Source organism: Aquamicrobium sp. YD-1-mutant5 (assembly GCF_059509755.1).
The window spans coordinates 113,685-170,273 of the sequence record NZ_JCAKKP010000004.1 but is presented as its reverse complement, the minus strand read 5'-3'; the positions used below and the strand labels follow the sequence as shown (position 1 = coordinate 170,273).

The window sequence follows — 56,589 nt, the reverse complement described above, 5'->3', positions numbered from 1 at the left end:
AAGCCTATCCCCTTCATGCGCTTCGTCAAACTGAAATTCGCGTGAGCGGCGAAACCGGGCAGGCATTATCATGCCCGCCGGGATACGTCCATGCTCAGCCCTGACGGGCCTTGTAGCGCGGATCGGTCTTGTTGATGATGTATATGCGGCCCTTGCGGCGAACCAGGCGGTTGTCGCGGTGACGTGCCTTCAGCGCCTTGAGCGAGTTCTTGATCTTCATTGTCTTGCCCGTCAATTTGGCCCTTTGCGGGCGTAACTGAAAAGCGCGCCAGAAGCGCGCCGAAGTTGTGACAGGCTCATAAACGACGACACTTGGCTCTGTCAACCTTTCGAGGGCCCGTGAAGGGCAGAATCGCATCCGTCAGATCGCATTCAGCCACCATTCATCAGCCGGCTGCCATGAATCCCCTCATCATCCCGGATCGAATCCCGCCGCCGGTCGTTATGGGAAGTGGTAAGAGACGTGATTGTCCGCGAAAGGTTGAGACAATGAAAAAGATTATCGTGCTTATGGCGCTGCTCGTGCCGCTTGCCGCATGTTCCCAGACCGAGCAGGGCGCGACCATCGGCGGCCTGAGCGGCGCGGCGATCGGATCGGCCGTTGCCTCCCGGCATAACCGCGCCGAGGGCGCGCTGGTGGGTGGCGCAATCGGCGCTGTGGCCGGCGCGCTGATCGGTTCCGCCAACGAGCCGAACCGCTGCCGCTATCGCGACGGCTATGGCCGCGTCTACACCGCGCAATGCCCGCGCGGCTATGACGATCGCTACAATTCCGGCCGCTACGACAACCGCTATCGCTATGACGATCGCTACAGCCGCAATCGCTATGACGACCGTTACTATGGCCGCCGTTACAACAACGGCTACTGATCGTCAGCAACTGCACCGGACCCATGAAAAAGGCCGCGCCGGTTCACGGCGCGGCCTTTTTTGCCTAAAACGTAAGCTGTGGCTTACTCGGCGCTGGCTTCGGCCGGAGCCGATGCGGCGGCAAGAGCGGCGGCAGCCTCTTCCTGAGCCTTCTTGACCAGAGCCTCGCGCTCCTGTGCCTTCTTGCCCGGCAGGCCCTTGGTCGGGTTCGAGCGGGCGTCGCGCTTGGCGATGCCGGCCTGATCGAGGAAGCGGGCCACGCGGTCGGTCGGCAGGGCGCCGTTGTTGAGCCAATGCTTCACGCGGTCGGCATCGACCTTCACGCGGTCGCCGTCCTTCGGCAGCATCGGGTTCCAGGCGCCCACCGTCTCGATGAAGCGGCCGTCGCGCGGGCTGCGCACGTCGGCGATGACGATGTGGTAGTAAGGACGCTTCTTGGAGCCCGCGCGGGCCAGTCGAATCTTCAGTGCCATTTTCTTTCTCCTAAAGCTCTGATGTCTTGGTCTTTGTGTATGAACCGGCCGGAAATCAGCCGGGTTGGGAGGTGCCACCGTTGGCGGCGATATGCTCGTGATGGCGGATGACCTCGCGGATGACGAAGTTCAGGAACTTCTCCGCAAAGTCGGGGTCGAGATGGGCGTCGTTGGCGAGCCGCCGCAAACGCTCGATCTGCTGGGCCTCGCGCGCCGGATCGGCTGGCGGAAGGCCATGCGTTGCCTTGAGAACGCCCACCGCCTGCGTGCAGCGAAAGCGTTCAGCCAGCATATGGATGAGGGCAGCATCGATATTGTCGATCGAGGAACGGTAGCCGGCAAGCAGCCGGCGCGCTTCATCGATGTTCTTGTCTTCGCTCATCGTCCCCTCACTTCTTCTTGCCCGGAGCGCCGAGGCCGGGCAGCTTCATGCCGCCGGGAAGGCCCGAAAGCCCGCCGCCGCCCAGACCTGGCAGACCGCCGGGCAAGCCGCCCGGAAGACCTTTGCCGAGGCCGGCGGCTTCCGCCTGCTTCTTCAGCGCCTCAAGCTGTTTGGGATCCATCTTCGACAGGTCCGGCATGCCTCCCATGGGGCCGCCACCCATCATGCCGCCGAGGCCGCCCATGCCCATTTTCGAAGCCAGACCGCCCATGAGGCCGCGCATCATGCCGCCGCCCTTGCCCTTGCCGCCCATGGCTTTCATCATGTCGGCCATGCCGCGATGCATCTTGAGCAGCTTGTTGATCTCGGCTGCATCGGTGCCGGAACCGGCGGCGATGCGCTTCTTGCGGCTGTGCTTGAGAATGTCGGGATTGGCGCGCTCGGCCTTCGTCATCGAGGAGATGATGGCGAGCTGGCGGCCGAACATCCTGTCGTCGAGGCCGGCGGCGGCCATCTGGTCCTTCATCTTGCCCATGCCGGGCATCATGCCCATGATGCCGCCCATGCCGCCCATCTTCTGCATCTGGCCAAGCTGGTCGGCGAGGTCGTTCAGGTCGAACTTGCCCGACTGCATCTTCTTCGCCATCGCCGCGGCTTTTTCCGCGTCGATGGTCTCGGCAGCCTTTTCCACGAGCGAAACGATGTCGCCCATGCCCAGAATGCGGTCTGCGATGCGCTTGGGGTAAAATTCCTCCAGCGCATCCATCTTTTCGCCGGTGCCGATCAGCTTGATCGGCTTGCCGGTCACGGCGCGCATCGAAAGGGCCGCCCCGCCGCGGCCGTCGCCGTCCATGCGGGTCAGCACGAGGCCGGTGATGCCGACACGCTCATCGAAATTGCGGGCGAGGTTGACTGCGTCCTGACCGGTCAGGGAGTCGGCGACAAGCAGGATCTCATGCGGGTTCGAGGCCGCCCTGATCTCGGCCATTTCGGCCATCAGCGGCTCGTCGATATGGGTGCGGCCGGCGGTGTCGAGGATGACGACGTCATGACCGCCGAGCTTCGCCGCCTGCACGGAGCGGCGGGCGATTTCGACCGGCGACTGGCCGGCGATGATCGGCAGGGTGGCGACCTTGGTCTGCTCGCCAAGCTGGCGAAGCTGTTCCTGCGCGGCCGGACGGCGCGTGTCCAGCGAGGCCATCAGCACCTTCTTGCCCTGACGCTCGCTCAGACGGCGCGCGATCTTGGCCGTGGTGGTGGTCTTGCCCGAGCCCTGCAGGCCGACCATCATGATGACAACCGGAGCCGGCGCATTGAGGTCGATCGGCACGCCCTCTTCGCCGAGCATGGAAACCAGCTCGTCATGGACGATCTTGACGACCATCTGGCCGGGCTTGATCGACTTGAGAACCGCAGCGCCAACCGCCTTCTCGCGCACCTTGTCGGTGAAGGAGCGAACGACATCGAGCGCGACGTCGGCCTCCAGCAGGGCGCGGCGGACCTCGCGCAGGGCAGCCGAAACATCGGCCTCCGACAGCGCGCCGCGGCCGGTGAGGCCGTTCAGGATCGAGCCAAGGCGTTCCTGCAGCGATTCAAACATGTCTCTTCCTTTTCCTGCCGTCCATGGATGGACGAAAGGTAATGCCGCTTCGCGCCTTCTCCAAACGAAAGCAAAGCCAAAAAGCACCCGGGGGCGCACCGCGCTGCCGGATGTTGGCCTCCGGAGTCGACTGGCGGGCTTCAATGGCCCATCGCCCCGGTCAGCTTTGCGAAAAGAAGACTTGTCGCAGAATTTTGCGGTGTAGACAGGAAAAACCGGCCAGAGTCAAGTTTGCCGGACCATAGGGCGGCGGTAATGCTTCCGTGCAAAGCAATCGACACCATTCCGCCACATTTAGAGCGACTTCCGCCTGCAATAGCCCGCCACACACGTGCTGTTTACCGGAATGGCAATGACAAGTTCATGTTTGGCTGGCAAATTCGCACGGGGACGTGAATCAGGCACTCAGGAGACCAATATGGCAGTTGTTGCCAAAGTACGGATTTTTACCGCGGCAGCGCTAGCTGCTTTGATGAGCGCAGGCGCTGCGCAGGCAGCCGGCAAATGCGGCAATGACGCCAGCGGCTTCAATGCCTGGGTGGGCGCTTACACCGCCGATGCCAAGGCACGCGGCATCGACACGCGCCCCATGCAGGGCGTGAAGTACGATACCGGCGTGATCAAGATCGACCGGGCTCAGCACAAGGCCTTCCGGGGCAGCCTTGAAGATTTCATGCAGCGCCGCGCGCCCGCCTCCTACGTGAAGAAGGCAAAGGGCTACATGAAGTCCGAAGCGTCGCTGCTGCGCCGCATCGAACAGAAATACGGCGTTCAGCCGGAAGTGCTTCTGGCCATCTGGGGCATGGAAACCGGCTTCGGCGCGAATTCGGGCAACAAGAGCGTGTTCGGACCGCTGGCGACGCTCGCCTATGACTGCCGCCGCTCGGCCTTCTTCACCAACGAGCTCGATTCGGCGCTGATCATTGCCCAGAAAGGCTACATCTCCGCCGAGCAGATGCGGGGCGCCGGCTTCGGCGAACTCGGACAGACCCAGTTCCTGCCGTCCAAATATCTGGAATATGCCGTCGATTTCGATGGCGACGGCCGCCGCGACCTCATCCGTTCGCGCGCCGACGTTCTGGCCTCGACCGCCAATTTCCTGCGCGGCCATGGCTGGCAGCCGGGTGGCGGCTACGGCCCGGGCGAGGTCAATTACAAGCACTGGAACGACTGGAACCGCGCCACCATCTACCAGCAGGCGCTGGCCGAGTTCGCCCGCCGCATCAAGAACTGATTTCTTAACTGCGATTCAGGGCGCCCGATGAATTCATCTGGCGCCCTGAAAACATGTCTTAAGAACGGCAGCGGCGGCGAAATTCAGACCCGCTTGCCGTCCTTGTCGAAGAAATGCAACCGGTCCCGGCCGGCTGTTATGTCCAGACGGTCTCCCGGACTGGCCATGCTGCGGCCGGGAACGCGCACCACGATGCGCACGCCTCCTGCGGCGCAATGCAGGAAACTTTCCATTCCCACCGGCTCCACCGCCTCCACAGTTACCGGCAGCGTGAAGGCCCGCGACTGACCCTCGCTGGTCGCAATCACCACATCCTCGGGCCTGAGCCCGACTATCGCAACGTTGTCGGCGACATCGCCATCGAGGACTGCGCCAGCGACCGTCGCCCTTCCCTGCGCATCGCGCGTCAGCGCCAGCAGATTCATCGGCGGCGCGCCGATGAAGGCGGCAACGAAGGTCGAGGCCGGCTTCTCGTAGATATCCATCGGCGCGCCGACCTGCTCGATCAGACCGCCATTCATCACCACCAGCATGTCGGCCAGCGTCATAGCTTCGAGCTGGTCATGGGTGACATAGACCGAGGTGACGCCGAGATTCCGCTGCAGGTTTTTGATCTCGACCCGCATCTGGCCACGCAGCTTGGCGTCGAGATTGGAAAGCGGCTCGTCGAACAGGAACACCTTGGGGTTGCGCACAATGGCGCGGCCCATGGCGACGCGCTGGCGCTGGCCGCCGGAAAGCTGGCGCGGCTTGCGGTCCAGAAGCTGGTCGAGTTCGAGCGTCTTTGCGGTCGCCCGCACGCGGGCATCGATCTCGGGCTTCGGCGTGCCGCGGTTGCGCAAGCCGTAGGCCATGTTGTCGTAGACGCTCATATGCGGATAGAGCGCGTAGTTCTGGAACACCATGGCGATGTCGCGATCGGTCGGGCCGATGCTGTTGACGACCTTGCCGTCGATGGAAATCGTGCCGGCCGAGATCGTCTCCAGCCCCGCGATCATGCGCAGCAGTGTGGACTTGCCGCAGCCCGACGGCCCGACCAGCACGCACAGCGCCTTGTCGGGAATGGCGATGGAGATGCCCTTCACCGCCTCGAAGCCGCCTGCGTAAACCTTGCGCACATCGTTGAGATCGACTGTCGCCATGTTCTATTTCTCCGACTCGACCAGGCCCTTGACGAACCAGCGCTGCATGGCCACCACCACCAGGATCGGCGGGATGATGGCAAGGATCGACGTCACCATGACGAGATGCCATTGCGTATCGGCATCGGCAAACGAGATCATCTTGCGTAGCGCGATGACGATGGTGTTCATGTCGTTGCTGTTGGTGACCAGAAGCGGCCACAGATATTGCGTCCATCCGTAGATGAAGAGGATGACGAACAGGGCCGCGATGTTGGTGCGCGACAGGGGCAGCAGGATGTCGAAGAAGAAGCGCCACGGCCCCGCCCCGTCGACGCGCGCGGCCTCCACCAGTTCGCCCGGAATGGTCATGAAGAACTGCCGGAACAGCAGCGTTGCGGTGGCCGAGGCGATCAGCGGCACGATCAGCCCGGCATAGGTGTCGATGAGCCCCAGATCGACCATCACTTTGTAGGTCGGCAGGATGCGCACCTCGACGGGCAGCATCAGGGTGATGAAGATGATCCAGAAGAAGGTCATCCGGAACGGAAAGCGGAAGAACACGATCGCATAGGCCGACAGGATCGAGATGATGATCTTGCCGATGGCGATGCCCAGCGCCATCACCGTGGTGTTGACGAGCAGGGTGCCGACACCGACGCCGCCCATGCGTGTGCTGCCGCCCCACAGCGCCTGCGAATAGTTCGTCCAGAATTCCGGCCCCGGCAACAGTGGCAGCGGCGGGCGCAGGATCGTCTGCAGCGAATGGGTGGAGGCGACGAAGGTGTAGTAGATCGGGAAGGCGACGATGACCACGCCAAGGATCAGGATGGCGTGGGCAAGCCAGATACCGGCCGACGACTGGCCGATCATCAGCTTGTCGCTGCCGCTCGCCGGTGCCGTTGTATCAGCCATAGTGCACCTTCCTCTCCACATAGCGGAACTGGATGGCGGTGAGCGCGATGACGATGATCATCAGGATCACCGACTGGGCGGCCGATTCGCCGAGGATCAGGTTGACGAAGCCGTCATTGTAGACCTTGTAGACCAGCGTTTCCGTCGACTTGCCGGGCCCGCCGCCGGTGACGGCATGGATGATGCCGAACGTGTCGAAGAAGGCGTAGGTGGTGTTGATGACCAGCAGGAAGAAGGTCGTGGGCGCCAGCAGCGGAAACACGATCGTCCAGAACCGCTTGACCTCCCGCGCGCCGTCGATGGCCGCCGCCTCGATCAGGCTCTTCGGGATCGCCTGAAGGCCGGCGACGAAGAACAGGAAATTGTAGCTGATCTGCTTCCATGCCGCCGCCGTCACCACCAGCACCATGGCGTCGGTGGAATTGAGCAGCGGATCCCACGCTATGCCGGCCTTGCGCATGAGCACGGCCAGCGTACCGATCGAGGGGTTGAACATGAACAGGAACAGCATGCCGGCAATGGCCGGCGCCACCGCATAGGGCCAGATCAAAAGGGTGCGGTAGAGACCACGGCTGCGCACTACCTTGTCGGCCATCACCGCCAGCAGCAAGGCCACGCCCATGGCAACGACGGCAGTGGCGACGGAGAAGATCACCGTCACATGCATCGCGTTCAGATAGGCGGGATCGGCCAGAACCTTTTTGAAATTGGCGAACCAGACGAAACGGGAGCGCAGGCCGAACGGGTCCTCCCGCAGCATAGACTGGTACAGCGCCTGTGCGGCAGGGAGATAGAAAAAGACCAGCGTGATGGCAAGCTGGGGCGCCAGCAGCAGATAGGGCAGGACGCGGTTGGGAAATACGACGCGCGGCGTCATGTCCATCTCCTCCGGCTTCTTTCGGTGCAAGCGGGACCATCGGAGCAGAAAGACCGGGTAGTTTCAAGCAGATGGTTCACGCAGGCGGACCCTTCTGTCGCAATGGCAGGCAATTCGGGACTTGCGCGGCAAGGGGGAAACGTTGCGCCATGATGGCGATATGGTCACGCAGAAAGCCGCGAACCCATGGAAAGACGGAGGGCCGGCAAGACGCCGGCCCTCCCTGATCCGGACACCAGCGCCTAGTTGGCGTTGGCTTCCTTGATGGCCGCATTGCCGCGCGTGACGGCAGCGTCGAGCGCCTGCTGCGCGGTCTGCTGGCCGGCGAGCATCTTCTCGAACTCCTCGTTCTGGATATCGCGCACCTGCGGCAGGTTGGCGAGACGAACGCCCTTGGAGTTCTCGGTCGGCGCCTTGCCCATCATCTGCAGGATCGGCGTTTCGCGGCCGGGGTTCTTCTCGTAGAAGTCCGACCCCTTGGTGGCTTCATAGGCCGCCAGCGTTACCGGCAGATAGCCGGACTGCTCGTGCAGGAACTGCTGCACATCGGTCTGCGACAGATAGTTGAAGAAGGCGGCAACGCCCTTGTACTGCTCGTCCGACTTGCCGGCCATCACCCACAGGCTGGCGCCGCCGGGCGTGGTGTTCTGCGGGCCCGCGCCGTCCTCGTCATAGGGGAGCTGGCCGATGCCGTAGTTCATGCCAGACTTGACGATGTCGCCAAGGCCGCCCGACGATTCGGTGAGAATGCCGCATTCGCCGGCGAGGAACAACTGCTTGGCCTCGGAGGTGCGGCCCCCATATTTGAATGTTCCGTCCTTGGCCAGATCGGCGATGGACTGGAAGTGGTTGACGTAGAGCGGAGCGTTGATTTTCAGCTCGACGTCGCCGCCGGCAAGGCCGTTCTCATTGGTGCCGTAGGAAATGTTGTTCCAGGCGGCGAAGTTCTCCAGATGGATCCAGGTCAGCCAGGTCGAGGTGTAACCGCAGGCAGCCGCACCGCTGGTCTTGATCTTCTTCGCCGCTTCGAAAACCTCGCCCCATGTCTTAGGCGGATTGTTCACGTCGAGGCCGGCTTTCTCGAACACATCCTTGTTGTAGTAGAGGATCGGCGAGGAAGAGTTATAGGGGAAGGACAGCATGGTGCCGTCGGGCTTCGAGTAGTAAGCGACGATGCCCGGCAGATACTGGCTCTTGTCGAATTTGAGGCCGGCGCCTTCCAGCACTTCGGCAACCGGGCGGATGGCGCCCTCGGCGGCCATCATGACGCCGGTGCCGACGTCGAAGACCTGAATGATGTCGGGGGCCTGACCGGCACGGAAGGCGGCGATGCCGGCATTCAGCGTCTCGGGATAGGTGCCCTTGAACACCGGAACGACCTCATAGTCGCTCTGGCTGGCGTTGAAGTCCTTGGCGATCTTGTCGACCACTTCGGCATTGGCGCCGGTCATGGCGTGCCACCAGCTTATCTGGGTGGCAGCGATGGCGGAGGCCGAGGAATAGAGGGTGAGTGCGGTTGCAAGACCTGCTGCAATACCCAGAAGCTTCATCTTCATCTCCCGATACATGATTGACCAAATGGAGTTCAGTTCCGCGGTCGGAAGTATGGGGCGAATATGACAGACAGACAACAGCGGCGTGTCGATATGATGAAAGCCGGTTAAGGAGCGTGGAAAACTCCGGCTTTACTTAACGTCATCCAGAGCGGTTTCGATGAACCTGACGGCATCTGGCGTAGACCACTCGGCCGGGCCGTTCATATGGGCAAGCAGGCAACCTTCATCATCGACCAGCACGGTGACGGGCAGGCCGAGCGCAAGGCCCTTCGCCTTCAGCTCGTTGAAAGCGCCCATGGAGTGGTCGCTGTAGTAGGCAAGACCGGACACCTTGATTTCATTGAGGAAGGCCTTCGGCTTTGCGTCGTCGCCGGTATCCACGTTGATGGCGACCACCTCGAAGCTGTCGCCACCCATTTTCTGCTGCAACTCGTCCAGGGCCGGCATTTCGGCACGACAGGGCGCGCACCACGTCGCCCACAGATTGACGAGCACGGTCTTGCCGGCATGGCCGGCAAGCGTAGCCGGCTTTCCATCCGGATCATTGAAGGCAAGACCGGCCAGCGATTGCGGCGGATCCGCCGGCAGCATGGCCGCGACGTGACCTGTCGCGGCAGCGGCCACCTTCTTCGCGCGCTCCGTTTTGGCAGCGCACACGCGATCCTGCGCGGCGATGGCGGCAGTTCCACCCGTTGCATTGTTGCCTTCAAGGCCGCCGCTGACATATACCGCGAGCGCGCCGGCTGCGGCACCGGCCAGGAGGGCCGCAAGAATCAGGCGCGTGGTGGGGAAAAGTTTTTTACCGTCTGCCATTTTTTCAACTGCTCCGGGCACGGGTTATAGAGATGAGCGACAAGAAGGCCAGCAACCAGATGTGGGGCGGACGATTTGCCTCGGGTCCCGCCGCGATCATGGAAGCGATCAACGCCTCCATCGGCTATGACCGCAAGCTCTACGCGCAGGATATAAGAGGTTCGATCGCCCATAGCGAGATGCTGGCCAAAACCGGCATTATTTCGGCAGACGACGGCAAGAGGATCGCCGATGGCCTCGCCGCCATCCGCAGCGAAATCGAGGCCGGAAAGTTCGAGTTCTCAACCAGGCTCGAAGACATCCACATGAACATCGAGGCGCGGCTGGCTGAATTGATCGGCCCGGCCGCCGGCCGGTTGCACACGGCGCGCTCGCGCAACGATCAGGTGGCCGTCGATTTCCGGCTGTGGGTGAAGGATGAGTTCCATCGCGTCGCCGAGGCGCTGAAAGGGTTGATCGCGGCATTCGTGGCACGCGCCGAAGAACATGCGGCCACCGTCATGCCCGGCTTCACCCACCTCCAGACCGCGCAACCGGTGACCTTCGGCCACCATTGCCTTGCCTATGCCGAGATGTTCGCGCGTGACCTGTCGCGGGTGCGCGACGCCATCGAACGCATGGACGAGAGCCCGCTCGGTGCGGCAGCGCTTGCCGGCACCGGCTTCCCCATCGACCGTCACATGACGGCGAAGGCGCTGGGCTTCCGCGAGCCGACCCGCAATTCGCTCGACAGCGTTTCCGACCGCGACTACGCGCTGGAGTTCCTGTCGGTCGCCTCGATCGCCGGCACCCATCTGTCGCGGCTGGCGGAGGAGATCGTCATCTGGTCGACGCCGCAATTCGGCTTCGTGCGCCTGTCCGATAGCTTCTCCACCGGCTCCTCGATCATGCCGCAGAAGAAGAATCCGGATGCGGCCGAGCTGGTGCGGGCCAAGACCGGGCGTCTCAACGGCCACCTGATCGGCCTGCTGACGGTGATGAAGGGCCTGCCGCTGACCTATTCCAAGGACATGCAGGAAGACAAGGAAGCCGTGTTCGATGCGGCCGAGACGCTCGACCTGATGCTGGCGGCGATGACCGGCATGGTCCGCGACCTGACGGTCAACGAAGCCGCGATGAAGCGCGCCGCCGGCTCCGGCTACTCCACCGCCACCGACCTTGCCGACTGGCTGGTGCGGGAACTGGGCATTCCCTTCCGCGAGGCACATCATGTCACCGGGCGTGCGGTGGCGCTGGCCGAAGAGAAGAAATGCGGCCTCGAGAAGCTGACGCTGGAGGATCTGAAGTCCATCCATGAGGGCATCACCGCCGATATCTTCTCCGTGCTGTCGGTGCAGAGTTCGGTGAAAAGCCGGCAGAGCTTCGGCGGCACCGCCCCCGCCGAGGTGCGCCGTCAGGTGCGTTACTGGAAAAAGCGACTGGCCAAGGCTTGAAGCCGGGTGCATTGATCGCCAAACTTGGATAGAACCCGGTCAAGGGTAATCACGGACGGATGAAACGATGACCGCAGGCAGACTGGTTACGATGCTGGCGCTGGTCGCCGCGATGGCGACTGTTTCAGCCTGCGGGCGCAAGTCTGGCCTCGACACACCCTATGAGGCAGCCGTCGAAGCCCGCAAGGAAGCGCAGCGCAACAAGGAGCCGCTGCCGCCGGAACCGCAGAAACCGGACAACGACAAGCCGTTCATCCTCGACAAGCTGATCTGATTTCCGGAAGCTCACCTTGAACCATTTTGAATATCGCGACGGCATTCTTCACGCCGAGGATGTTTCGATCCCGGCGATTGCGGCTGCGGTCGGCACACCGTTCTATTGCTATTCCACGGCAACGCTGACCCGTCATTTCAACGTGTTCAGCCAGGCTTTCGCCGGGCTCGACACGCTGGTTTGCTATGCGCTGAAGGCCAATTCCAATCAGGCCGTGCTGAAGACGCTGGCAAAGCTCGGCGCCGGAGCCGACACGGTCTCGGAAGGCGAGATCAGGCGCGCGCTTGCCGCCGGGATACCGGCCAGCAGGATCGTGTTCTCTGGCGTCGGCAAGAAGGCCGGCGAGATGGATTTCGCGCTTGAGGCAGGCATCTACTGCTTCAACGTGGAATCCGAGCCGGAGCTGGAGCTTCTTTCGCAACGCGCCATGGCGCTGGGCAAGGTGGCTCCCGTCTCGTTGCGCATCAACCCCGATGTCGATGCGCGTACCCACGCCAAGATCTCCACCGGCAAGTCGGAGAACAAGTTCGGCATTCCCATTTCCCGCGCCCGCGAGGCCTATGCCCGCGCAGCAGCCCTTCCCGCCATCAGGGTGAGCGGCGTCGATGCGCATATCGGCAGTCAGATCACCGACCTCCAGCCTTTCGACGACGCCTTCACTCTGATGGCGGAGTTGGTTAGCCAGCTCCGGGCAGACGGCCATGACCTCACCCATGTCGATATGGGCGGGGGACTTGGCGTTCCCTATCAGCACGACAATTCCCCGCCGCCGCTTCCCGTGGCCTATGCGGAGATCGTGCACAGGCATTTCGCCGATATCGGTGCCAGGCTGGTGTTCGAGCCGGGGCGGCTGATCGTCGGCAACGCCGGCATCCTCGTCACCGAGGTGATTTACCTCAAGGAAGCTGAAGCGAAGAATTTCCTGATCGTCGATGCGGGCATGAACGACCTGATCCGCCCGACGCTCTACGAAGCCTATCACGACATCCGCCCGGTGACGGAACCGGCCGCCGATGCCGAATGGCTGAAGGCCGACGTGGTCGGGCCGGTGTGCGAGACCGGCGATTATCTCGGCCTCGACCGCAACCTGCCGCGCATGGCACCGGGCAATCTGGTCGCCGTCTACACCGCCGGCGCCTATGGGGCGGTGCAGTCGGGCACCTACAACACCCGCCCCCTCATCCCGGAAGTTCTGGTCGATGGCGACCGCTTCGCCGTCGTGCGCAGACGCCAGACCTATGAAGAACTGATCGGCCTCGACACGCTGCCGGACTGGCTCTGAAAGGGGACCGGAACAGTGCGGGCCGCACTGCCGGAGAGGCGGCGATCCGATCACGTTTTCGGGAACCCGCCTCGCCTTCGCCGTCTTTGCTGGTAAACTCGGCAAGCTATCACTGGCAAAGAGGCCATGCCTTCGTGGCCGGCAGCGGAAAGGCCGATGACTGACCGTCCCGATGCAAGCACCCCTGCGAGACTGACCCCGGGATTACCGGGGCGTCTTATTCTGAGCCGCATGGGCACCCGCGCGGCCATGATCGCGGAGCGGTTCTGGCCGCTGGTGCTGCCGCTCGTTCTGGTCGCCGGGCTGTTCGTCAGCCTGTCTTGGTTCGGCCTCATGGCCCGCCTTTCCGACTGGCCGCGGGTCGCGGTGATGAGCGCGTTCGCCCTCGCCGCGCTGGTTGCGCTGTGGCCGCTGCGCTTATTCCGCGTGCCCTCGACCGCCGAAGTCGACCGCCGCATCGAAGCAGCGAACGGGCTTGCGCACAGTCCGTTGCGGGCGCTCACCGACCGGCCGAGCGGAACGCAGACGGCCTTCAGCGAAGCGCTGTGGCGCGAGCATCAGAAACGCATGGCCGGCCGGCTCGGCAATCTCGATGCCGCCCTGCCCGTTTCCAGAGTGCCGGATCGCGACCCATGGGGCCTTCGCGCCTTGGTGGCGCTGTTGCTGTTCGTATCCTACGCCTTTTCGCTCGGCCCCATGGGCGGCAGCCTTTCCGACGGTTTCCGCGCGACTGCCGTGCGTGAATCGCTGGCGGCGCGCATCGATGCCTGGGTGACGCCGCCTGCCTATACCGGCAAGGCGCCGATGTTCCTGAATGCGGACGCCAATCGCGCTGTTTCCCTGTTCACGGTGCCCGCCGCTAGCACGGTTTCGCTGCGCGTTACCGGCGGATCGGGCTCGGAGACGCTGAGCTTCATACCTGCCGACGGCAAGGAAGTGGCGATCGAGCCTGCTTCGCCGACGGCGGAAGACGGGAACCCCGGCCCGGCCGCCGAAGGCGTGAGGCAGTTTGCCGGAACGCTCGGTCAGTACGGTGAACTCGTTCTGCGCTCCGGGCGCAGCGAGGTCGCGCGCTGGACCTTCGCGGTCACGCCGGATACGCCGCCGACCATTCGCTTTGCAGGCGAGCCGAAGCGGGCCGCCAATGGCACGCTCGAACTGCAATACGAGATCGAGGACGATTACGGCGCGGCCTCCGCAGCAGTCGAGTTCAGGCGGGCCGAGCTGCCGGCAGCCGGTGCGCGTCCGCTCTATGACGAGCCGGAAATGGCGCTGAACCTGCCCCGGCGCGGCTCGAAAGCCAATACGGCGAAAACCTCGAAGAACCTCACCGAGCATGTCTGGGCCGGCCTGCCCGTCACGCTGACGCTGGCTGCCACCGACGACGCCGGACAGACAGGGCGCAGCGAGACCGTCACCATGGCGATGCCGGAAAGGACCTTCACCAATCCTCTGGCCCTTGCGGTGATCGAGCAGCGCCGGCTGCTTGGCCTCGACGCCAATGCGAAGCAGCGCGTGCTCGACCTGATGGATGCCGTGACCCTGCGCCCCGAGGACACGTTCGACAGCCCGACTGCCTATCTGGGCCTGATGAGCGCGCGCAGCCGGCTCCGGCTGGCGTCCGGCGACGATCAGCTTCGCGACGTGGTCTCCTATCTGTGGCAGGTGGCGCTCGGCATCGAGGACGGCAGCCTTTCGGATGCGGAACAGCGCCTGCGGCAGGCGCAGCAGGCCTTGCAGGATGCGCTGCAAAACGGAGCATCGGATGAGGAAATATCACGGCTGATGCAGGAACTGCGTCAGGCCATGAATGATTTCCTGCGCGAATTCGCCCAGCGCAACCAGAACCAGAACAATGCGCGGGCGCCGCAGAACGGGCAGGAGATGCGCCAAAGCGATCTCGACCGCATGATGGATCAGATCGAGAATCTGGCCCGCTCCGGCAACAGCGAACAGGCGCAGGAACTGCTGTCCCAGCTTCAGGAGATGATGAACAACCTCCAGATGGCCCAACCCGGCCAGCAGGGTCAGGGCCAGCAGGGCGACGAGTTCAGCCAGCAGATGAACAAGCTGGGCGAGATCATGCGCCGCCAGCAGGAGATGATGAACGAGACGTTCCGCATGGACCAGATGCAGCGCGGCGACAATGGCCGGATGGGAGACGACCAGCAGGAAGGGCTGGACGGCAACCAGAACCAGCAGGGACAGGGCGGCATGACGCCCGGGGAACTGGCTGACGCGCTCAGGCAGTTGCAGGAGGGGCAGGGCCAGCTCCAGAAAGACCTCCAACAGCTCGGCAAGGACCTCGAAGGCATGGGCATGCAGCCCAATGAAGGGCTTGGGCAGGCCGACAAATCCATGGGTCAGGCCGGCGAATCCCTCGGCGAAGGCGAAGGCGACCGGGCCGTAGGCCATCAGGGCCGGGCGCTGGAAGCCCTGCGTCAGGGCGCGCGCGACATGATGCAGCAATTGCAGGCCATGCAGGGCGAAGACGGCCAGCAGGGGCAGGGACGGCGCCAGCAAAGTGCGGACCGCGATCCGCTTGGACGGCCGCGCGGCACGCAGGGGCCGGACTTCGGCAATTCGGTGAAGGTGCCGGACGAGATCGACGTTCAGCGCGCCCGTGAAATCCTCGACGCCATCCGCAAGCGGCTCGGAGAAGCGATGTCTCCGGAGGTCGAGCGCAGCTATCTGGAAAGATTGCTGGAACTGAAGTGATCAGGCGGCGCGGGTCAGCTCGACGCAAAGCGCTGCTTCGACCCGGCTGCGGATTTCCGCCAGCGAAAACGGCTTGTTGACGACATCGATGATGACGCTGCTGAGGTCGTCGGCTCGCTCGCGCTGGTCGGCATAGCCGGTCATCAGCAGGATGCGAAGGCCGGGACAGGCCCGGGCAGCACACATCGCCATTTCGATGCCGTCCATCTCCGGCATGCGGATATCGGACACGACGAGATCGTAATCGCTGTCGGCAGCGCAGATCATGTCCAGTCCCTGCGCCCCATCTGCGGCGACATGAATCTGGTGCCCGGCGCGTTCCAGCGCACGGGAGACGAACATACGGACGGACTCATCGTCCTCAACGATCAGAAGCTTTGCCATGGGCAGGACTCTGACCACCAAAAGTTAATTTTGCCGAATCCGGCATGGTAAGAAAAAGGTTACGCGTCGCCCTTCACGATTCCGACGAAAGGCAGTTCGCGGAAAGCGTGGCCGACATCCATTCCGTAACCGACGACGAAGTGGTCAGGACAGTCGAAGCCGACATAATCGGCTTCCAGATCGATCTGGCGGCGCATGCGCTTGTCGAGCAGAACGGCGAGCGAACAGCTCTTCGCGCCGCGCGACAGCATCAGGTTGCGCGCGAATTGCAGCGTCTTGCCGGACTCCAGAATATCGTCGATCAGCAGCACGTCGCGCCCGGCAACTTCATTGTCGATGTCGCGCAGAACGCGCACCTGACCGCTTTCCGTGCCCGCGCCATAGGAGGAGATGAAGATGAACTCCACCTCCGGGGCGAGCCCCGCATCATGCATGGCGCGAATCAGATCGGCGGCGAAGATGAAGGACCCCTTCAGGATCGAAATCACCAGAAGGTCGTTGTATTCGCGACCCGCTATGTCCTTGGCGAGCTCAAGGTTGCGGCGGGCGATCGCCGAAGCCGAGAACAGGACTTCAATGTCCTTGCCGCGCACGATTGGCATTTGGCGATACTCCCGCTGGGTGCTTTCTGGCTCTGTACTATCCGGTAAAGGCCACGGATACGGATTTCACTCCGCTTCTAGGCACCTCGACCCGCCCGGAAAAGCTGAATCTTTCGCCCGGGGCCAGCGAGCGCCCGGATGTCCCCAGCCTGTAGCGGGTGATGCGCCCGTCCTCGCCGGTGACGCGGATCTCCAGCGGCGGCACTTCCGTAGCACCTGCACCGTCATTTCCTGCTTCGCCATCGACGAGGAGAAGCGGCCGGGCACCCGAATCATCGACCCTTGACGTGACGGCGGAGATCGAAAGTGCTGTCTGCGGCGCATCACTGAACATCTCCATGTCCATGACCAGCGCATGCCCGCCGCCGATCCAGAATGCGGTGCCGGCGATCAGAATTCCCGCCAGCCAGAACGCCGGCCCGCCACGCGTGGAAAAGGGTCGGGCATGCGATTGCCTGTCCTTGCGCAGCACCGCCATACCCTGCATTTGCGCGGGTTGCAGCCCGGTGGCCGCGCTGCAGTCCTTCGCGGTGGCATCATGATGAGGGGCGCGGTGAGGCTGGTCGGACAAGGTGACGAAATCGGCATCCACGATGTCGTGCGAAAGCCCCCCCGGCAGAGGGCGCATGCCTCGCGCGTCACCTTCGTCCGGGCCGGTCATGATTTCGCCGGAAACCGGTCGTGCCATCGTCTGGGCGGCCATGCTGGTCCCCGTTCGCACTCTCGTTTTCTTCTGGTAGACGAAGAATGGTTAATGCTTCGCGACCCGAAGCCACAGACGGGTAGGGATTGTGCCGGAATTTAACTTGCTGTTAACCACGCCTGACGATTTTCGCCGTGAGGAAACGGTCGGTGCTTCGCCCGTTCAGCATTCAGGTCGTTCAACGTGATCCGCTTCGAAAATGTCGGCCTGCGCTATGGCATGGGTCCGGAAATTCTCCGCGATATCTCCCTGCACATACCGGCGGGGTCCTTCCAGTTTCTGAGCGGGCCTTCCGGTGCCGGCAAGACCACGCTTTTGCGCCTTCTGTTCATGTCGCTGCGGCCGACGCGCGGGCTCATCACCATCTTCGGCAAGGACCGCGCCCGCATCTCGCGCGCCGAACTGCCGCTACTGCGCCGCCGCATCGGTATCGTTTTCCAGGACTTCCGCCTGCTCGACCACATGACCACTTATGAAAATGTGGCCCTGCCGCTGCGCGTGCGCGGCCGCGAGGAAGCCAGCTACCGCACCGATGTGATCGAATTGCTGAAATGGGTGGGTCTGGGCGAGCGCATGCATGTGCTGCCGCCGGTGCTGTCGGGTGGCGAGAAGCAGCGCGCGGCGATCGCGCGCGCGCTCATCGAGCAGCCCGAAATCCTGCTTGCCGATGAGCCGACCGGCAATGTCGACCCCCAGCTTGCCCGCCGACTGCTCAGGCTGTTCATCGAGCTGAACCGGCTGGGCACAGCCGTGGTCATAGCCACTCATGATCTGGCGCTGATGGATCAGGTCGATGCCCGCCGCCTGATTCTCGCCAATGGAAGGCTGGACATCTATGATTAACGCTCCTCAGCCTCGGCCGGATGAAGAAGAAGGATTCGAGCGCCCCGCGCCGCCCGAGCGCGCGCCGCGCAAGACCGCACCCATCGTACCGGCGCAGAACATTGCCGGCCGCGCGCTCGTCGTGGTCATCGCCATCATGACTTTCCTGTCCTGCGTCACCTTCGGTGCGGTCACGCTGGTGCGCGATACGGCATCGGTGTGGGAAAACCAGATCTCGCGTGAGGCGACGATCCAGATCAAGCCCGCTGAGGGCCTCGACATGGAGATCGCACTTGCCACCGCCGCCGGCCTCGCCACCGAATTCGATGGCGTGAAAGGCACGCGCATCATCGACAGTGCCGCCACCATGCGCCTGCTGGAGCCATGGCTGGGGTCGGGCTTCGACATCGGGCGGCTTCCGGTGCCGCGCCTCATCATCGTCACCATCAACGAGGACAGCCCGCCCGATTTCAAGGACATGCGCGAGGCCATCACAACCGCCGTGCCCAGCGCCACGCTGGACGATCACCGCACATGGGTCGACCGGCTCGTCGCCATGGCTCATACGACGGTGACCATCGGCATTGCCGTGCTTGGTCTGATGCTGTCGGCAACGGTGATGACCGTTGTTTTCGCCACACGCGGCGCCATGGCCGGCAACGGTCACATCATCGAGGTTCTGCACTTCGTCGGCGCAGAGGCGCAGTTCATCGCGCGCCAGTTCCGCACCCGCTTCCTGTTCACCGGCATGAAGGGCGCTGCGGCCGGCGGGGTCGCGGCCATCGTCGTCTTCATCCTGTTCTCATGGTGGTCTTCGCGCAACATGGCCACGCCGCAGGGCGATCAGGCCGCAGCCCTGTTCGGCAATTTCGCCATCGGCTCTGCCGGCTATCTGGGCGTTCTGATGATGGTCATCGTTATCGGCGCGCTTACGGCAGCCACCTCTCATGCCACGGTCGTCGCCTATCTCAGCGACCTCGAAGGAGGACAGACGGATGGCGGCTGAGGAAGATCACAAACCGAAATAATCGGTAATGCAATGTGTGACGGTGGCTCCGTCAAAGCGCGCGAATCACGGTTTACCATACAGGCATGATTGGGAAGGAACTGGGTGTGATGGCCGATATGGTGCCAGCATCGCGCATAGGCGCGCGGGGTCGCGTGCGCCATGCCGTGCGCATTGCGGCCATACTCATGCTTGGTTTCGCGACCTGTTTTCTGGCCGGCTTTGGCTGGTTTTCAAGCCATGTCAGCCGCCTCAGCACACCGGCCGACCCGCAGGCAGCCGACGCCATCATCGTTCTCACCGGTGGCCAGGCACGCCTCGATGCGGCGATGGCGCTGCTCGCATCCGGTAAGGGGGAGCGGCTACTGATCAGCGGGGTTCACCCTGCCGCGAGCCGCAAGCAGCTTCAGATTGCCATGGGTGGCGACAGCGCCCTGTTCGACTGCTGCGTCGACATCGACCGCGCCGCGCTTGATACGATCGGCAATGCCGAGGAAAGCGCCAAATGGGTCGAGGAGCATGGCTATGGCAGCATCATCATCGTAACCAACAACTACCATATGCCGCGCAGCCTTCTGGAAATGGGGCGCCTGCTGCGCGATGCCCGGCTGGAGCCTTATCCGGTCGTGAACTCCAAGCTCGATGATGGCCGCTGGCTGGTGAAGCCACAGGCGCTCAGGGTGCTGTTCACGGAATACAACAAGTATCTGGTCGCGCTGGTGCGCAGCGTGCTGCCATTGCGGCTGCAGCATGGCGGCTTGTCGCTGGCGGATGCTTCCCTGAAGGAATGACCTGAGCCTCTGCTGGCTGTTTCCTTTTTCTGCGCAGCTGGTGTAACGAAGGCGCCTGTTTCCGCGCATTCATGCAGGTGCGGGCGCGAGGGCACCATCTTGCCTTTCCCGAACTGCTCAGATTACGGGCTTGCTCCGCCTATGCTTCAACTTCGCTCGCTGGCTTTCAATGCCGCCTTCTATGCCAGCCTGATCTTCCAGATGTTCTTCTGGGCGCCGTTCTATTTTCTGGCGCCGCGCCACAGAGCCTGGCTGGTGCCGAGGTTCTGGTCGCGTTCGAGCATGTGGCTCTACGAAAAGATCGCGCACACGCGCAGCGAGATCACCGGACAGGAGAACCTGCCGGAAGGGTCCTTCATTCTGGCCCCCAAACACCAGTCCTTCTGGGACACGATCGCGTTCTTTCCCTATCTGAAAGACCCGATCTACATTCTCAAGCGCGAGCTGATGTGGATTCCCTTCTTCGGCTGGTATCTGCTCAAGATGCGCATGATCCCGGTCAACCGCGGCAGCCGCGCCAAGGCGCTCAAGGCGGTGTCCAGGGCAACGAAAGCCGAAATGGAGCGCAATCCGCGCCAGCTTATCATCTATCCCGAAGGCACAAGGCGCGCGCCGGGCGACACGCCGAACTACAAATGGGGCATCGTCGAGCTCTACACCCAGCTTGGCGTTCCGGTCGTACCCGTCGCCCATGTGGCCGGGCTCTACTGGCCGCGCCGCAAATTCCTGCGCTTTCCCGGAACCATCAAGGGGCGTTTCCTCAAGCCCATTCCGCCGGGGCTCGACCGGGACGAATTCATGCGCCGCCTGATTACCGAGACGGAAGCGGCCTGCGATGAACTGCTCATCGAGGCAGCCACGGCACCAAATGCGCCGCCCCTGCCGCCAACGGCCGTCAAACGGCTGAAGGAACTCGGCGTTACAATCCCCTGATTAAAAAAGAGGCGCAGCCGAAGCCGCGCCCCTTCCAGAGGCATCTCGCATAAGCGCAGACCGCTCAGAGCCTGACGGTGCGCAATCTCAGCGCATTGGCGATTACCGAGACCGACGACAGGCTCATGGCGGCTGCGGCCAGCATCGGCGACAGCAGCGTGCCGGTGACCGGATAAAGCACGCCGGCTGCCACCGGAACGCCGAGCGCGTTGTAGAGGAAGGCGAAGAACAGGTTCTGCCTGATGTTCGACAGCGTCTTCTCAGCCAGATGGCGCGCCCGCACGATGCCGGTGAGGTCGCCCTTGACCAGCGTGATGCCGGCACTTTCCAGCGCCACGTCGGCGCCGGTGCCCATGGCGATGCCGACATCGGCGGCGGCAAGGGCCGGCGCATCGTTGATGCCATCGCCGGCCATGGCCACGACCGCGCCCCTGCCCTTCAGCTCCGCCACCAGATCGGCCTTGGCCTGCGGCAGCATGCCGGCGCGGATTTCGGAGATGCCGAGCTTTGCGGCGATCGCCTTTGCCGTGCGCTCATTGTCACCCGTGGCCATGACGATGCGCATGCCGGAGCGGGTCAACTCGCGCAGCGCCTCGGCGGCGGTCGGCTTGATCGGGTCGGAGACGGCAACCACACCGGCCGGCTTGCCGTCCACGGCGACGAGGATGGCCGAGCGGCCGTTTTCGCGCAGCACATCGGCATGCTGCGAGATCAGGGCCGCATCGATGCCATGCTCCTGCATGAACAGCGCGTTGCCGAGCACCAGCCTGCGCCCGTCGACCGTACCGGAAACGCCCTTGCCGTTGACCGCCTCGAAATCGCCGGCGGCCGGAATGGCCAGACCGCGTGCCTTTGCACCGGCAACGATGGCCTCGGCCAGCGGGTGTTCGGATCCCTGCTCGATGGAAGCCGCCAGCGCCAGCACCTCGTTTTCGTCAAAGCCTTTTTCGGCGCGCACGTCGCTCAGTTCCGGCCTGCCTTCCGTCAGCGTGCCGGTCTTGTCGACGATAAGCGTGTCGACTTCCGCCAGCCGCTCAAGTGCCGCCGCCTCGCGGATCAGCACGCCGGCCTGCGCGCCGCGCCCCGTGGCGGTCATGATCGACATCGGCGTCGCCAGACCGAGCGCGCAGGGGCAGGCGATGATGAGCACCGACACCGCCGAGACGATGGCGTAGACGAGGCGCGGCTCGGGGCCGAACACCATCCATGCGGCGAAGGCCAGAATGGCGATCAGAACCACCGTCGGCACGAACCAGCCGGATACGCGGTCGGCGAGGCTCTGGATCGGCGCGCGGCTGCGCTGCGCCTTGGCGACCAGTTCCACGATGCGCGACAGCGTCGTCTCCGACCCCACCTTCTCGGCGTGCATGACCAGCGTGCCGTTGCGGTTCAGCGTGCCGCCGATGAGGCTGTCGCCTTCGCCCTTCTCGACGGGAATCGGCTCGCCGGTGATCATCGATTCGTCGATGGTCGAGCGGCCCTGCTCGACGATGCCGTCGACCGGAACCGCCTCACCCGGACGGATGCGCAGGCGCTCGCCGGCCTTCACCTCTGCCAGCGGCACGTCTTGTTCAGAACCGTCGGCGTTCACCCGCCTTGCGGTCTTGGGTGCCAGATCGAGCAGGGCGCGAATGGCCGAACCGGTCTTCTCACGCGCCTTCAGTTCCAGAACCTGCCCGAGGAAGACCAGCGCGATGATGACGGCGGATGCCTCGAAATAGACCGGCACCGCGTCGCCATGGCCGCGCACCTCATGTGGGAACAGATCCGGGAACAGCATCGCCACGACGCTGTAGAGATAGGCAGCCGAAACGCCGATCGAGATCAGCGTCCACATGTTGGGGCTGCGGTTGCGGATCGACGCCCACCCGCGCCTGAAGAAAGGATAGGCCGCCCACAGCACGACCGGTGTCGCCAGCGCGAACTCTGCCCACACGGCAACCCTTTCGCCAAGCCAGTCGCGCACCGGCAGGCCGATCATCGGGCCCATCGAGATGATCATCAGCGGAATGGCCAGCGACAGGCTGACCCAGAAACGCCGCGTGAAATCGATGAGCTCCGGATTCGGCCCCTCGTTGCCGGTCGGCACGCCCATGGGCTCCAGCGCCATGCCGCAGATCGGGCAATCGCCGGGCTCGTCGCGGATGATCTCGGGGTCCATTGGGCAGGTGTATCTGGTGCCTTGCGGCATCGGCTCTGGCGCCGGGCGATCGCCCAGATATTTTTCGGGCTCCGCCTCGAATTTCTCCAGGCAGCGCGCCGAGCAGAAATAGTATTTCTCGCCCTGATGGCGCAGGAAATGGCGGGCGCTGGCGCGGTCCACATTCATGCCGCAGACGGGGTCTTTCGCGGTCAGGTAGCTTTCGGGATCGGCGGCGAATTTGGTGCGGCAGCCTTCACAGCAGAAATGATAGGTATGGCCTGCATGTTCATGGCTGGGCTTGCCCGCCTGAGGGTCCACCGTCATGCCGCAGACAGGATCGCGCACGACCGTTTGCGTCTGCGCCGGTGCGGATCCCGAGCAGCAGGAGCCGCCCTTCTTATGGACGTGATCGCCATGATTGTGGCTGTGATTATGCGTGTGGTCGGAATGTGCCATGACCGCCTCTTTCAACTGCTTTGGCCTGAGATAGGGCTTCCAGTGACTGGAAGGTCAAGAGCTATATGCCGATGCCGGAACCTTGCAGGCAAAACCATACCGTTGCAGCATAAAACAGGATATAGGACGCTTCTCCCTAAGCTGAAGGATAGCCGGCACGCATGGCAAAGATCGCGCTCAGGCTGGACGAACTCATAGATGGCGCGGCATTGCGCGACCAGCTGTCGGCGCTGGCCGGCAAGGGCACGGCGAATTCCTCCGACACCCGCAATGCGGTGCTTGCCCTGCTCAAGCAGCAACGACAGGAAGGCCTGCGCATCGCCGAGGAGATGCTGCGCGAGGACGGCAGCGGCACGGCGTGCGCAGAACGGCTCTCCCATGTCATGGACGAGATCGTGCGGGCGCTCTACGATTTCACCGCGAGCCGCGTCTACCCGGCCGACAATCCCTCGACGGCCGAGCGCATGGCGGTGGTTGCGGTGGGCGGCTATGGCCGCGGAACTCTGGCGCCCGGCTCCGACATCGACCTGTTGTTCCTGCTGCCCTACAAGCAGACGCCGTGGAGCGAGCAGATCGCCGAATACATGCTCTACATGCTGTGGGACATGCGGCTGAAGGTCGGCCACGCCACCCGCAACATCGATGAGTGCATCCGCCTCTCCCTGTCCGACATGACGATCCGCACCGCGCTTCTGGAAAGCCGGTTCCTGTGCGGCGACGAGGCGCTGAGCCGCGAGATGGTGGAGCGGTTCGACCGCGAGGTGGTGGCCACGACAGGCGCCGAGTTCGCGCAGGCCAAGCTGGCCGAGCGCGACGTGCGCCACGCCAAGTCCGGCGAAAGTCGCTATCTGGTCGAGCCCAACGTCAAGGACGGCAAGGGCGGCCTGCGCGACCTGCACACGCTGTTCTGGATCGGCAAATATTACTACCGTGTGCGCAGTGGCGCAGAGCTGGTGGGCAAGGGCGTGTTCACGCAGGGCGAATACCGGCAGTTCCTCAAGTCGGAGGATTTCCTGTGGGCGGTGCGCTGCCACATGCATTTCCTCACCGGCAAGGCGGAGGAGCGCCTGCATTTCGACATTCAGCGCGATATCGCCGAGCGCCTCGGCTACACCAGCCATCCCGGCCTGTCGGCTGTCGAGCGCTTCATGAAGCACTATTTCCTCATCGCCAAGGATGTCGGAAACCTCACCCGCATTTTCTGCGCCGGGCTGGAGGAGGAGCAGGCCAAGCAGGTTCCCGGCATGGCCGGCATGCTCACCGGCTTCACGCGCCGGCGGCGCAAGCTGGCCGGCACCAGCGATTTCGTGGTCGACAACCACCGCCTCAACGTGGCCGACGACAAGGTGTTCGCGCGCGATCCGGTCAATCTGCTGCGCCTGTTCTGGTTTGCCGACCGCCACGGGCTGGAATTCCACCCGGATGCGCTGAAACTGGTGACGCGCTCGCTGCGGCTGGTCGACAAGACGCTCCGCCGCAACCCGGAAGCCAACCGGCTGTTTCTCGACATCCTCACCTCGGACCGGCATGCCGAGCTCAATCTCAGGCGCATGAACGAGGCCGGGCTGCTCGGCCGGCTGATCCCCGATTTCGGCAAGATCGTCGCCATGATGCAGTTCAACATGTACCACCACTATACGGTGGACGAGCATCTGATCCGCTGCGTCGGCATTCTGGCGCAGATCGAAAGCGGCGCTGGCGAGAAGGCGCATCCGCTGTCGCATTCGCTCATGCCGGAACTGGCCAAGAACCGCGACGCGCTTTATGTGACGGTGCTGCTGCACGACATCGCCAAGGGTCGCCCGGAGGACCATTCGACCGCCGGCGCGCGCATCGCACGGCGCATCTGCCCCCATATGGGCCTGTCGAAAAGCGACACCGAAACGGTTGCCTGGCTGGTGGAGCACCACCTTTTGATGTCGATGACCGCGCAGACGCGCGACCTCAACGACCGCAAGACGATCGAGGATTTCGCCGCAATCGTGCAGTCGGTGGAACGGCTGAAGCTGCTTCTTATCCTGACCGTCTGCGACATTCGCGGGGTGGGTCCCGGCGTCTGGAACGGCTGGAAGGGACAGCTTCTTCGCACCCTCTATTACGAGACGGAACTGCTGCTTACCGGTGGCTTCTCGGAAATGTCGCGTTCGCAGCGCACGGCTGACGCACGTGCCGAGCTGATCAAGGCGCTGGACGGATGGACCGAGGACGAGAAGGTTGCCTATGTTGGCCTTCTTTATCCGAACTATCTGCTTACCGTTGCTCTGGCCGATCAGCTTCGCCATGCGAAATTCGTGCGCGAGGCCGATGCTGCCGGCCGCAAGCTCGACACCATGGTGCGCACCCATGAATTCGAGGCCGTGACCGAGATCACGGTGCTGGCGCAGGACCATCCCCGCCTGCTTTCGGTGATTGCAGGCGCATGCGCCGCCGCCGGCGCCAACATCGTCGATGCCCAGATATTCACCACAGCCGACGGGCGCGCGCTCGACACCATATTGATCAGCCGCGAGTTCGAACTGGACGAGGATGAGCGCCGCCGCGCCGAACGCGTCGGCAAGCTGATCGAGGATGTGCTGTCGGGCCGCAGCTGGCTGCCGGAGGTGATCGCAAAGCGCAGCAAGGCCAAACGCAGCGCCAAGGCCTTCCGCATCACGCCGCGCGCCGAAATCCGCAACACGCTCTCGCACCGGTTTTCGGTGATCGAGGTCAAGGGTCTCGACCGGCCCGGCCTGCTGTCGGAAATCACCGGCGCGCTATCGGACCTTTCGCTCGACATCGCATCGGCCCATATCACCACCTTCGGCGAGAAAGTGATCGACACCTTCTATGTGACCGACCTGACCGGGCAGAAGGTGGAAAACCCGGCGCGCATCGCGGCAATCAGCAAGCGGCTGGTCGAGGTGCTGAAGGGAAACGGGCTCACCGAGCTTTACAAAGCCCGCTCGGCGGCGGAATAGGCAGGCATGAATTTGCAGCTTCCCGTCCCTGCCCGCTCCGGGGCAAGACATCGTCCCGCAGCCTGCGCTCCCCCCGCCTGTCCGATGGTGGTCCGGCGCCAGCCGACCTCTGACGCAATGGCCGGCTCGCCTCGCAAACACAGCCGCCTTGCAGGAGCATCGGTCCAGTGAGCCTTGTCAGGAAATTCGCAACCGTCGCTTCCGGCACATTGATGAGCCGCATTTTGGGCTTCGCCCGCGAGATGCTGATGGCGGCAGCCCTCGGCACCGGGCCGGTGGCCGGCGCCTTCTACGCCGCTTTCCAGTTCCCCAACACCTTCCGGCGCCTGTTTGCCGAAGGGGCGTTCAACAGCGCTTTCGTGCCGCTGTTCGCCAAGGAGATCGAAGCCGGCGGCATCGACGGCGCGCGCCGCTTCTCCGAAGAGGTGTTCGGCGTGCTGTTCTCGGTGCTGACCGGCCTGACCATCCTCATGGAACTGGCCATGCCGCTTCTGGTGCGCACCATCATCGCGCCGGGCTTCTACAGCGACCCGCAGAAATACGAACTGACCGTGGCACTCGCCACCATCATGTTCCCTTACCTGATGTGCATGTCGCTGGCGGCGATGATGGCGGGGATGCTGAATTCGCTGCGCCGCTATTTCGCGGCCGCCGTGGCGCCCGTTTTCCTCAACATCATCCTCATCGGCGTGCTCGGCCATGCCTGGTACACCGGCGCCGATGGTCTCAGCACCGGCTATGCCATGGCCTGGGGCGTGATGGCGGCCGGCGTCGTGCAGCTTGCCATCGTATGGATCGCAGCGCGGCGCGCCGGCATTTCCATCGGCTTCAGATGGCCGCGCATGACGCCCAATGTGAAGCGCCTTCTGTGGCTGGCGCTGCCGGCGGCGATCACCGGCGGCATCACCCAGATCAACACGCTGATCGGCACGGCAATCGCCTCGGGACAGGACAAGGCCGTGCCTGCCCTCGCGCAGGCCGACCGCTTCTACCAGCTTCCGCTCGGCGTCGTCGGCATAGCCGTCGCCATCGTGCTTCTGCCCGAGTTGGCGCGGGCGCTGAAGTCCGGCAATCTGGTCGAGGCCGCCAGCCTCCAGAACCGCTCCGTCGAATTCGTGCTGTTCCTGACCCTCCCGGCAACCGCCGCCCTGCTTGCCATTTCCGAGCCGATCGTCAGGGTGCTTTACGAGCGCGGCGCCTTCACCGCCGACGACACGCTGCTGGTGTCCTCGATCCTCGCCGTCTTCGGGCTCGGCCTGCCTGCCTTCGTGCTGATCAAGGCGTTCACGCCGGGCTATTTTGCGCGGGAAGACACGAAGACACCGATGGTGTTCGCCGCGATTTCGGTGGCGATCAACATCACCATCGCGCTCAGCCTGTTCCCGTTCATGGGTGCGCCCGGCATTGCGGTTGCCTCCGTCGTCGCCGGCTGGGTCAATGCCACCATGCTGCTTGTCGTGCTGGTGCGGCGCGGACACTGGGGTCATGACGCGCCGCTGATGAAGCGCATTCCACGCCTCGTCCTGTCGTCGGCGCTGATGGGAGCGGCCCTTTATGGCGCGGCCAGATGGCTTGCGCCATGGCTAGCCTCATCCGCTTCGCTGCTGTCGCAGACCGGAACTCTGGCCCTGCTGTGCGGCGGCGGCGCGATCGTGTACTTCGCACTGGCCTTCGCCACCGGTGGCGCCGACATCGCCATGATCCGCCGCAACATCAGGCGTGGCGATGCCCCACCGGCACCCATCGAAGAGTGAAGGCCCCGCAGACGATGCCCCCTTGATTGTGCAGGGGGCTTCGTTCATAAGCCCGCCTCGTTGAGCCTCGTCATGCGGGGTTTCCACATGCATGATTCCACCGTCCAGCCGGGCGCTTCCGGGTCATGCCCGAACGGCCCTCCACAAGCCAGGGAGACATCATGACCACCTTCAAGCCGCTCGTTTTTTCCGGTGTCCAGCCAACCGGCAATCTGCATCTCGGCAATTATCTCGGCGCCATCCGCAAATTCGTGGCGTTGCAGGACAGCAACGACTGCATCTACTGCGTCGTCGACCTGCACTCCATCACGGCGCAACTCGTGCATGACGATCTCGCTTCCCAGACGCGCTCGATCACGGCCGCCTTTCTCGCCGCCGGCATCGATCCGAAGAAGCACATCGTCTTCAACCAGTCGCGCGTCATGCAGCATGCCGAGCTTGCTTGGATCTTCAACTGCGTGGCGCGCATCGGCTGGATGAACCGCATGACGCAGTTCAAGGACAAGGCCGGCAAGGACCGCGAGAACGCCTCGCTCGGCCTGCTTGCCTATCCGAGCCTGATGGCGGCCGACATTCTGGTCTACCGCGCCACCCACGTTCCGGTCGGTGACGACCAGAAGCAGCATCTGGAACTGACCCGCGACATCGCCCAGAAGTTCAACAACGATTTCTCCGCACGCATCGCCGAGCTTGGGCTGGGCGTGGAGATGCAGATGGGCGACGAGACCGTCAACGGCTTCTTCCCGCTTACCGAGCCGATCATCGGCGGCCCGGCGGCCCGCGTCATGTCGCTGCGCGACGGCTCCAAGAAGATGTCGAAGTCGGACCCCTCCGACCTGTCGCGCATCAACCTGACCGACGACGCCGACACGCTGTCGAAGAAGATCAAGAAGGCCAAGACCGATCCTGAGGCCCTGCCGGGCGAAGTGGACGGCCTGGCCGGCCGCCCCGAAGCCGACAATCTCGTCGGCATCTATGCCGGCCTTGCCGACACGACGCGCGAAGCGGTGCTGAAGGAATTCGGCGGCCAGCAATTCTCGGTGTTCAAGCCCGCCCTTGCCGATCTGGCGGTTCACAAGCTGGCGCCGGTTGCCGACGAAATGCGGCGGCTGATCGCCGATCCCGGCCATATCGACGCCGTGCTGCGCGACGGCGGCGAGCGGGCCGGCGCCATCGCCGAAGAGACCATGCATTCGGTACGCGACATCATCGGTCTTCTGCAGGACTGACGTTTCGTCACTGCCGGACATCTTGCCGCCGGCTTCGGCCGGTGGCAGATTGCGCCGGTTCAAAGCCAGCAAGGCGGATCACGCATATGGTATCCAAACGTCTCTCCCGCGAGGCCGGCCATCGACGCAAGTTTCTGGCGATTGTCGACGACACGTCCGAATCCGAACGGGCCGTCACCTATGCGTCCATCCGCATGCAAAGCACCAATGGCGTTCTGGTGCTGCTCTATGTGATCGACACCGAAGATTTCCAGCATTTCCTCGGCGTTGAGAAGATCATGCGCGAGGAAGCGACCGCCAACGCCCATGCGGCCCTTGATGCGCAGGCCGCGCGCATCCGCCAGAAATACGGCATCGAGCCCGAGTTGGTTGTACGCGAGGGCGACCGGATCGAGGAAATTCACAAGCTGATCGAGGAAGATCAGGACATCGCCATCCTGGTTCTGGCTGCAGGCTCGGGCAAGGAAGGCCCCGGCCCGCTCGTCGCCTCCGTGGTCGGCAAGGGCGCGGCATTCCCCATTCCCGTGACCATCATTCCCCAGACCCTTTCCGACGAGGATATCGAAAGCCTCGCCTGAGACCAATCGTCCGGCGGCAAGGGCATGTCTTGAACCGCGCCGGCTGCGGGTTTATCTGTAGGGAAGGAATTTCCCGAAGCGTATCGCGATCTTTCACAATCGCTCCCTGCGCTTCGAGTTTTGTTTTTACGCATGTCATTGTTCCGAAACCGGTTCCCCACTTCGGGCGACATGCTTTACGGCCGATATCGGCCATGGAGACGGCCATGTTCATCCAGACCGAGGCGACCCCGAACCCCGCCACGCTGAAATTCCTCCCCGGGCGCGAGGTTCTGCGCGAAGGCTCCGCCGATTTCCGCGACGCCGAAACGGCGCGCCAGTCCTCGCCGCTGGCCGGTCGGCTGTTCGATATTCCCGGCATCACAGGCGTCTTCTTCGGCTATGACTTCATCACCGTCTCCAAGGAAGGAGCCGACTGGCAGCATCTGAAGCCTGCCGTGCTCGGCACCATCATGGAACACTTCATGTCGAACCAGCCGGTCATGGCCGGCGCCGGCCCTGCTCCCGAAAGCAGCGAGACCGAGGAGTTCTACGACAAGGAAGATGAGGAGATCGTCCTCACCATCAAGGAGCTGCTCGACACGCGCGTGCGGCCGGCTGTCGCTCAGGACGGCGGAGACATCACCTTCCGTGGCTACGAGAACGGCGTCGTCTTCCTGCACATGAAGGGAGCCTGCGCCGGCTGTCCCTCGTCCACCGCGACACTGAAGCATGGCATCCAGAACCTGCTGCGCCATTTCGTTCCGGAAGTGCAGCAGGTCGAGCAGATCGCCTGATCTGCATCTTCGCCTTCAGATCATAGGACAACAAAAAACCGGGCTTCTGGCCCGGTTCTTCGTCGGGGACGTCCGTGTTGCCTGGACGGTCCGCATAAAAACTTTCACGCCCTGCCTGCCGGGCGCTTGCACTGCATCTCTACAGCACCACCACCTTGGCACCTTTTTCGGTACGCTCATAGAGGTCGATGATATCCTGATTCATGAGGCGAATGCAGCCGGATGACATCGCCTTGCCGATCGAGGCCCACTCCGGGGTGCCATGCAGACGGTAGCCGGTGTCGCCGCCCTTGTTGTAAAGGTAAAGCGCACGCGCCCCGAGCGGATTGCCGAGGCCGGGCTTCATTCCGTTGGCATGTTTCGCCAGTTCCGGCTGACGCTTGATCATCGCCGCCGGCGGCGTCCATGTCGGCCATTCGCGCTTCAAGGCAACGCGGGCGGTGCCGCGCCATTCGAAACCTTCGCGGCCAACACCGATGCCATAGCGCATGGCCTTGCCGTTTTCCTGAACGAGATAAAGGAACTTGTTGCTGGTATCGACGATGATGGTCCCCGGCGCTTCACTGGTGTCGTAACGCACGATCTGGCGGTGATATTTCCGGTCCACCTTTTCGATGGGAATGCGCGGCAGGCTGTAACCCGCATCACTGACCGCGCCGTAGCTGCTTGTGAACATCGGCATCGGGCCGATGGTGCTGCACCCTGCTACGGATGCACTGAGCGCAAGGACCGCAAGTATCGTTCTGAACCGCATCGACTGAACCTGCCTCCCGATTGTTCTTGTGAAGCCGATTCGGCTCGCGCAGTATTGATGACGGCTTTTCTTTGCCTGCCAAGCAAGCAGCTCCTATATGACGGCTGTTGATCGCGCGTAAGCTGCATACTGTTGCCATATCGCAACAGTATGTGGCCTGAACATCACATCTGATCAGAACTCCGAAAGGTCTTCATCCATGAATGTCGGAGATGCCGCCCGCCGTACCGGGCTTCCCGCCAAGACGATCCGCTACTACGAAGAGATCGGTCTGATCCTGCCGCAGCGCTCGGCCAACGGTTATCGCGACTATTCGCCCGAAGATGTGCACCGGCTGGCGTTCCTGAAGCGGGCCCGCAATCTCGGCTTCCCGATCGAGGACTGCCGCCAGCTGATGGCGCTCTACCGTGACCGCTCGCGCGCCAGCGCCGACGTGCACCGCATCGCCTCAAGCCATGTCGCGGCGATCGAGGAGAAGATCCTCGAACTGCAATCGATGCGCGCCACGCTCAACAAGCTCATCCACGCCTGCCATGGCGACGACCGCCCCGACTGCCCGATCCTCGAAGAGATGGCTGGCAGCAAGGCGGACGCCACCGCCTGACAGGCGACCACGAAAACCGGTTCAAACCGTGAACAAAATCGGCGATAATGGCTGATGCCCATTGTGTCCCCGATTCTTCGCAATCCTCTTGCCGACGGCCGCCAGTCCGAGCGCGCCATGCTGGTGCGGCGCGGCGTTCAGCGCCTGCTCATGGAAATGGGCGCGCATGTGCTGCCGGAACTGTCGCTCGCCACCGGACGCCGCGCCGACCTCGTGGCGCTGACCCGGCAGGGCGACATCTGGATCATCGAGATCAAGTCATCGGTGGAAGACTTTCGCGTCGACCGCAAATGGCCGGACTACCGGCTGCATTCGGATCGGCTGTTCTTCGCCACCCATCCGGGCGTGCCCGCCGAAATCTTTCCGCAGGACTGCGGCTTCATCCTCTCAGACGGCTATGGCGCGGAAATCATGCGCGAGGCGCCCGAACACCGCATGGCGGCGGCCACGCGCAAGGCGCTGATGCTGCGCATCGCCCGCGCCGGTGCGGCACGCCTGCTGGCGGCCGAACTCGCCGGTGTGTCCGTTCCCGTTCTGGACGGCGAAAGCGAGTGAAATCAGGCCTCAGCGCGGGGCGCGCTTGGCCAGAATGCGCTGCAAGGTTCGCCGGTGCATGTTGAGGCGGCGCGCCGTTTCCGACACGTTGCGCTCGCACATCTCATAGACGCGCTGGATGTGCTCCCACCGCACCCGGTCCGCCGACATCGGGTTTTCTGGCGGAGCGGCGCGCTCGCCGGACTGCCGGGTCAGTGCTGCAAAAACGTCATCCGCATCGGCCGGCTTCGAGAGATAGTCGACAGCGCCGAGCTTCACCGCCGTCACGGCGGTGGCGATGTTGCCATAGCCGGTCAGGATCACGGTGCGCGCATCCTCGCGCTTCTCGCGGATGGCCGCGACCACATCGAGCCCGTTGCCATCGCCGAGGCGCATGTCCACCACCGCATAGGCGGGCGGATTGGCGCGCGCCTTGGCCACCGCTTCCTCGACGCTTTCGGCCGTATCGACGACGAAGCCGCGCGTTTCCATGGCTCGTGCAAGGCGTGTGAGAAAAGGCTTGTCGTCATCCACGACCAGCAGCGAGGTGTCGTCACCTGTCACCAGGCCGCCATTGCCATCTTCGCCTGTCATGATCCTCAACCCCACTTCAATTGCACGCGACAAATCGTCCTTGTACGGAAATATATGTGTTGAGCGCCGCTGTCCAATTTTTGAGCGCGCCCGGGATCATCATTCCCCTGCCGAACGCATAATTCGCGATTTCTTGCCCTGTTTTCATGCAGAACCGGCACGAAAGACCCCGTCCGCTCCGGCTCACGCTTTTCGCAGCGGCAAGGTGGTGCTTTCCTCGGCATAGACAAAATCACTGCGCGGCCAGCGCACCCTGACCATGGCGCCTTCCCCCGGCTTGTTGGAATTGCCGAAGCTGATGGTTGCGCCGGAGCGCTCAAGCAGCGTCTTGGCGATGAACAGGCCAAGCCCCAGCCCGCCGCCCGGCTCCGCGCCCTGCCGCGTCGACATATAGGGCTCGCCGATGCGATCAAGCACTTCGACAGGAAAGCCCGATCCATCGTCGAGAATGGACAGCGACACGAAATTGTCGTCCCAGCCCCAGCGTATGCTGACGCTGGTATGGGCAAAATCAACCGCATTCTCGACCAGATTGCCAAGGCCGTAGAGCACACCCGGATTGCGGCGCCCGACCGGCTCCGGGCCAAGGCAATCGCCGGGCTGGAGGCGGATGGTGATGCCGAAATCGCGATGCGGGGCGCTGACTTCCTCGACCAGAGAGGTCAGCGGCAGACGTGCCATCTGCGGTTCGCCCTCCGATGACAGGCTGGTCAGGCGCTTGAGGATTTCCCGGCACCGCTCGCTCTGGCTGCGCAGCAGGGTCACGTCCTCGCTGTATTTCGGATCCTTGCCGAGCGCCTTCTCCATCTCGCGCGCAACCAGAGAAATTGTGGCGAGCGGCGTGCCGAGTTCATGGGCGGCGGCAGCCGCCAGGCCATCCAGCGCCGACAGATGCTGTTCGCGCTGCAGCACCAGTTCGGTGGCGGCGAGCGCATCGGACAGGAGCCGAGCTTCCTCGGCCACCCGGAAAGCGTAAATGGCGGCGAAAGCGGTCGCCGACAGCACAGCCATCCACATGCCGGCGACATAGACGAACGGCATCATCAGTTCCGTGCCTTCGGTCCATGGCAGCGGCCGGTGGAAGAAAACCAGCAGCGAGGCAACGGCAATCACCAACACGGCCTGAAATGCAGTCAGCTTGAGTGGTAGCGAAGTGGCTGAAATGACCACCGGCACGATGAGCAGCAGCGAGAAGGGATTGGTGAGCCCGCCGGTCAGGTAGAGCAGACCGGCAAGCTGGAAGGTATCGAAGGTCAGCAGCCCCATGGCGGCCAGTGGTGTGAGCCGGTGTGCTGCCGGATAGCGGAAAGCCAGCCACAGATTCATCCATGCCGATGCGGCAATCAGCGCGAAGCACAGGCCGACCGGCAGCGGAAACTCCAGCCAGTAGGCGACGATGAGCACCGCAACGCTCTGACCAAAAATGGCGAGCCAGCGCAGCCGGATCAGCGTGTTGAGCCGCAGGCGATAGCTTTGGCGAAGGTCCGGTGAATTCAGGCCCATCATTGCGCCCCTTCCGCCGCGCCGCAGGCGGCAAGATAGATGGCAACGAGACGCTCGACACCGGCCTGATCATCGGCATCGAAGCGGCCGGGAACCGGGCTGTCGAGATCGAGCACGCCAAGCATCGCACCGTGGCGGATCAGCGGCACCACCAGCTCGGAGCGCGAATCAGGATCGCAGAAGATGTGGTTCTCGACCTCGGCGACATCGTGGACACGGATGGAGCGCCGCTCGGCAACCGCCGTTCCGCACACGCCGCGACCTACCGGGATGCGCACGCAGGCCGGCTTGCCCTGAAATGGCCCAACAACCAGCTCCTGCGGCGAGCGCAGAAAGTAGAATCCGGCCCAGTTCAGCTCCGGCATGGACTGAAAGATCAGAGCGGCCGCATTGGCCGCATTGGCGATCTCATCGCTTTCGCCCGAAAGCAGCGCCGTCATCTGCGCCGCGAGCTCCCGGTAGAAGGAGGGTTTGTCGGTGCTGTCGATGCGGCTTGCTTCAAACATTCAGTTGACGCCTTTGGGTACGTTTTCGGGCGGCACCGTATCCTTGACGTTCTGGCGATGGAAGATGAACAGACCGGCGAGCACGACGATGGCCGCACCGATGAGGATACGCGGACCGGGAATATCATTGAAGAAGAGAATGCCGAATACCACAGCCCACAACAGCAGCGTGTAATGCAGCGGTGCCAGCGTCGAGGCGGGCGCCATCTTCAGAGCGCGCGTAATCATCAGATGCGCGGCGCCGGAAACCACCCCGAGCAGGAGCATCGCGCCATAATCGACGGGCGCTGCATGGTGCCACTCGCCGATAGCCATGATGCCGCCGCACAGGCCGACGCCGATGGTCTGCCAGGTCACCAGCGCCGTGTCGCTGGTGCCGCGCAGCAGACGGCTCAGCACGATTGCCACGGCAAACGAGATCGATCCGATCAGCGCATAGAGAGATTCGATCGACAGGGCAGCCGTTGACGGCTTGAGCATGACCAGCACGCCGCAGAAGCCGATGGTGATGGCAAGCCAGCGGCGCCAGCCGACCTTCTCGCCAAGGAACATGTGCGACAGCGCCGCGACATAGATCGGACCCGCCATGTAGAAGCTCATCACATCGGCCAGAGGCAGGTGAACGACAGCGGCGTAGAACAAAAGCGTATCGAGCGCGGTGGCGACGACACGGGCGATCTGAAGGCCGATGCGGTCGAGATTGAACAGCCGCGCAGCCCCCTGCCGCGCGATCATCGGGCCAAGGATGATAAAGGCCCCGACGGAGCGGACGAAAACCACCTGCCCGACGGAAAAGCTTGCAACCAGCCATTTGCCCATGGCGTCGTTGAGTGCAAACATGAAGTCGCCAGCCAGCATCAGAAGAATGCCGGCAACGATCAGATTGCGGTTTACGAGTCCGGACAGCCGAGACATGGCGCATTTCCCTGCAAAGGCCCATCAGGCCCATAATGCGCTGTTATCCGCGCCGCACCGATTTTGCGAGCAAATTCGACTGGTGCAGAAGAACACCAGCGCCGGGAGTTCGCTTTAACGCGATTGCGAACACATTGCGGCTTAGAACCTTCGCCGGAACTTCCTTACTTCGGCTGCACCGGCACATAGACGGGGCGGTAGATCACCCGCGGGAATGGATCCACATAGCGGTTCTCGCGTGCGGCCGCCCGCCGGTCGAGTTCCAGCCTTTGGAGGCATTCGGCAAAGGCATCGTTCTTGCGGGTGAAGCCATAGGAGCGGCACTTCTCCTCATCGGCGGTGCGCTGCTGCTCGACGGTCATGCAGCCGGAAAGAAAAAGACCGAGACCAATGACGGTTATCGTTCGCAAAAGCATCTCAAGATCCTCGAATGGTCCCTGCCCGGGAACGATTCCTATATCACCATCCGATTGTGGCAAATAGCGGATCTTCTTTGCCTACGAAGACAAAACGCCCCGCTGTATGAAAAAGCGGGGCGCTAAAACTTTACTCCGGAACGTGGCGAACAGCGCCCTTGTCGGCACTGGTGGCGAAAGCGGCATAGGCCCGAAGCGCCTGGGTAACGTTGCGCTTGCGCTTTTCGGCCGGCTTCCAGCCTTTTTCATCCTGCTCGGCACGGCGCCGGGCAAGCTCGGCTTCGTCCACCAGCAACTCGATGCTGCGCCCGGGAATATCGATTGCGATGATATCGCCTTCGCGTACCAGCCCGATGGTGCCGCCAAGGGCTGCTTCCGGAGACACATGGCCAATGGAAAGGCCCGATGTGCCACCGGAAAAGCGCCCGTCGGTCAACAGCGCACAGGCTGCGCCCAGCCCCTTCGACTTCAGGTAGCTGGTCGGATAGAGCATTTCCTGCATGCCCGGTCCGCCCTTCGGTCCCTCATAGCGGATGACGACCACGTCGCCGGCCTTGACCTCGTTGCCGAGAATGCCCTTCACCGCCGAATCCTGGCTCTCGAACACTTTTGCAGGGCCGGTGAATTTCAGGATCTTCTCATCGACGCCAGCGGTCTTCACGATGCAGCCGTCGAGCGCGATGTTGCCGCGCAGCACCGCAAGTCCGCCATCCTTCGTGAAGGGGTGCTCGACGGAGCGGATGACACCCTTTTCGCCGTCCATGTCCAGCTCGTCCCAGCGCGCCTCCTGGCTGAAAGCGGTCTGGGTCGGGATACCGCCGGGGGCAGCGCGAAAGAACGTGCGTACATTCTCGCTGGTGGTGCGGGTGATGTCCCAGCGGTCGATGGCATCGCCCAGCGTCTCGGCATGCACGGTCGGCGTGTCGCGGTGGATGAGGCCACCGCGATCAAGCTCGCCGAGAATACGCATGATGCCGCCGGCCCGGTGCACGTCTTCCATGTGGACGTCGGCCTTGGCAGGGGCAACCTTGGACAGGCACGGCACCCGGCGCGACAGCGCGTCGATGTCGTTCAGATCGAAGTCGATCCGGCCCTCATGCGCCGCGGCAAGAATGTGCAGAACGGTGTTGGTCGAGCCACCCATGGCGATGTCGAGCGACATGGCGTTCTCGAACGCCTTCTTGTTGGCCACCGAGCGCGGCAAGACGCTGGTATCGTCCTGCTCGTAGTAGCGGCGGGCGATGTCGACCACGAGATGCCCGGCTTCGACGAAAAGGCGCTTGCGGTCGGCATGGGTGGCCAGCGTCGATCCGTTGCCCGGCAGCGACAGGCCGAGTGCCTCGGTCAGACAGTTCATGGAATTCGCCGTGAACATGCCCGAGCAAGAGCCGCAGGTCGGGCAGGCGGACCGCTCGATCGCGCTGACGTCCTCGTCGGACATGTTGTCATCGGCGGCTGCAACCATGGCGTCGACCAGATCGAGGGCGTGTGTCTTGCCCTTGAGCACCACCTTGCCGGCCTCCATCGGTCCGCCCGAAACGAATACGGAGGGAATGTTGAGGCGCATGGCGGCATTCAGCATGCCGGGCGTGATCTTGTCGCAGTTGGAAATGCAGACCATGGCGTCGGCGCAGTGGGCGTTGACCATGTATTCGACCGAGTCGGCGATGATCTCGCGTGACGGCAGCGAATAGAGCATGCCGTCATGGCCCATGGCGATGCCGTCATCCACGGCGATGGTGTTGAACTCCTTGGCAACGCCGCCGGCGCGCTCGATTTCGCGCGCGACGAGTTGGCCAAGATCCTTCAGGTGCACATGGCCCGGAACGAACTGGGTGAAGGAGTTCACCACCGCAATAATGGGCTTGCCGAAATCCGAATCCTTCATGCCGGTAGCACGCCATAGCCCGCGGGCTCCCGCCATATTGCGGCCGTGGGTGGTCGTACGTGAACGATAGGGAGGCATTCGAATTTCCTTGGCTACTAGGCTACAGCGATGACGCGTCCTGACTGGCGGCAGGCAGCATAGGACCGGGGCGTCATATATGCCAATCTTTTCTGTCGCAACGTCACCGCGTCGCACCCTGCCATGCCGCTCGCCGAAAAGCAGTAAGCCCGGCGCATTGCCGGGCTTCCTGGGCTTTTTCTGACCTCTATACGCCAGCGGCCGCCGGCAAGGCTGTTGCCTTAGTGACCGGCCGCAGGCTTTGCCTCCGGCGCGGCCGGCACCGCGGCAGGCTCGCGGTCATAGGCATCGCCCTGATCCTTGCTGGCAAGGAAAGTGTAGAACATCGGGACCACGAACAGGGTGAACATGGTGCCGATGAGAACACCGAAGAAGATCACCAGACCCATCGAGTGACGGGCAGCGGCACCCGCTCCCTGCGCCATGATCAGCGGCACGACGCCGAGCGCCATGGCTGCCGTGGTCATCAGGATCGGGCGCAGGCGTACCTTGGCGGAAGCGATGATGCCCTCGCGCCGTGACAGGCCCTGCTCGCCGCGAAGCTGGTTCGCGAACTCCACAAGCAGAATACCATGTTTGGTGATCAGGCCTATCAGCGTGATCAGGCCCACCTGCGTGTAGATGTTGAGCGTTCCAAGCCCCAGATTGAGCGGCACGATTGCCCCGAAGATCGAAAGCGGCACCGACATCATGATGATGAGCGGATCGCGGAAGCTTTCGAACTGTGCGGCCAGCACCAGATAGATGACCACCACCGCAGCCGCAAAAGCGATCATGATGGTGTTGCCCTGCTCCTTTTCAAGACGCGTCTGACCGGAATAATCGACGAAGAAGCCGTCCGGAAGTGCCGCCCGCGTGATCTGCTCGATGGTCTCCACACCCGTGCCCGTGGTGACCCCCGGAACCGGCAGCGCCGAGATCGTCGCCGAGTTCAGCTGGTTGAACTGATCGATCGAGGCGGGCGAGGAGTTGGTCTTGATGGTGATCACCGCCGAAATCGGCACCATCTCCCCGGTGGTCGCGCGGACGTAGAAGTCGCCCAGACGTTCGGGGTTGTTGCGATACTCCTGCGGCACCTGCGGAATGATGTCATAGGACTTGGAGTCGCGGTCGAACTGCGCAACTTCAGCGCCGCCGACCAGAAGACCCAGCGTCTGACCGATCGCGCTGATGGGGATGTTCATGGCCGCGGCCCGGTCGCGGTCGACCGTGACCGTCACCTGCGGCGCATCGAAGGACAGCGAGTTCTGCACGATGATGAACCGGCCGGAGGCCTGCGCCTCCTGCCTGATCTTCTCGGCAACCTCATAGACCTGGCTGGCCTCGCCCGTAGACTGGATGACGACGGAGATCGGCAGACCGCCGCCGGCTCCGGGCAGCGAAGGCGGTGCGAACACCAGCGCTTCAACGCCGGCGACCTTGCCCAGACGCCCCTGAATATCCGCCTGAATGTCCTTTTGCGAGCGGGTGCGCTGCGCCCAGTCCTTGAACGCCCAGATGGCGAAACCGCTGTTGGTGCCGCCACCGATGCCAACCACCGAGAAGGCGGCCCGCAGTTCGGGCAGATCCTTCGTGACCTCGTAGATCTGATCGAGATAAAGGCTGGTGTAATCCGAGGTCGCGTAGCGCGGTGCGGTGACCAGAGAGAACAGCGCGCCGACATCTTCCTCCGGCGCCAGCTCGCTCGACGTCTTCATGAACATGAAGCCGGTGACCGACACCAGTGCGACGACCACCATCAGTGTCACCGGACGGTAGTTCAGCGAGCCGGCAACGAGGCGCTCATAGCGATTGGCGATGCGATCGAAGGTTCTGTCGATGAAGGCCGCGAACCGGCTGTGGCTGCCGGACTTCAGCAGCCGCGCCGACATCATCGGCGTGACCGTGATGGCGACCACGCCGGAAATGACCACCGCCCCCGCCAGTGTCAGCGCGAACTCGCGGAACAGCGAGCCGGTGAGGCCGCCGGTGAAGGCGAGCGGCGCGAACACGGCAGCCAGCGTGATCGTCATGGAGACGACCGGGCCGGTGATCTCGCGCATGCCGACGAACGCGGCATCCATCGGACTGAGCCCCTCCTCCATATGACGATGGATGTTCTCCACCACCACGATGGCGTCGTCGACGACGAGGCCGATGGCCAGAACCATGGCCAGCAGCGACAGAAGGTTGATCGAATAACCGGCAAGGAAAAGCAGGAAGCCGACACCGATTAGCGACAGCGGAATGGTGATGACCGGCATCACAACCGAGCGCAGCGACCCGAGGAACAGCAGGATCACCAGAATAACGATGATCACCGCTTCGCCGATGGTCTTGAAAACCTCCTTGATCGACGCGCTGATCTGCTCGGTCGCGTCATAGACCAGGGTGATGTTCATGTCCTGCGGCAGGGTTTCCTGAATGGCAGGCAGTTCCTTTTCCACGGCAGACGCGGTGTCGAGCGGGTTGGCCGACGGCGTCGGGAAGATGCCGATGAAGGTGCCCGGCTCACCGTTGAAGACAACGCGCGTATCGGTGCTTTGCGCGGCCAGATCGATTTTCGCGACATCGCGCAAGCGAACGATGCCGTCGCCATTGCTCTTCAGCGGCAGCGCACCGAATGTTTCGGGCGTCTGCAGCGTCGATTCCATGGTGATCGACTGCGCGACATATTCGTTTTCGGTCTTGCCCGGCGCGGCAAGGAAGTTCGAATTGTTGATCGCGCCCAGCACTTCGGCCGCGGTCAGACCATGAGCGGCGAGCCGGATCGGGTCGATCCACACGCGCATGGAGTAGTTCGCCGCGCCCAGCACCTGCACCTGCGCAACGCCCTCAATCGTGGACATGCGCGGGCGCAGCACCCGGTCAATATATTCCGTCACCTGCTCGGAGGTCATGTGCGGGCTTTGCACCGCCAGATACATGATCGCGAACTGCTGTCCGGTGCCCTTGACGATGGTGGGGTCCTTGGCGCCGCTGGGCAGCTTGCTGCGCACTTCCTGCACCTTGGACATCACCTCGGTCAAGGCGGTGTCAGGGTCGGAGCCGAGCTTCATCTGCACGGTCACCACCGACGAGGACGGCATGCTCTGGGAGCTGACGTAGTCGATGTTTTCCGTGGTCGCCACCGCTTCCGCGATGGGCGCGGTGATGAAACCCTGAATCAGATCCGGGCTGGCGCCGGCATAGACCGTGGTGACGGTGATGACCGTCTCGTCAACCTTCGGATATTCACGCACCGAAAGGTTGAACAGGCCCTGAAAGCCAAGCAGCAGGATCAGCAGCGCGACAACGGTCGAAAGGACCGGTCGCCTGATGAAAAGTGCGGAGAAATTCATTCGCTCTTGCTCCCGGGCTGTCCGCCCTTGGACGGATCGACCGCGTTGTCGATGAAGACGGCTGAGCCATTGTTGAGGCGGTTCTGGCCGGCAGTCACGACCTCATCGCCGGCGGAGATACCCTTGATGATCTCGACACGGCCGTCGCTGCGGCGGCCGATGGTCACGAACACCTGATTGGCGACCAGAGACTGCTTGTCATCCGCCTTGGCCGGTTCGGCAGGCTTGGCGGCGTCAGCCGGGGCGGCCTCTTCCTTGGCAGGCTCCGTTCCGGCAGCGGCAGCACCGGCCTTCCGCTCCGCGGCAGGGCGCACCACATAGACATAGTCGCCATAGAGGCTGGTGATAACGGCCGTCTGCGGCACGGCGATGATGTTTTCCTCGCTCGGCAGAACCACACGCACCTGCACGAACTGGCCGGGGCTCAGCTTGCCGTCGGGATTGGAGATTGCAGCGCGGGCCGAGGCCAGACGGCTGGCCGGGTCAATCTTGGGATCGATGCCGGTGATGGCTCCCTTATAGGGCATGTCATCGCCATCCAGCCCGAACAGGACTTCACGACCGATCTGAAGGTCCGGGAAACGCTGCTCGGCGACGCTGAAATCGGCGCGCATGGTGTCGAGGTCCTGAAGCGTCGTCACCGCGTTGCCCGGCGCCACATACTGGCCTACCTCGATGCGCGGAATGCCGATGGTGCCGGAGAAAGGCGCCTTCAGCAGCTTCTGGTCGAGAACGGCCTGCAGCTTCACAACCTGCGACGTAGAGGTCTGCCAGGCGGCGCGTGCATTATCGAGGGTTGCATCGGTGCCGACGCCGCGCTTCTGCAGCGCCACGGCGCGGTCGAGCGCCTGCTTGTCGAGCGCTTCCTGCGTCTTCGCAGCTTCGAGGTCGGCCTTCTGAACGGCATCGTCGAGCCGCACCAGCACCTGACCCTGCTCGACCTTGTCATTGGCCTTGAACAGGATTTCCTTGACGATGCCCGTCGTTTCCACGGTGAGGTCGACGCCCTGCGCGGCCGCGACCGTGCCGATGGCCTCAAGCTTCGGCGTCCAGGTGATGGGTTCGACCTTGAAGGTCGACACAGCCACGGGATTGACCGGCATGTTGGCGAAGAAATCCTGAATCGCCTTGTCACGGAACAGGTTGAATCCGACTATGCCGCCGCAGACGACCACAAGCAGGATGAATGCGATGATGAAGCGCTTGATCAAGGTAGTCCCTCTCGGTCGGCTGGTCTGGAACAGGCTTTCGGACAGCGTGGGGTAAATTCGGCGATCTCTACTGTACCGTCCGGACGGTATTGTCAATTGGGTTCAGGCTTCGTATGGGAACGCTCATGAAACCCAGAAAGTCCAATTCACGCGATAAAATCCTCGCTGCAGCAGCGGATGTAGCGCGAGAAGCCGGCCCCGGCAATCTCTCGCTCGACGCTGTTGCCAGCCGTGCGGGTATATCGAAAGGCGGGCTGCTTTACAATTTCCCGAGCAAGGCAAAACTCATGCAGGCGCTTGTGGAGCAGCATTTGCAGGACTTTCAGGCTTCTCTGGAAGATGCTCACGCTGCCGATTCGCAAAAAAACCTGCTGCGCGCCTATATCCGGCTTTCGATGGAGGAATGTCAGGAGACTGAAGCTTCAGCCTCCTGGATTTTCTCCGCAATCGCCCAGGATCCCGAATTCCTGACGCCAATCAAATCCTTCAAGCGCCAGCTTTTCGAACGGCTGAAGACGAAAACGCCGGACCTGCAAGCCCTGCTTGTCGTCTATCTGGCAATCGAGGGCCTGCGCAGCATGACGCTGTTTGAATTTCACGCGCTCAGCGAAGACGAGCGGCAGATCCTTCTCGATGCGCTCATCGCCATGGCGGACAGCGCCCCGAATCAAATTGGCGTGAAGGACGCTCCGGAACTGCCTCCGGCCGGATAGATCCGGGCCGATCCTTTTGCGAAACCTCCGATGGCGTCAGCCAGCGACCTTTTCGGCTGCCGGGGGCGTACGGATATGTGCGGCGGCCTCGACGACCAGATTGTCGAAACCCGCATCGCCGGCCCTGATGAGCTCGAAGAACTGGCGGCGCATGCGCGGCTCCCAGAACTTGTTGATGTGCTCGGCGATGCCGGCCACCCCCTCTTCATGCGGCTTTGAGTGAAAGAACCGGGCGATCTGATTGGCCTGGTAGACGAGCTTGTCAGGCGACATGCCGGGCACCTCCGGTAACGACGCGATCGGGATGGGTGAAGATGTCGAAATCATCGCCGCGCACCAGCGCGATCAGCGTCATGCCTGCGGCTTCGGCGGTTCTTATAGCAAGCGCCGTCGGCGCGGAGACGGCGATGATGAAGGGCGTGCCGATGGCAGCGGTTTTCTGCACCATTTCGACGGAAACGCGCGAGGTCACGACCACCGCACCACCCTGCCCGGAAATGCCTTCCCGTGACAGCGCACCGGCCAGCTTGTCCAGCGCGTTGTGGCGGCCAACATCCTCGCGGGCCATGACCACGCCCTTGCCCGGCAGATAAAAACCCGCTGCATGAACGGCGCCCGTTTGCCGATGCATCGGCTGCAGGCCCGACAGAAGCCGCACCGCGCGCGTGACGTCGTCCGGCGTCAGCCTGAGTTGCGAGGCATCCACCTCGTCCACGCTGCGCATCGCCTCCTCGATCGACTCGATGCCGCACAGGCCGCAGCCAACCGGGCCGGCGAGCCGGCGACGCCGGGCTTCGAAGCGCCTGTTGGCGCTGTCGCGCAGGCGGATCTGGATGTCGATGCCAGCTCCCAGATCCTGAACCTCCACCGACTCGATCTCGCCAGCCGCCGCGACAATGCCTTCGGTTATGGAAAAGCCGAGCGCGAAATCCTCGAAATCGGCGGGCGAAGCCATCATCACCGCATGGGTGGTGCCGCCATAGGAGAGCGCGATCGGCGTCTCCTCCGGCACCATGCGGTCGGCCGCGGCGATACCCTCGCCACGATGGGTGATGCGCCGCGTCGCGGTGACGACAGGACGCGGGTCTTCAACGCCATCGGACGTGGCGGGAGAACAGGCGGGGGAAAGCACAGCGTCAGAACGTGTCATGGCGCAACCATAGCATCATGCACCGTCCTGCGTCTTCCCTGCCCCGACACACCTGTTCACTCGGCAGCGGCCAGCGGCGCGATGCGCCGGCTGCGGCGGGCCTGCTCCTCATACTCGACCTGCCAGTCGCTCGGGCCGTTGGACGGCATGATCTGCACGGCAGTGACCTTGTATTCGGGACAGTTGGTCGCCCAGTCCGAATAGTCGGTGGTGACGACATTGGCCTGTGTCAGCGGATGGTGGAATGTGGTGTAGACCACGCCCGGCGACACCCGGTCCGTGATCAGCGCCCGCAGCGTCGTCTCGCCGGCGCGGCTTGCCACGCGCACCCAGTCGCCATTGCGGATGCCGCGATGTTCGGCATCGTGCGGATGGATTTCCAGCCGGTCCTCGTCATGCCAGACCACATTGTCCGTGCGCCGCGTCTGCGCGCCGACGTTATATTGCGACAGAATGCGGCCGGTGGTGAGCAGCAGCGGGAAGCGCGGACCCGTCTTCTCGTCGGTCGCCACATATTCGGTGCGGATGAATTTGCCTTTGCCGCGCACGAAGCCGTCGAGATGCATGATCGGCGTGCCCTCAGGCGCGCTGTCGTTGCAGGGCCACTGCACGGAGCCCATCTTCTCCAGCAACTCGTAGGACACATTGGCAAAGCTCGGCGTCGTGGCCGCGATTTCATCCATGATCTGCGAGGGGTGGGTGTAGTTCCAGTCGAAGCCGAGAGCGCGCGCCAGTTCCTGCGTCGCCTCCCAGTCCGCATAGCGGGCTTTCGGTTCCATCACCTTGCGCACGCGGTTGATGCGGCGTTCGGCATTGGTGAAGGTGCCGTCCTTCTCCATAAAGGTCGAACCCGGCAGGAACACATGGGCATAGTTGGCGGTCTCGTTCAGGAACAGGTCCTGAACCACCACGCATTCCATGGCCGCGAGGCCGGCGGCGACGTGGTGCGTGTCGGGATCGGACTGGAGAATGTCCTCACCCTGCACATAGATACCCTTGAAGGTGCCGTCGACGGCGGCATCCAGCATGTTGGGAATGCGCAGGCCCGGTTCGTTGTCGAGCTTGACGCCCCACAATTCTTCAAAAATGGCGCGGGTGGCATCGCCGGAGATGTGGCGATAGCCCGGCAGCTCGTGCGGGAAGGAACCCATGTCGCAGGAGCCCTGCACATTGTTCTGCCCGCGCAGCGGGTTCACGCCGACGCCGCGGCGGCCGATATTGCCGGTCGCCATGGCGAGATTGGCGATGGCCATCACCGAGGTCGAGCCCTGGCTGTGCTCGGTCACGCCGAGGCCGTAATAGATCGCGCCGTTGCCGCCGGTGGCGTAGAGGCGCGCGGCCCCGCGGATGTCTTCGGCAGGCACACCGATATAGTCGGCAATTGCTTCAGGGCTGTTGGCCTCGTCGGCAACGAATTCAGCCCAGTCCTGGAAGGCATCCCATTCGCAGCGCTCGCGTACGAACTGCTCGTTCACCAGACCTTCGGTGACGATGACATGGGCAATCGCGGTGAGCATGGCGACATTGGTGCCGGGCCGCAGGGCCAGATGGTAATCCGCCGTGATATGCGGGCTTTTGACGAGATCGGTGCGGCGCGGATCGATGACGATCAGCCGCGCGCCCTCGCGGATGCGCTTCTTCATGCGCGAGCCGAAGACAGGATGCGCATCGGTCGGATTGGCGCCGATGACGACGATGACATCGCTTTCCTCGACCGAATCGAAATCCTGCGTTCCGGCCGAGGTGCCGTAGGCCTGACCGAGGCCATAGCCGGTCGGCGAATGGCAGACGCGGGCGCAGGTGTCGACATTGTTGTTGCCGAAGCCCTGACGCACCAGCTTCTGGACGAGATAGGTTTCTTCGTTCGTGCAGCGCGAGGAGGTGATGCCGCCGATGGAGGCGCGGCCGTACTGGTACTGGATGCGGCGAAACTCGCTCGCCGCGTGGCTGATCGCCTCCTCCCAGCTCACCTCGCGCCACGGATCGGAAATCCGCTCGCGGATCATCGGCTTCAGAATGCGGTCCCTGTGCGTGGCATAGCCATAGGCGAAGCGGCCCTTGACGCAGCTGTGGCCATGATTGGCCTCGCCGCCCTTGTAGGGAACCATGCGCAGCACCTCATCGCCCTTGACCTCGGCCTTGAACGAGCAGCCGACACCGCAATAGGCACAGGTGGTGACCACGGAGCGCTCGGGCATGCCGTGTTCGAGAACGGTCTTTTCGCGCAGCGCATCGGTGGGGCAGGCCTGCACGCAGGCGCCGCAGGACACGCATTCGGATTCCACGAAGTCCTCGTGCATGCCGGGGGTGATGCGGGAATCGAAGCCCCGGCCATCGATGGTCAGCGCGAAGGTGCCCTGCACGTCCTCGCAGGCCCGCACGCAGCGCGAGCAGACGATGCACTGGGAAGGGTCATAGGTGAAATAGGGGTTGGTTTCGTCGCGGACCAGATAGTCGATGTTGAGCGAGCCATTGCCCGGCGCGACGTGGTTGCGCCCGTCCAGACCGTAGCGGTTCTCCTCCAGCCCGACGGTGGCCGCCACCTTGTCGAATTCGCTCTGGCCGGTGCCGCGCTGTTCATTCCAGCCACTGGGATGATCGGAAACGTAAAGCTCCATGACCCCCTTGCGGATGGCATCGAGCCGGTCGGAGCGGGTGTGGACGACCATGCCTTCGCCGACCGGCGTGGTGCAGGAAGCGGGCGTTCCGTTGCGGCCCTCGATCTCCACCAGGCAGATGCGGCAGGAGCCGAAGGAGTCCAGCATGTCGGTGGCGCACAGCTTCGGAATCTCGATCCCCGCCTCCATCGAGGCGCGCATGATCGAGGTTCCTTCCGGAACCGTCACCGGCTTGCCGTCGACAATCAGCGTGACCTCCTTTTCGGCCCGCGATTCAGGTGTGCCGTAGTCGGTTTCGTGAACGAGACCCATGTCGAGACTCCCCTTGAAAGCAGCGCTCTTCCGGCGCCGGTTCAGTCTTTGCCTTCGCGTGCCGCGAGCGTATCAGCGACCAGCGCGTTGGCGTGGCCATGGCCGAGGCCATGCGTTTCCTTCAGCCATGCGACAAGCTCCATGTGCTTCTTGCCGGTCTGGCTTTCGATAAGGTCTTTCCAGTGCGAGATCGGCTTTCCGTACTTCTGCTCGATCGACGGAAAGTAGGAAGCCGGACCCCTGACCTTATCCTGCGTCGTCATTCAGCGGCCTCCCGCATCGGCGCCGGCCTGAAATCTTCAGGGAAGTGGGTCAGCGCACTCATCACCGGATAGGGCGTGAAACCACCGAGCGCGCAGAGCGAGCCGAACTTCATGGTGTTGCACAGGTCGGTGACGAGCTCGATCTGGGTGTCCGGCGCAATGCCGGCGGCCAGCTTGTCCAGCACCTCGACACCGCGCGTGGAACCGATCCGGCAGGGCGTGCACTTGCCGCAGCTCTCGATCGCGCAGAACTCCATGGCGAAGCGCGCCTGCTTCAGCATATCGGCGCTGTCATCGAAGACCGTGATGCCGGCGTGGCCGATCAAGCCGTCCTTCGCGGCGAAAGCCTCGTAGTCGAACGGCGTATCGAACAGATCGCGCGGAAAATAGGCGCCGAGCGGTCCGCCCACCTGCACGGCCTTGACGGGGCGGCCGGTTGCGGTGCCGCCGCCGATGTCGTCGACGATCTCGCCGAGCGTCAGGCCGAAGGCGGTTTCGAACAGGCCGGGATAACGGATGTTGCCGGCGATCTGGATCGGGATGGTGCCGCGCGAGCGGCCCATGCCGAAGTCCTTGTAGTAGGCGGCGCCCTTGTCGAGAATGATCGGCACGGAGGCGAGACTGATGACGTTGTTGATCACCGTCGGCTTGCCGAACAGGCCCTTGTGGGCCGGCAGCGGCGGCTTGGCGCGCACCATGCCGCGCTTGCCCTCGAGACTGTCGAGCAGAGCCGTCTCCTCGCCGCAGACATAGGCGCCGGCGCCCTCGCGCACTTCCATGTCGAAGGCGCGGCCCGAGCCCATCACATCCGGCCCCAGGATTTTCGCGCGCCTCGCGATTTCCACGGCCCGGCGCATGGCGGCTATGGCATGCGGATATTCGGAACGGGTGTAGAGGAAGCCTTTGGTCGCGCCGGTGGCAAGGCCGGCGATCGCCATGCCCTCGATCAGCACGAAGGGGTCGCCCTCCATGATCATGCGATCGGCAAAGGTGCCGGAATCGCCTTCGTCGGCATTGCAGACGATGTATTTGCGCACATCATCCGTATCGAGCACCGTTTTCCACTTGATGCCGGTGGGGAAGCCGGCGCCGCCGCGCCCGCGCAGGCCCGATTCCGTCACCTCGGTCACGATCTCGAGCGGAGCCATCGCGGCAGCCTTGCGCAGGCCGGCAAGTCCGCCATGGCGCTCGTAATCCTCAAGCGAGAACGGATCGGTGATGCCGCAGCGGGCGAAGGTGAGGCGCGTCTGGTGGGCGAAGAACGGGATTTTTTCCGGGTCGCCCAGCGCCAGTTCATGCGTGCCGCCGGTCAGGAAACCGGCATCGAACAGGCCCTTGACCTGAGACGGGCGCACCGGACCGTAGGCGACACGCGCCGCGCCGGTGTCGATCTCGACCATCGGCTCCAGAAAATAGGCGCCGCGCGAACCGTTGCGCACGATCTTCGCCTCGATGCCGCGCGCCTTCAGTTCGGCGGCGACGGCGGCCGCGACTTTGTCGGCTCCGAGAGCCAGCGCGCCTGAATCGCCGGGAATGTAAATGACGGGCTTCACCGGCGCACCTCCGCAACGATCTCGTCGACGCGCGCGGCATCGATGCGGCCGATGACCTCGCCGTCGAGCATGGCGGCCGGCGAGCAGGCGCACAGGCCGAGGCAATAGACCGGCTCCAGCGTCACCCGCCCATCGGGAGTGGTCTGGTGAAAGCCGATGCCGAGCGCCTGCTTGAAACGCGCGGCGACGCCGTCCGATCCCATCGACTGGCAGGATTCCGCCTGGCAAAGCTTCAGCACATGACGGCCGGCCGGCTCCTTGCGGTAATCGTGATAGAAGGAAACCACGCCATAGACTTCGGCGCGCGACAAGTTCAGGGCGCTGGCGATGACCGGAAGGGCTTCCTGCGGCACATAGCCGAACTCCTCCTGCACCTCGTGCAGAATGGGCAGAAGCGGCCCCTCCATGCCTTTCATGCCATCGACGATCGACGCAACCTGCGCTTCGATCCCGGTACCTGCGCTCTGCATCACCATGCAGCGCCCTCCCTGAACAACAGCGATATCTCCTCGCCAGACCGTTATGCAATCAGAGAATAACGCCCTGATCAATAGTCACTTTCCGTTGAGTGATAGAAGTTTCCTATCGAAGGTCGGTGAAATATAATAACTGTCAGGAAATACTAAACTATTTTTCGCGGCGAAAAAACCGGGCCAGTGCCCTTGCTTCGTCCAGCAGACCGGAAACCAGCGGGGTGTGGGGCAGGCGCGGCCCGACAACGAGGCCGACAATGTGGCTGGCATCGGGTTCCACGATGGGAATCGCCCGGATCGGCTCGGCGAAGCCAAGGGTCTCGGTGAGGGTGAGCGGCATGATCGACGACCATTTGCCGGTGCGGATATGCGAGAACAGCACGATCATGGAATTCGATTCCAGCGTGGGCCGCATCTGCACCCCGGCCTCGGCCAGATGCTGGTCGATGATGCGCCGGTTCTGCATATCGGGCGTCAGCAGACAGAGCGGCAGCCGGCTAACCTCCTTCCACGTCACCTTCTCCCGCTCGGCCAGCGGATTGCCGGCCGAGGTGATGAGCTGATAGCGCTCATGATAGAGCGGCACGCTGGTCACGCGGCCAAGCGGCTCGTTGTCGAGATAGGTGATGCCGGCGTCGATCTCGAAATTGCCGAGCAGCGACAGGATTTCGATCGACGTGCGCGACATGATCGAGAACGTCACGCCCGGATGCTTTTCGCGGAACGGCGTCGTCAGGCGCGGCATCATCGCCAGTGCGGTCGGGATGGCGGCTATGCGTATGCGCCCCGACAGGCCGTGCCGCGCCGCGCGCATCTCCTCGCGCATGGCGTGTGCATCGCCGACGATGCGGCGGGCCCACACCAGCACCTGATCGCCCTCCGCCGTCAGCCCCTGGAAGCGCGAACCGCGCTTGACCAGCATGACGCCGAGCTGGTCCTCAAGCTGCTTGATCGCCGCCGACAGGGTCGGCTGTGTGACGCCGCAGATTTCAGCCGCGCGGCCGAAATGCTCCTCACGGGCAAGGGCGATGAAGAATTCCAGCTTGTCGATCATGCGAACCCGGAGCCTGACTGGCGATCTGTGCCTCTAGGGTCTGTGAAATTGCCCGGCTTCGCAAGTCATCCGTCAAAAGACGAAATTTGAGCCGAACTTCCACATTTTTCAGCCGACTATGTGTTTGCGTTCCGGCAAACCGGCGTTAAGGGAAAACATCGATAACCGACGAAAGATCCGACATGCTTGGCTGGTTCCGGAAAATGCTTCCGCGCGAGGACAAGTTCTTCGATCTCTTTGAACGTCATTCCCATGCCGTTGTCGGGGCCGCCGAAGCCCTGCAGCAACTGCTTGCCGGAAAAGATGTCGACAGGAACGCCGACGAGATCGTGCGTCTGGAGAAAGAGGCCGACCTGATCACTGCCGAGGTGATGCTGGCCGTGCGCCGCTCCTTCATCACACCTTTCGACCGCAGCGACATTCAGGATCTGATCCAGTCGATGGATGACGCCATCGACATGATGCACAAGACGGTCAAGACCGTACGCCGCTTCGAGCAGACCGAGTTCGATCCGCTGATGCAGGAAATGGGCGTCGCCGTTGTCGAAGCCGCCAGGCTCGTCGCCGAAGCCGTTCCCCTGCTCAACAAGGTGGGCCAGAACGTGCATCGCCTCAGCGAGATCGCCGAGGAAGTGGTGAAGGTGGAAGAGCGCTCCGACGATCTGTACGAGCGCGGATTGCGCGACCTCTACCGCCGCCACGCGAAGGGGGACGCACTGGCTTATTTCGTCGGCTCGGAACTCTACAACCAGCTCGAAAAGGTCGTGGACCGTTTCGAGGACGTGGCGAGCGAGATTTCCGGCATCGTTGTCGAAAACGTCTGATCCGACATGGACGCCACAATCGCCCTTCCGCTGCTGATCGGCCTGATCGGCGTCGCCCTGTTCTTCGATTTTCTCAACGGGCTGCACGATGCCGCGAACTCCATCGCGACCATCGTCTCGACCCGCGTTCTTCGCCCCCAATATGCGGTGATGTGGGCCGCCTTCTTCAACTTCATCGCCTTCCTGTTCTTCGGCCTGCATGTGGCCGAGACGCTGGGCACCGGCATCGTCGATGCCGACATCGTGACGCCCGGCGTGATCTTCGCGGCCCTTGCGGGGGCGATCGCCTGGAACATCATCACATGGCTGGCCGGCATTCCATCGAGCAGTTCGCATGCGCTGATCGGCGGCCTGCTGGGGGCGGGCATCGCCAAGGCCGGAACCGGCGCCGTGGTGTGGACAGGTGTTCTGAAAACCACGTCCGCCATCGTGCTGTCGCCGCTCACCGGCTTCGTGCTCGCTCTTGTGCTGATCCTGATCGTGTCATGGCTGTTCGTGCGCCAGACACCGTTCGCGGTCGACCGCTCGTTCCGCGTGCTGCAATTCATTTCCGCCTCGCTCTATTCGCTCGGCCATGGCGGCAACGACGCGCAGAAGACGATGGGCATCATCGCCGTGCTGCTCTACTCGCAGGGCATGCTGGGCGACACCTTCTACGTGCCGCTGTGGGTGGTGCTGAGCTGTCAGGCGGTTCTGGCGCTGGGCACGCTGTTCGGCGGCTGGCGCATCGTGCACACCATGGGCTCCAAGATCACCCGGCTGAACCCGATGCAGGGGTTCTGCGCCGAGACCGGCGGGGCGATCACCCTGTTCGGCGCCACATGGCTCGGCATTCCGGTTTCGACCACCCACACCATCACCGGCGCCATCATCGGCGTGGGTGCGGCGCGCCGCGTTTCGGCGGTGCGCTGGGGCATTGCCGGCAACATCGTGATTGCCTGGGTGGTGACGCTTCCGGCAACCGCCGTCATTTCGGCCGTCACCTATTATCTGATACAGCTGGCAGGATGACGCAGCCGGCAGCGCTTGGAGCGAGCCGGCTTATGCAGTATCTCATCACTGGCTAGAGCATCGGACCGAAAAGTGGAATCCGGTTTTCGGCCATACCGATGCTCCATCAATAATTCAGATCGTCCTTTGTGCGTCCGGACGGACGCACGGCGATCTGGCGGCAACAGGCCCCAGGCATGAGGTACAAGCAATGTCCGTCACCAAGGAAGTTGTCACCGAGCGGCTGAGAAGCGTGAGCGGGCCGGATTTTTCCGGCAACATCGTCGATCTCGGCATGCTGTCGGAGATTTTCATCGCCGACGGCAAGGTGTTTTTCTCCATCACCGTTCCGGCCGAACGTGCCGACCACATGGAACCGCTGCGGGCCGCGGCGGAACGCGTGGTGAAGGCCATTCCCGGCGTCAACGGCGCAGTGGTGACGCTGACGGCAGAGAAGAAGGGCGGCGGCATGGAAGCCGCGCCACCTGCACGTCCGACCCCACAACCTCGCCCGACACCTTCTTCAGCGCGCGCGCCGCAGCCGGCGCCGCCGTCACGCAGCCCGGGCAAGCGCGGCGTTCCCGGCATCGAGGCCATCGTCGCCGTTGCCTCCGGCAAGGGCGGGGTCGGCAAATCGACCACGTCGGTGAACCTCGCGCTCGGCCTTGCCGCCAACGGGCTGAAGGTCGGCGTGCTCGATGCCGACATCTATGGCCCGTCGATGCCCAAACTGCTCGGCATCCATGGCCGCCCCGAGAGCGCCGACGGCAAGATCCTGAAGCCGATGCAGAATTACGGCCTCAAGGTCATGTCGATGGGCTTCCTCGTCGACGAGGAAACGCCGATGATCTGGCGCGGGCCGATGGTCGTCTCGGCGCTGACCCAGATGCTGCGCGAGGTGGAATGGGGCCAGCTCGACGTGCTGGTGGTGGACATGCCCCCCGGCACCGGCGACGCCCAGCTCACCATGGCCCAGCAGGTGCCGCTGGCCGGCGCCGTCATCGTCTCGACGCCGCAGGACCTTGCCCTGATCGATGCCCGCAAGGGCCTCAACATGTTCCGGAAAGTGGACGTGCCGCTGCTCGGCATCGTCGAGAACATGAGCTATTTCATCGCTCCCGATACCGGCAAGCGCTACGATATTTTCGGCCATGGCGGCGCGCGGCGCGAAGCGGAGCGGCTTGGTGTCGCCTTCCTCGGCGAGGTGCCGCTCGAAATGGGCATCCGCGAAAGCTCGGACGCCGGAAAGCCTGTCACCGTCAGCCGGCCGGACGGGCCGGAAGCACGCATCTACCGTGACATCGCCGCAAAGGTCTGGCAACGCCTGCAGGAGGAAAAGAACGCCGGCTCCGGCGGCCCCGCCATCGTCTTCGAATGAAGAATAAGCATTTGCTTACTTAGGATAGGCTTACGGACCTCAATAGAAGCCGACCGGGAAATAGCGCAGGTAGAGTTCGGCAAAAGTGCCTTTCGCCGCAATGTCCTGCAATGCGTAATCCAGAGCGGCAGGCAGCAGCGCATCGCCGGCGCGGGTGGCAATCGCCAGCCCCGTGCCGAGATATTCGGGCGCGATCAGCGGGCCACCGGCAAAGCGGCAGCATTTTTCCGAAGCCGCATCGGCCAGCCAGAATGACAGGCGCATGCCGTCGCCAAAGGCGGCATCGATGCGCCCAGCCTTCAGTTCAGCCTGCAGGGCATCGTCATCCGGCAGGGCAACGACCGTGACCGCTCCAAAATAATCGCGTAGCATGCGCTCATGCGCGGAGCCCGCCACAACGCCGACCGGTCTGCCCCTGAGACTGTCCTGCACAGGCTCCGATGGAGCCCGAGATTTCTGCACTGCAAACCGCGCAGGGAACTGCAGATAGGGGCGCGAGAAGGCGTAGGCGGTGCGTGTTTCCGCTGTCGCGGCCAGCCCCGCGATGATGGCCTCGCCCTCGCCCAGTTCCAGCGCGCCCTGCAATTCGTCCCATGGAACAGCCTGTATCTGGCATTTGTCGGCAAGCTCCAGACGGGCGCAGATGGCGCGGACAAGATCGACATGAAAACCCGACAGCCGGCCCTGACCATCAAGGAAGTTGAACGGCGGAAAATCCGTCGTGGTCAGAAACCGCAGTCGCGGCAATGCGGACAGATCCGGCTTCGGCAGCCGTTCCTTGGCATCCCACAATTGCGGAATGACAGGTTCCTGCGCCTTTGCAGCCGGCAGCAAGGCGGCAAGAAAAACGACGACAACTGCGGCAAGCCGTAAACGCACGATTCGACATCCGATCGATCTGGAACTCTGCGCTTTTCCTATGAAAACGCCACGGCCACAAGTTTTGCTACGATTATGGCTGTAATTGGCATGGTTCATGCGCAGTGATGCCACAATTTACTTTAACATGACGCTTGTACGTGATCTGTTGCAGCCAAAGCGCGGCAACATTCAGGTACATCCAGGACCGCTGCACAGGAGGACGGGGCTCTTGTGCAGACGGCCGGTTCTTTGGAGTCTGCGAAGTGAGAGGTCTACCGGTTTTCGGCAAACCGAGACGGCAGCGTTCGGTTCAGTATGGGTATAGTGCACCGCCATCCGGCTGGCACCAGATCAAGGAGCATTCGCATCTCGTCATCGCCGGGATCGGCAGCCTTGTCTTCATCGCCATTGCCGTCACTGCTTTCTGGTTCACGCTGCCCCGCGCCGAAAAGCCGGTTCTGGCCCGGGCCGGGCCGCAGGAAATAGCAGCGGAAGCAGCGCCCGTGGCCGCGCAGAACCCTGCAGCGCCGGATCCTACCCCGCTGGCCCCCGTTGCGGTGGCCGACCCGGCCCCCGAGCCCGAAATCCAGCCGCTGGCCCTGATGCCGGAGCCGAAGGTTCCCGAGATCGACCAGCAGGCTGCCGCTGCCATCATCGTCCCCGATGCCGGCACGGACCCGGCCACGCCCCCCGAATCGGAGAGCACCGGCACGCAGACAGCCGCTATTCCGGCAGCCCGGCCGAGCCCGCCGGCTCAGAAGGCCGCCGCTCAGAAAACGGCTGCCGGCAATGGCCGCATCATCCGCGGCGTCACCTTCCGCGCCGGCCCCGGCGGCGATGCCATCGGCACCATTCCCGGCGGCACCGAAGTGAAGGTGATCTCCTGCGATTCATGGTGTGAGATCATCCACAAGGATCAGCGCGGCTTCATCTACAAGGATTTTCTGGACCGCGACTGAGCAGGGCGACCGGCATCCATAAATGCCTTTTGGTGATCCGGGCTGAGATGTTTCAGACGCAGCGGCCGCCATCGACCTCCAGCGCCACGCCGGTGATGAAGGCCGCCTCGTCGGAAGCAAGCCACAGCGCGGCATTGGCGACATCGAGCGGCGTCGACAGCCGTCCCAGCGGCACCGAAGCACGAAACTTCTCGCGCAGCTCCGGCGTGTCGGAGCCCATGAAGCGTTCAAGCATCGCCGTGTCGCCCGCCACCGGGCAGAGGCAGTTGACGCGAATATTATGCGGCGCAAGCTCCACCGCCATCGACTTGGTGGCGGTGATCGCCCAGCCCTTGGAAGCGTTGTACCATGTCAGTCCCGGACGCGGCCGCAGGCCGGCCGTCGATGCCGTGGTGAGGATGACGCCGCCACCCTGCCGCTGCATGGTCGGCACCGC

52 protein-coding genes and 1 pseudogene (1 of these 53 cut by a window edge) are annotated in these 56,589 nt (G+C 63.3%); 22 read left to right on the top strand and 31 right to left on the bottom strand.

The features are described from left to right. Window positions 1-94: 94 nt before the first annotated feature. Entirely contained in the window at window positions 95-220 is a 126-nt protein-coding gene (gene ykgO / locus AC5XE7_RS08525) for a type B 50S ribosomal protein L36 (RefSeq protein WP_035022199.1), read from the bottom strand. A 269-nt stretch (window positions 221-489) separates the two neighbouring features. Here ykgO and AC5XE7_RS08520 point away from each other — a divergent pair. Beyond that, window positions 490-756, top strand: a pseudogene (locus tag AC5XE7_RS08520) (YMGG-like glycine zipper-containing protein); the annotation flags it as partial. 197 nt (window positions 757-953) lie between these two features. On the opposite strand, the gene rpsP reads toward AC5XE7_RS08520, so the two are convergent. From rpsP to ffh, 3 genes are read right to left on the bottom strand one after another with little or no spacing between them, the layout of a single operon-like run. Further along, the gene (gene rpsP / locus AC5XE7_RS08515; protein ID WP_495365658.1) at window positions 954-1,343 is read right to left on the bottom strand and encodes a 30S ribosomal protein S16; all 390 of its coding nucleotides are present in this window, start codon (window positions 1,341-1,343) and stop codon (window positions 954-956) included. 55 nt (window positions 1,344-1,398) lie between these two features. Further along, on the bottom strand, window positions 1,399-1,725 hold the full coding sequence (locus AC5XE7_RS08510) for a chorismate mutase (protein WP_183826347.1): 327 nt from the start codon (window positions 1,723-1,725) through the stop codon (window positions 1,399-1,401). 7 nt (window positions 1,726-1,732) lie between these two features. Next, window positions 1,733-3,325 carry a signal recognition particle protein gene (gene ffh, locus AC5XE7_RS08505; RefSeq protein ID WP_495365657.1) on the bottom strand — a complete coding sequence of 531 codons (1,593 nt, stop codon included), beginning with the start codon at window positions 3,323-3,325 and terminating at the stop codon, window positions 1,733-1,735. Between the two features lie 418 nt (window positions 3,326-3,743). Here ffh and AC5XE7_RS08500 point away from each other — a divergent pair, with 418 nt between their 5' ends. Continuing rightward, window positions 3,744-4,559: a lytic murein transglycosylase gene (locus AC5XE7_RS08500; protein WP_239800199.1), complete on the top strand. Its 816-nt coding sequence runs from the start codon at window positions 3,744-3,746 to the stop codon at window positions 4,557-4,559. A gap of 83 nt (window positions 4,560-4,642) precedes the next feature. Here the strand turns inward: AC5XE7_RS08500 and AC5XE7_RS08495 are convergent, their stop codons facing one another. The 5 genes from AC5XE7_RS08495 to tlpA form a co-directional block, all read right to left on the bottom strand. Continuing rightward, window positions 4,643-5,701 carry a sn-glycerol-3-phosphate import ATP-binding protein UgpC gene (locus AC5XE7_RS08495; RefSeq protein ID WP_495365656.1) on the bottom strand — a complete coding sequence of 353 codons (1,059 nt, stop codon included), beginning with the start codon at window positions 5,699-5,701 and terminating at the stop codon, window positions 4,643-4,645. A gap of 3 nt (window positions 5,702-5,704) precedes the next feature. Next, a complete protein-coding gene (gene ugpE / locus AC5XE7_RS08490) occupies window positions 5,705-6,553 on the bottom strand; it encodes a sn-glycerol-3-phosphate ABC transporter permease UgpE (RefSeq protein ID WP_495365869.1) in 849 nt (282 codons plus the stop codon). 34 nt (window positions 6,554-6,587) lie between these two features. Beyond that, window positions 6,588-7,472, bottom strand: coding sequence for a sn-glycerol-3-phosphate ABC transporter permease UgpA (gene ugpA, locus AC5XE7_RS08485; protein ID WP_239800197.1), 885 nt, complete (start codon window positions 7,470-7,472; stop codon window positions 6,588-6,590). Between the two features lie 242 nt (window positions 7,473-7,714). Then, window positions 7,715-9,022: a sn-glycerol-3-phosphate ABC transporter substrate-binding protein UgpB gene (ugpB, locus tag AC5XE7_RS08480; protein ID WP_183826333.1), complete on the bottom strand. Its 1,308-nt coding sequence runs from the start codon at window positions 9,020-9,022 to the stop codon at window positions 7,715-7,717. 135 nt (window positions 9,023-9,157) lie between these two features. Further along, on the bottom strand, window positions 9,158-9,841 hold the full coding sequence (gene tlpA, locus AC5XE7_RS08475; RefSeq protein WP_287947391.1) for a thiol:disulfide interchange protein TlpA: 684 nt from the start codon (window positions 9,839-9,841) through the stop codon (window positions 9,158-9,160). A 32-nt stretch (window positions 9,842-9,873) separates the two neighbouring features. Between tlpA and argH the strand changes: the two genes are divergently transcribed. From argH to AC5XE7_RS08455, 4 genes are all read left to right on the top strand, one after another. Beyond that, window positions 9,874-11,274, top strand: coding sequence for an argininosuccinate lyase (argH, locus tag AC5XE7_RS08470; RefSeq protein ID WP_495365655.1), 1,401 nt, complete (start codon window positions 9,874-9,876; stop codon window positions 11,272-11,274). A gap of 67 nt (window positions 11,275-11,341) precedes the next feature. Beyond that, a complete protein-coding gene (locus tag AC5XE7_RS08465; RefSeq protein ID WP_239800194.1) occupies window positions 11,342-11,548 on the top strand; it encodes a lipoprotein in 207 nt (68 codons plus the stop codon). Window positions 11,549-11,564: 16 nt separating this feature from the next. Further along, window positions 11,565-12,830: a diaminopimelate decarboxylase gene (gene lysA / locus AC5XE7_RS08460; RefSeq protein ID WP_495365654.1), complete on the top strand. Its 1,266-nt coding sequence runs from the start codon at window positions 11,565-11,567 to the stop codon at window positions 12,828-12,830. Window positions 12,831-12,986: 156 nt separating this feature from the next. After that, entirely contained in the window at window positions 12,987-15,548 is a 2,562-nt protein-coding gene (locus tag AC5XE7_RS08455) for a TIGR02302 family protein (RefSeq protein WP_495365653.1), read from the top strand. Here AC5XE7_RS08455 and AC5XE7_RS08450 read toward each other — a convergent pair whose 3' ends face one another. Genes AC5XE7_RS08450 through AC5XE7_RS08440 form a run of 3 tightly spaced genes read right to left on the bottom strand, consistent with a single transcriptional unit; the run spans window position 15,549 to window position 17,237 of the window. Further along, window positions 15,549-15,932 (bottom strand): response regulator, encoded by a 384-nt coding sequence (locus tag AC5XE7_RS08450; protein ID WP_183826315.1) that lies wholly within the window; start codon window positions 15,930-15,932, stop codon window positions 15,549-15,551. 59 nt (window positions 15,933-15,991) lie between these two features. After that, complete coding sequence (gene hpt / locus AC5XE7_RS08445) at window positions 15,992-16,534, bottom strand: hypoxanthine phosphoribosyltransferase (protein WP_183826313.1); 543 nt, start codon at window positions 16,532-16,534, stop codon at window positions 15,992-15,994. A gap of 37 nt (window positions 16,535-16,571) precedes the next feature. Next, complete coding sequence (locus tag AC5XE7_RS08440; protein ID WP_495365652.1) at window positions 16,572-17,237, bottom strand: hypothetical protein; 666 nt, start codon at window positions 17,235-17,237, stop codon at window positions 16,572-16,574. A 183-nt stretch (window positions 17,238-17,420) separates the two neighbouring features. On the opposite strand from AC5XE7_RS08440, the gene ftsE reads away from it, so the two are divergent. The 4 genes from ftsE (at window position 17,421) to AC5XE7_RS08420 (ending at window position 20,789) form a co-directional block, all read left to right on the top strand. Next, complete coding sequence (gene ftsE / locus AC5XE7_RS08435; protein ID WP_183826308.1) at window positions 17,421-18,080, top strand: cell division ATP-binding protein FtsE; 660 nt, start codon at window positions 17,421-17,423, stop codon at window positions 18,078-18,080. Continuing rightward, on the top strand, window positions 18,073-19,065 hold the full coding sequence (locus AC5XE7_RS08430) for a cell division protein FtsX (RefSeq protein ID WP_495365651.1): 993 nt from the start codon (window positions 18,073-18,075) through the stop codon (window positions 19,063-19,065). Before ftsE ends, AC5XE7_RS08430 begins: the two co-directional genes overlap by 8 nt. A 110-nt stretch (window positions 19,066-19,175) precedes the next feature. Continuing rightward, the gene (locus AC5XE7_RS08425; protein WP_495365650.1) at window positions 19,176-19,856 is read left to right on the top strand and encodes a YdcF family protein; all 681 of its coding nucleotides are present in this window, start codon (window positions 19,176-19,178) and stop codon (window positions 19,854-19,856) included. 141 nt (window positions 19,857-19,997) lie between these two features. Beyond that, entirely contained in the window at window positions 19,998-20,789 is a 792-nt protein-coding gene (locus tag AC5XE7_RS08420; protein ID WP_239800189.1) for a lysophospholipid acyltransferase family protein, read from the top strand. Window positions 20,790-20,853: 64 nt separating this feature from the next. On the opposite strand, the gene AC5XE7_RS08415 is transcribed toward AC5XE7_RS08420, so the two are convergent. Further along, entirely contained in the window at window positions 20,854-23,388 is a 2,535-nt protein-coding gene (locus tag AC5XE7_RS08415) for a heavy metal translocating P-type ATPase (protein WP_495365649.1), read from the bottom strand. Window positions 23,389-23,549: 161 nt separating this feature from the next. Between AC5XE7_RS08415 and AC5XE7_RS08410 the strand changes: the two genes are divergently transcribed. The 5 genes from AC5XE7_RS08410 (at window position 23,550) to AC5XE7_RS08390 (ending at window position 30,682) form a co-directional block, all read left to right on the top strand. After that, on the top strand, window positions 23,550-26,345 hold the full coding sequence (locus tag AC5XE7_RS08410) for a [protein-PII] uridylyltransferase (protein ID WP_495365648.1): 2,796 nt from the start codon (window positions 23,550-23,552) through the stop codon (window positions 26,343-26,345). Between the two features lie 167 nt (window positions 26,346-26,512). Continuing rightward, window positions 26,513-28,099, top strand: a complete 1,587-nt coding sequence (murJ, locus tag AC5XE7_RS08405) for a murein biosynthesis integral membrane protein MurJ (protein WP_495365647.1) — start codon at window positions 26,513-26,515, stop codon at window positions 28,097-28,099. A gap of 161 nt (window positions 28,100-28,260) precedes the next feature. Beyond that, complete coding sequence (trpS, locus tag AC5XE7_RS08400; RefSeq protein WP_183826288.1) at window positions 28,261-29,328, top strand: tryptophan--tRNA ligase; 1,068 nt, start codon at window positions 28,261-28,263, stop codon at window positions 29,326-29,328. A gap of 86 nt (window positions 29,329-29,414) precedes the next feature. Further along, a complete protein-coding gene (locus AC5XE7_RS08395; RefSeq protein ID WP_183826285.1) occupies window positions 29,415-29,906 on the top strand; it encodes a universal stress protein in 492 nt (163 codons plus the stop codon). Between the two features lie 206 nt (window positions 29,907-30,112). Further along, window positions 30,113-30,682, top strand: coding sequence for a NifU family protein (locus tag AC5XE7_RS08390; RefSeq protein ID WP_183826281.1), 570 nt, complete (start codon window positions 30,113-30,115; stop codon window positions 30,680-30,682). Between the two features lie 139 nt (window positions 30,683-30,821). Here AC5XE7_RS08390 and AC5XE7_RS08385 read toward each other — a convergent pair whose 3' ends face one another. After that, complete coding sequence (locus tag AC5XE7_RS08385; protein ID WP_495365646.1) at window positions 30,822-31,436, bottom strand: L,D-transpeptidase; 615 nt, start codon at window positions 31,434-31,436, stop codon at window positions 30,822-30,824. 199 nt (window positions 31,437-31,635) lie between these two features. Here AC5XE7_RS08385 and cueR point away from each other — a divergent pair, with 199 nt between their 5' ends. Beyond that, window positions 31,636-32,040: a Cu(I)-responsive transcriptional regulator gene (cueR, locus tag AC5XE7_RS08380; RefSeq protein WP_183826275.1), complete on the top strand. Its 405-nt coding sequence runs from the start codon at window positions 31,636-31,638 to the stop codon at window positions 32,038-32,040. Between the two features lie 54 nt (window positions 32,041-32,094). Beyond that, on the top strand, window positions 32,095-32,595 hold the full coding sequence (locus AC5XE7_RS08375) for an MmcB family DNA repair protein (RefSeq protein WP_287947264.1): 501 nt from the start codon (window positions 32,095-32,097) through the stop codon (window positions 32,593-32,595). A 9-nt stretch (window positions 32,596-32,604) separates the two neighbouring features. On the opposite strand, the gene AC5XE7_RS08370 is transcribed toward AC5XE7_RS08375, so the two are convergent. The 8 genes from AC5XE7_RS08370 to AC5XE7_RS08335 all read right to left on the bottom strand — a co-directional run bounded on the left by AC5XE7_RS08370 (window position 32,605) and on the right by AC5XE7_RS08335 (window position 43,005). After that, the gene (locus AC5XE7_RS08370) at window positions 32,605-33,168 is read right to left on the bottom strand and encodes an ActR/PrrA/RegA family redox response regulator transcription factor (RefSeq protein WP_183826269.1); all 564 of its coding nucleotides are present in this window, start codon (window positions 33,166-33,168) and stop codon (window positions 32,605-32,607) included. A 183-nt stretch (window positions 33,169-33,351) separates the two neighbouring features. After that, a complete protein-coding gene (locus AC5XE7_RS08365) occupies window positions 33,352-34,674 on the bottom strand; it encodes an ActS/PrrB/RegB family redox-sensitive histidine kinase (protein ID WP_495365644.1) in 1,323 nt (440 codons plus the stop codon). After that, a complete protein-coding gene (locus tag AC5XE7_RS08360; RefSeq protein WP_495365642.1) occupies window positions 34,671-35,177 on the bottom strand; it encodes a GAF domain-containing protein in 507 nt (168 codons plus the stop codon). The genes AC5XE7_RS08365 and AC5XE7_RS08360 overlap by 4 nt, the downstream gene beginning before the upstream one ends. Further along, complete coding sequence (locus AC5XE7_RS08355) at window positions 35,178-36,092, bottom strand: DMT family transporter (RefSeq protein ID WP_239800178.1); 915 nt, start codon at window positions 36,090-36,092, stop codon at window positions 35,178-35,180. A gap of 164 nt (window positions 36,093-36,256) precedes the next feature. After that, on the bottom strand, window positions 36,257-36,508 hold the full coding sequence (locus AC5XE7_RS08350; protein WP_183826257.1) for a hypothetical protein: 252 nt from the start codon (window positions 36,506-36,508) through the stop codon (window positions 36,257-36,259). A gap of 130 nt (window positions 36,509-36,638) precedes the next feature. Next, window positions 36,639-38,474, bottom strand: a complete 1,836-nt coding sequence (ilvD, locus tag AC5XE7_RS08345) for a dihydroxy-acid dehydratase (protein ID WP_495365641.1) — start codon at window positions 38,472-38,474, stop codon at window positions 36,639-36,641. A gap of 221 nt (window positions 38,475-38,695) precedes the next feature. Continuing rightward, window positions 38,696-41,794, bottom strand: a complete 3,099-nt coding sequence (locus AC5XE7_RS08340) for an efflux RND transporter permease subunit (protein WP_495365640.1) — start codon at window positions 41,792-41,794, stop codon at window positions 38,696-38,698. Further along, window positions 41,791-43,005: an efflux RND transporter periplasmic adaptor subunit gene (locus AC5XE7_RS08335; RefSeq protein ID WP_495365639.1), complete on the bottom strand. Its 1,215-nt coding sequence runs from the start codon at window positions 43,003-43,005 to the stop codon at window positions 41,791-41,793. Before AC5XE7_RS08335 ends, AC5XE7_RS08340 begins: the two co-directional genes overlap by 4 nt. A 125-nt stretch (window positions 43,006-43,130) precedes the next feature. On the opposite strand from AC5XE7_RS08335, the gene AC5XE7_RS08330 reads away from it, so the two are divergent. Next, window positions 43,131-43,718, top strand: a complete 588-nt coding sequence (locus AC5XE7_RS08330; RefSeq protein WP_495365637.1) for a TetR/AcrR family transcriptional regulator — start codon at window positions 43,131-43,133, stop codon at window positions 43,716-43,718. Between the two features lie 36 nt (window positions 43,719-43,754). Here AC5XE7_RS08330 and AC5XE7_RS08325 read toward each other — a convergent pair whose 3' ends face one another. The 7 genes from AC5XE7_RS08325 to AC5XE7_RS08295 all read right to left on the bottom strand — a co-directional run bounded on the left by AC5XE7_RS08325 (window position 43,755) and on the right by AC5XE7_RS08295 (window position 51,141). Beyond that, window positions 43,755-43,991 carry a formate dehydrogenase subunit delta gene (locus AC5XE7_RS08325; RefSeq protein WP_495365636.1) on the bottom strand — a complete coding sequence of 79 codons (237 nt, stop codon included), beginning with the start codon at window positions 43,989-43,991 and terminating at the stop codon, window positions 43,755-43,757. Next, a complete protein-coding gene (gene fdhD, locus AC5XE7_RS08320; protein WP_495365635.1) occupies window positions 43,981-44,868 on the bottom strand; it encodes a formate dehydrogenase accessory sulfurtransferase FdhD in 888 nt (295 codons plus the stop codon). The genes AC5XE7_RS08325 and fdhD overlap by 11 nt, the downstream gene beginning before the upstream one ends. A 56-nt stretch (window positions 44,869-44,924) precedes the next feature. Continuing rightward, window positions 44,925-47,798: a formate dehydrogenase subunit alpha gene (fdhF, locus tag AC5XE7_RS08315; RefSeq protein WP_495365634.1), complete on the bottom strand. Its 2,874-nt coding sequence runs from the start codon at window positions 47,796-47,798 to the stop codon at window positions 44,925-44,927. A 41-nt stretch (window positions 47,799-47,839) separates the two neighbouring features. Beyond that, window positions 47,840-48,061: a DUF4287 domain-containing protein gene (locus tag AC5XE7_RS08310; protein ID WP_495365633.1), complete on the bottom strand. Its 222-nt coding sequence runs from the start codon at window positions 48,059-48,061 to the stop codon at window positions 47,840-47,842. Continuing rightward, complete coding sequence (locus tag AC5XE7_RS08305) at window positions 48,058-49,614, bottom strand: formate dehydrogenase beta subunit (protein WP_495365632.1); 1,557 nt, start codon at window positions 49,612-49,614, stop codon at window positions 48,058-48,060. Before AC5XE7_RS08305 ends, AC5XE7_RS08310 begins: the two co-directional genes overlap by 4 nt. After that, on the bottom strand, window positions 49,611-50,090 hold the full coding sequence (locus AC5XE7_RS08300; RefSeq protein ID WP_495365631.1) for a formate dehydrogenase subunit gamma: 480 nt from the start codon (window positions 50,088-50,090) through the stop codon (window positions 49,611-49,613). Before AC5XE7_RS08300 ends, AC5XE7_RS08305 begins: the two co-directional genes overlap by 4 nt. A 151-nt stretch (window positions 50,091-50,241) precedes the next feature. Continuing rightward, window positions 50,242-51,141, bottom strand: a complete 900-nt coding sequence (locus AC5XE7_RS08295; RefSeq protein WP_495365630.1) for a LysR family transcriptional regulator — start codon at window positions 51,139-51,141, stop codon at window positions 50,242-50,244. 182 nt (window positions 51,142-51,323) lie between these two features. On the opposite strand from AC5XE7_RS08295, the gene AC5XE7_RS08290 reads away from it, so the two are divergent. The 3 genes from AC5XE7_RS08290 to AC5XE7_RS08280 all read left to right on the top strand — a co-directional run bounded on the left by AC5XE7_RS08290 (window position 51,324) and on the right by AC5XE7_RS08280 (window position 54,333). Next, window positions 51,324-51,965, top strand: coding sequence for a DUF47 domain-containing protein (locus tag AC5XE7_RS08290; protein WP_239800166.1), 642 nt, complete (start codon window positions 51,324-51,326; stop codon window positions 51,963-51,965). A 6-nt stretch (window positions 51,966-51,971) separates the two neighbouring features. Continuing rightward, the gene (locus tag AC5XE7_RS08285) at window positions 51,972-52,976 is read left to right on the top strand and encodes an inorganic phosphate transporter (protein WP_280199007.1); all 1,005 of its coding nucleotides are present in this window, start codon (window positions 51,972-51,974) and stop codon (window positions 52,974-52,976) included. A 190-nt stretch (window positions 52,977-53,166) separates the two neighbouring features. Further along, complete coding sequence (locus AC5XE7_RS08280; protein WP_280199006.1) at window positions 53,167-54,333, top strand: Mrp/NBP35 family ATP-binding protein; 1,167 nt, start codon at window positions 53,167-53,169, stop codon at window positions 54,331-54,333. A gap of 39 nt (window positions 54,334-54,372) precedes the next feature. On the opposite strand, the gene AC5XE7_RS08275 is transcribed toward AC5XE7_RS08280, so the two are convergent. After that, window positions 54,373-55,212, bottom strand: a complete 840-nt coding sequence (locus AC5XE7_RS08275; protein ID WP_495365629.1) for an ABC transporter substrate-binding protein — start codon at window positions 55,210-55,212, stop codon at window positions 54,373-54,375. Window positions 55,213-55,457: 245 nt separating this feature from the next. Here AC5XE7_RS08275 and AC5XE7_RS08270 point away from each other — a divergent pair, with 245 nt between their 5' ends. Continuing rightward, the gene (locus tag AC5XE7_RS08270; RefSeq protein WP_495365628.1) at window positions 55,458-56,153 is read left to right on the top strand and encodes an SH3 domain-containing protein; all 696 of its coding nucleotides are present in this window, start codon (window positions 55,458-55,460) and stop codon (window positions 56,151-56,153) included. Between the two features lie 52 nt (window positions 56,154-56,205). Here AC5XE7_RS08270 and AC5XE7_RS08265 read toward each other — a convergent pair whose 3' ends face one another. Further along, a protein-coding gene (locus tag AC5XE7_RS08265; protein WP_495365627.1) for an SDR family oxidoreductase crosses the window boundary here: on the bottom strand, window positions 56,206-56,589 show its 3' portion. Its footprint extends 363 nt past the window's final position; 384 of the gene's 747 nt are visible here — the last part of the coding sequence; its start codon lies beyond the right edge, outside the window; the stop codon is at window positions 56,206-56,208.

Excerpts from the sequence above, each read along its gene's own strand:
- ykgO (WP_035022199.1), bottom strand. The coding sequence starts at position 220 with ATGAAGATCAAGAACTCGCTCAAGGCGCTGAAGGCACGTCACCGCGAC.
- rpsP (WP_495365658.1), bottom strand. The coding sequence starts at position 1,343 with ATGGCACTGAAGATTCGACTGGCCCGCGCGGGCTCCAAGAAGCGTCCT.
- AC5XE7_RS08510 (WP_183826347.1), bottom strand. The coding sequence starts at position 1,725 with ATGAGCGAAGACAAGAACATCGATGAAGCGCGCCGGCTGCTTGCCGGC.
- ffh (WP_495365657.1), bottom strand. The coding sequence starts at position 3,325 with ATGTTTGAATCGCTGCAGGAACGCCTTGGCTCGATCCTGAACGGCCTC.
- AC5XE7_RS08500 (WP_239800199.1), top strand. The coding sequence starts at position 3,744 with ATGGCAGTTGTTGCCAAAGTACGGATTTTTACCGCGGCAGCGCTAGCT.
- AC5XE7_RS08495 (WP_495365656.1), bottom strand. The coding sequence starts at position 5,701 with ATGGCGACAGTCGATCTCAACGATGTGCGCAAGGTTTACGCAGGCGGC.
- ugpE (WP_495365869.1), bottom strand. The coding sequence starts at position 6,553 with ATGATCGGCCAGTCGTCGGCCGGTATCTGGCTTGCCCACGCCATCCTG.
- ugpA (WP_239800197.1), bottom strand. The coding sequence starts at position 7,472 with ATGACGCCGCGCGTCGTATTTCCCAACCGCGTCCTGCCCTATCTGCTG.
- ugpB (WP_183826333.1), bottom strand. The coding sequence starts at position 9,022 with ATGAAGCTTCTGGGTATTGCAGCAGGTCTTGCAACCGCACTCACCCTC.
- tlpA (WP_287947391.1), bottom strand. The coding sequence starts at position 9,841 with ATGGCAGACGGTAAAAAACTTTTCCCCACCACGCGCCTGATTCTTGCG.
- argH (WP_495365655.1), top strand. The coding sequence starts at position 9,874 with ATGAGCGACAAGAAGGCCAGCAACCAGATGTGGGGCGGACGATTTGCC.
- AC5XE7_RS08465 (WP_239800194.1), top strand. The coding sequence starts at position 11,342 with ATGACCGCAGGCAGACTGGTTACGATGCTGGCGCTGGTCGCCGCGATG.
- AC5XE7_RS08455 (WP_495365653.1), top strand. The coding sequence starts at position 12,987 with ATGACTGACCGTCCCGATGCAAGCACCCCTGCGAGACTGACCCCGGGA.
- AC5XE7_RS08450 (WP_183826315.1), bottom strand. The coding sequence starts at position 15,932 with ATGGCAAAGCTTCTGATCGTTGAGGACGATGAGTCCGTCCGTATGTTC.
- hpt (WP_183826313.1), bottom strand. The coding sequence starts at position 16,534 with ATGCCAATCGTGCGCGGCAAGGACATTGAAGTCCTGTTCTCGGCTTCG.
- AC5XE7_RS08440 (WP_495365652.1), bottom strand. The coding sequence starts at position 17,237 with ATGGCCGCCCAGACGATGGCACGACCGGTTTCCGGCGAAATCATGACC.
- AC5XE7_RS08430 (WP_495365651.1), top strand. The coding sequence starts at position 18,073 with ATGATTAACGCTCCTCAGCCTCGGCCGGATGAAGAAGAAGGATTCGAG.
- AC5XE7_RS08425 (WP_495365650.1), top strand. The coding sequence starts at position 19,176 with ATGGCCGATATGGTGCCAGCATCGCGCATAGGCGCGCGGGGTCGCGTG.
- AC5XE7_RS08420 (WP_239800189.1), top strand. The coding sequence starts at position 19,998 with ATGCTTCAACTTCGCTCGCTGGCTTTCAATGCCGCCTTCTATGCCAGC.
- AC5XE7_RS08415 (WP_495365649.1), bottom strand. The coding sequence starts at position 23,388 with ATGGCACATTCCGACCACACGCATAATCACAGCCACAATCATGGCGAT.
- AC5XE7_RS08410 (WP_495365648.1), top strand. The coding sequence starts at position 23,550 with ATGGCAAAGATCGCGCTCAGGCTGGACGAACTCATAGATGGCGCGGCA.
- trpS (WP_183826288.1), top strand. The coding sequence starts at position 28,261 with ATGACCACCTTCAAGCCGCTCGTTTTTTCCGGTGTCCAGCCAACCGGC.
- AC5XE7_RS08395 (WP_183826285.1), top strand. The coding sequence starts at position 29,415 with ATGGTATCCAAACGTCTCTCCCGCGAGGCCGGCCATCGACGCAAGTTT.
- AC5XE7_RS08390 (WP_183826281.1), top strand. The coding sequence starts at position 30,113 with ATGTTCATCCAGACCGAGGCGACCCCGAACCCCGCCACGCTGAAATTC.
- AC5XE7_RS08385 (WP_495365646.1), bottom strand. The coding sequence starts at position 31,436 with ATGCGGTTCAGAACGATACTTGCGGTCCTTGCGCTCAGTGCATCCGTA.
- cueR (WP_183826275.1), top strand. The coding sequence starts at position 31,636 with ATGAATGTCGGAGATGCCGCCCGCCGTACCGGGCTTCCCGCCAAGACG.
- AC5XE7_RS08375 (WP_287947264.1), top strand. The coding sequence starts at position 32,095 with ATGCCCATTGTGTCCCCGATTCTTCGCAATCCTCTTGCCGACGGCCGC.
- AC5XE7_RS08370 (WP_183826269.1), bottom strand. The coding sequence starts at position 33,168 with ATGACAGGCGAAGATGGCAATGGCGGCCTGGTGACAGGTGACGACACC.
- AC5XE7_RS08365 (WP_495365644.1), bottom strand. The coding sequence starts at position 34,674 with ATGATGGGCCTGAATTCACCGGACCTTCGCCAAAGCTATCGCCTGCGG.
- AC5XE7_RS08360 (WP_495365642.1), bottom strand. The coding sequence starts at position 35,177 with ATGTTTGAAGCAAGCCGCATCGACAGCACCGACAAACCCTCCTTCTAC.
- AC5XE7_RS08355 (WP_239800178.1), bottom strand. The coding sequence starts at position 36,092 with ATGTCTCGGCTGTCCGGACTCGTAAACCGCAATCTGATCGTTGCCGGC.
- AC5XE7_RS08350 (WP_183826257.1), bottom strand. The coding sequence starts at position 36,508 with ATGCTTTTGCGAACGATAACCGTCATTGGTCTCGGTCTTTTTCTTTCC.
- ilvD (WP_495365641.1), bottom strand. The coding sequence starts at position 38,474 with ATGCCTCCCTATCGTTCACGTACGACCACCCACGGCCGCAATATGGCG.
- AC5XE7_RS08340 (WP_495365640.1), bottom strand. The coding sequence starts at position 41,794 with ATGAATTTCTCCGCACTTTTCATCAGGCGACCGGTCCTTTCGACCGTT.
- AC5XE7_RS08330 (WP_495365637.1), top strand. The coding sequence starts at position 43,131 with ATGAAACCCAGAAAGTCCAATTCACGCGATAAAATCCTCGCTGCAGCA.
- AC5XE7_RS08325 (WP_495365636.1), bottom strand. The coding sequence starts at position 43,991 with ATGTCGCCTGACAAGCTCGTCTACCAGGCCAATCAGATCGCCCGGTTC.
- fdhD (WP_495365635.1), bottom strand. The coding sequence starts at position 44,868 with ATGACACGTTCTGACGCTGTGCTTTCCCCCGCCTGTTCTCCCGCCACG.
- fdhF (WP_495365634.1), bottom strand. The coding sequence starts at position 47,798 with ATGGGTCTCGTTCACGAAACCGACTACGGCACACCTGAATCGCGGGCC.
- AC5XE7_RS08310 (WP_495365633.1), bottom strand. The coding sequence starts at position 48,061 with ATGACGACGCAGGATAAGGTCAGGGGTCCGGCTTCCTACTTTCCGTCG.
- AC5XE7_RS08300 (WP_495365631.1), bottom strand. The coding sequence starts at position 50,090 with ATGGTGATGCAGAGCGCAGGTACCGGGATCGAAGCGCAGGTTGCGTCG.
- AC5XE7_RS08295 (WP_495365630.1), bottom strand. The coding sequence starts at position 51,141 with ATGATCGACAAGCTGGAATTCTTCATCGCCCTTGCCCGTGAGGAGCAT.
- AC5XE7_RS08290 (WP_239800166.1), top strand. The coding sequence starts at position 51,324 with ATGCTTGGCTGGTTCCGGAAAATGCTTCCGCGCGAGGACAAGTTCTTC.
- AC5XE7_RS08285 (WP_280199007.1), top strand. The coding sequence starts at position 51,972 with ATGGACGCCACAATCGCCCTTCCGCTGCTGATCGGCCTGATCGGCGTC.
- AC5XE7_RS08280 (WP_280199006.1), top strand. The coding sequence starts at position 53,167 with ATGTCCGTCACCAAGGAAGTTGTCACCGAGCGGCTGAGAAGCGTGAGC.